Here is a 49,148-nt window from a genome sequence, read left to right as displayed (position 1 = left end):
CTCGCAATGACATAAAAGTTAAAATTTTAATCATACTATATCTACTATTCTTCAGCCTTACTAGCTATGCTAAGCCTAAGATAGTTGTAAGTATTACGCCAATTAGTAGTATTGTTTCGATGCTTGTTAAAGATAAAGCGGATATTGAGAGCTTAGCTATTAGTAGTGACTGTCCGCATCATTATAATTTAAAACCTAGTGATTTAGTAAAAGTTAAAAATGCCGATATAGCAATTTATATTAATGAACAATTTGACGGTTTTGCCGAGAAATTAATTGATAATCATAGCAAAAACATTATCAAAATCAGTGATATTAAATCTTTAACCACTATAAAAGATAATTGGCATATTTGGCCTGATCTTAATAATACCGCGATTTTACTACAAGAATTTGCACGAATATTTAGCGAAAATTTTCCTGAGCTACAAGAAGATATTAATAATAACCTTTTTGCAGCACTTAAAGAATTAAACAAACTACAAGAAATTAAAAATAACGAGCTTGCAACGATAAAAGACGTAATTTTATTAAGTGACAGTAGCGAGTATTTTTTTATTAATACTAATATTAAAACTGCAAAATTATATAGCGAAAGTCAAAAAAGCCTCCGATATATAAGCAAGCTAGAAGATTTAATTAAAGAGTCTAATAACAAATGTCTTATTTTAAGTAACGAACAAAATTCACGATTATACGATAAATTAAACGCTAAAATAATAATATTAAATAGCGAAAACTGGAATGTTCAGAATATTAATTCAAGCACTTTTCAGAACCAATATTTACAAATGATTGATCAAGTTAAAAAATGCATACACTAAATAGCAAAGAAGAGACAAAAAAACTTGCAAAGCTTTTAGCACAAAGCTTAAAACCAAATGATATAGTTTTATTTAACGGTGACCTTGGAGCAGGTAAAACATTTTTTTGTCGTGAAATTATTAAATATTTTTGCGGTGAAAATACAAGCATTATAAGCCCGACTTTTAACTTACTGCAAACATATCAAGTTCCTAATTTCACCATAGTCAATTCAGACTCGTTTGATGACAGGCGTGAGGAGCGAAGCCTATATACTAATAGGCGAGACGACGAGCAACGAAGCAGTAAACGTGGATCAATTGACTATATTTATCATTATGATCTTTATCGTCTAAAATCACCTGAAGAAATTTATGAACTTGGATTTGAAGAAGCATTAAACGGTAATTTAATTTTAATAGAATGGTATGAAATTATTAAGCACCTACTATCCCCGCCTTTAATCGAAGTAAATCTAGAAGTATTAGACGAAAACAAACGTTTGTGTAGCATTATAACAAATTCACAAGAATCTTCCCTTATTGATTTTTTACAAAATTCTCCGCTATTTGGTACAAAACTTGATATTCAAAGAGATAAAAGCCCTACTAGAAAAGTTAAGTTATAATTATGAACTATTTAATTTTTCTTTTAAATAATTTATAAACTTCTCCATCATTTCTTTTTCCTAAAAACCCGAATTCTGGATTAAAAGAGGTGGGAATGGAAGTATTTACAAGGGATAGAAGATATTCTATATAAGTTTTTAGCAAAAAAACAAGAGTATCCCCTTGAAGAAAGATATTACCGCGTTATTTTGTTTTGTCGATGATTTTTGTAAAGTTGCTGAATATTGGATTAGTCGGTCTTTTTTACCAATTAACGCGAGTTTCATATTAAGATGCCTAAATTATGGTTAATGAATATGCTATAATGCTTATCCTTTCAAGGTTTGTAAGAGGTGTGACAAGTTTTACAATTTAATAGTTATAGTCAAAAAAGACAATTTACTAAAAATTTATGCAGTTTTAAGTACATTTTATAACAAAAACAATATTACTAATATCCTCGTAACCCAGTTACTATCAGCTATTCAGTTCCTCTATTAATACGAAACTCGCGTTAACAAACCAGCTATATCTAAAAATTATCTAATCCAGAATTGAGGTTATAAGAAAGATATATGTTTTAATTTTATCTTTTTGATAAATTATTCTAAATTCTCCTACATCAACTCTATAGTATTGTTCTGTTAAACCTTTTAAAAGCTTACTATCATTAGGGTGGTTTATTAATTCACACAATTCTTTAATCTTAATTGCTATTTGCCGTGCTTGCTTCGTATCTAACTTTTCAATAAACTTTTGTGAACTTTTTGATAATATTAAAGTCATATTTATTCCTTTAATATCTTATTTAAAGAATCCTTACTCTCTTCCTCTGATAAAAAACCACTTTTGCTTGCATTGCCCAATACATATCTTCAAGCTGATTAAATTTCTCATATTCTTCATGTGATATAAGAACTACTGTGGGTTTACCGTATTTATTTATAATTACCGGTGATTTTACTGCTTGATTCATCAACTCCCCAAAATGATTTTGAGCTTCTTTACTACTAATACTTTTCATATTGTTACTTTATTTAGTTTGTATAATTATTATATTAGCTATAATAACTATTATCGATATGATAACTACTAATTATTAATATCTAACTAATCAATTGTCATGTAATAAAAATGCCTTTTCAATAGGAAGTAATTTTAATTCCGGTAACATCGGCATAACTAAACAACCCTCAGCTATAAGCTGAGGGGTTATAAAGTGGAATCGATTAGAAATCGATCATCATTCACAGGTTCACCTTCCTGTTCATCAATGTATCGGACCTAATTTCGTCTAGAATAGGTGCGACTAAATAACCATAATGTGCCCATGATGAATTTGATAAAGCCTGAAAAAAAGACTCTCTTACATTACTACGGCTTATTTTCTTTTTTACTTCAAAGGACCAAAGCCTTGCTTGTTTTCCTCCATAATATTTAGCACAATCTTTAATTAGCGGACTCCATTTTTTATTAAGAACTTCCATGCCTACCCAATCAGGATGTAACCATATATTACTTCCGGCTCCTTGTTTGTTTGAAGAAAAATTATGTTTAATTTGCATATTATAGATACCTAATTCATCAAGATATAATTCAAGTACTTCATATGCTTCTTCTTCAGTTATATTATTTTCTTTGCTTACTTTATTTTTAAGGTTTGTTACTTGTTCATTATTAATTTGATAATCAGGATTTTGACTATAGTATAACCTTACTTGAGGTTCTGACTCTATTCTAATATTAGGCTTTGATTTCCACTCATTAAACCTACCTCTACTAATTTCACCTGCATAAGCCTTTATAACTTCCTTAATTTTTTCTTCTTGAGTTCTTGCTGCTATTATCCTCTTATTTCTACTTGCCGCCGCTTTACGTCCAGCTTCTTCAGGATAATTTTCTACAAGCCATTTTGCTATTTTGTAGGGGGTAAATTTCTGATCTTCATGTTCTTTTAAAAAACCAATGATGGCATTTTTGCGATTAAATTCCATATTAAATATATTAATAATTGAAATACTATAAAATATACATGTTATTTTAAAAATTTCAACTTTAAATTATCAATCTTGATGATTTTATAAAGTATTATTTATATATTTTTCAAATTTAGAAAATAATGTTTTGAAGTTATGAGTAATAACATTTGCTACTTCTTTTGATGTGATATTTTTGAGTTCGGCAACTTTTTCAGCGACATACCTAACAAATGCCGGTTCGTTTTGTTTGCCTCGCATAGGCGTGGGAGCTAAGTAAGGAGTGTCGGTTTCTATTAATAACCTATCATGCGGTATATATTTAACTATTTCCTGCAAATCGGTTGCATTCTTGAAAGTTATAATACCGGACATTGAAATATATAAACCGATATCTAGCATTTTTGTTGCTAGATTTTTTGATGAGGTAAAACAATGGATTAGCCCAGGAAATTTACTATTACGCATTTCCGAGGTTAAAATATCAATAGTATCTTCGTCTGCTTCTCTTGTATGAACAATGATAGGTAGGTTTGTGCTAGACGCCGCATGTATATGTGCTACAAACGAATCTTGCTGTAATTTTTTATCGTAAGGCTGATGATAATAATCAAGCCCCGTTTCACCGATTCCGATAATTTTTGGATGCTGGGTTAGCATAATAATTGCCTCAGTGTCATTACAATGACTAATAAAAGAATTCACTTCACACGGATGCACCCCAACACTCGCAAAAACATTTTCATATTTTTCAGCTATCTCTAAAATAATCGGTAAATCTTCAATTTTAGTGCAGATAGTTTGCATATACTGCACATTATTTTCTAATGCTCTTTGAATGACAGAGTCTAAATCCGTATCTTTGGTAAGTAAATTAAGGTGACAATGTGAATCTATTAACATGACACACTATTCAAACTTTGGAAATATTATGGTAGGTTCTAAAATATTGCTACCCGCCGTTAAAGCATAGTCACGTACTAAATGCTTAAATAGACGTTCTTCTTTATTTACCCCTAACTGATCAAGCATTTTATTTGCTGAACTTGGTATAAAAGGCAGAAGCATTATTGCAATATAACGTAAAACTTCTAGTAAAGTGTATAACACTTCTAGCATCTTATCAGGATCGATTTTTTTCAAATTCCAAGGTGCTTCGCTATCAATATAGATATTTGCCTCTTCGGCCAAATTAATAATCTTTTCAAGAATTTTATTAATCTCTGTTTTATCCATCAATAAAATATTCTGCTCGGCAAATTTACTTGCGTTTTTTAAAATCGGTAGTTCATATATTTTATCTATGACATCTTGCGTAAGTAGCGGTACTTTGCCGTCATTATTCTTATAAACAAAAGCTGTAGTACGCTGTAATAAATTACCTATCTTGTTTGATAGCTCGCTATTAATCCGAGTAATTAAATTACTACGAGCAAAATTACCGTCTGCACCAAAAGTTACTTCACGCATCAGAAAATACCTAACTTGATCAACGCCAAATTCATCAATTAACTTAATCGGATCAATGGTATTACCAAGAGATTTAGAGATTTTCTGCCCCTCATTCGTCCACCAACCATGAGCCATAATTGTCTTCGGCAGCGGGATTTCTGCAGCCATTAAGAAAGCAGGCCAATAAACGGCATGAAAACGTAAGATATCTTTACCGACTACATGTAAATTAGCAGGCCAAAATTTACCGTAATTACTTTGTTCATCAGGATAATCAAGGACCGAAATATAATTAGCCAGTGCATCAAGCCAAACATAAATTACATGTTTTTCATTATTTGGGACTTTGATACCCCAATTGAAAGTAGTACGTGATACGGATAAATCTTTTAGACCTGATTTAACAAAGCTAATTACTTCGTTACGCCTTGATATGGGTCTGATAAAATCAGGGTTTGCTTCATAAAACTCAAGCAATTTATCTTGCCATTTTGAAAGATTAAAGAAATAGCTAGGCTCTTTAACCCATTCAACTGGAGCACCCATCGGTGCAAGCTTACCTTCAGTTAGCTCTGATTCATCATAAAAAGCCTCATCTCGCACTGCATACCATCCTTCATAAAAACCTTCATAAATAGTGCCGTTATCTAGTAATTTCTGCCAAAAAACAGCTACAGCTTCTTTATGCCTGTTTTCCGTTGTTCTGATAAAATCATCATTGGAAATATGCATAGCAGTCATCAGATGACGAAAACTCTCGGATGTCTGATCGGTAAATTTTTGTGGGTCAATATTTTTATTAATAGCTGCTTTTTCTACTTTCTGCCCATGTTCGTCAGTACCTGTTAAAAACATTACATCGAAACTGCGAAGTCGCATGAAACGAGCGATTACGTCACTTGCAACACTAGTATAAGCATGACCGATATGGGGAACATCGTTAACGTAATATATAGGGGTAGTAATGTAGTAAGTATTGTTCATAAATGCTTTTTTATTAACTCATGTACTTCAAGTGGACTTAAATCTGAAGCTTTAATTGTCTTTATTCTTTCAGGAAATCTATTACTTAATTCTTTAAAGCAATCATAGATTTTTATAAAAAAATCTATACCTCTTATGTCAAATTTATTGCTCATATTTCGTGAATTGACTCTCTTAATAGCAGTATCCGGCTCTACGTCAATAAAAAACGTAATATCCGGCATAAGAGAAGGCATTAAAGTTTTGTGCAAATTATAAACTAAATCTATGCCGTTTTCTAGCTCTAATCCTTGATAACATGCAGTTGAGTCAATAAATCTATCACATATTACGATATGCCCCTCTTGTAGAGCCGGTATAATTTTCCGTGCCATATGATCATAACGTGCTGCCATAGCTTGTAATAGCTCGGACATGGGTAGTAATTCTTCATGTACTAGAATTTCACGCATTTTTTCGGCAACTAAGGTACCGCCGACTTCACGAGTTAAAATAACGGGAGTATTTTGAGATTTTAAATATTCATAGAGCATTTGAGATTGGGTAGATTTGCCGATTCCCTCCCCTCCCTCAAATGTAATAAACTTTCCTTGTTTCAAATTATTCATTAATTACAATTACTTTAAGCTATAACTTTATAATCATATCTCTTAAAAAAATATTTACAAGGAAGATTACATACTTATATACTGCTACAAAATGAAGAGCGGTTATACGAAGATCAACTTGGAAAAGAGCAAGGAGTCTGTAAGCCGAGGAGCGGAACGTATATTAATACGTGAGTATCCGAGGACTTACAAAGACGACGCAGCCAATTTTTCAAGTTCATCGAGTATAATCCATTATAAATTTTAAATTATTAATAGATGAACAATTCGTTAAGCAAAAGGGATTTTTCGATCCTAATCGGTAATGCAATGGATCATTTTGATACCGCACTTTATGGGTTTCTAGCCCCTCTACTTGTAGGTATTTTTTTCCCGAATCATGATAAAGTCGTTGCTTTAATACTTACCTATAGTGTTCTTGCTACGTCTTTATTTACTCGCCCGATCGGTTCTTATTTTTTCGGTGTTATCGCTAAAAAATACGGCGGTGTTTTTGCTTTATCTCATTCTTTAATCGGCGTTGCTTTAACAACTAGCCTAATCGGTTTAATACCTTCACATGCTCAAATAGGATGGCTTGCACCGCTATTATTAGTTTTGCTTAGAACGTTGCAAGGAGTATATTCCGAGGGTGAATGTGCCATTGCTAAATTATTTATTTTAGAGAATAAAGAAGAAAAAAAAGCGTTTAAAGCTTCTTACCTTTATCAAACATCTACTATGCTTGGTATTATTCTTGCTTCATTTATCAGCACTATAGTTTTAAATATAGAGTATAATGAATATTGGCGTTTATGCTTCATATTTGGCGGGTTTACGGCTCTTATAGGTTATTTTTTAAGGAAGAGCGAGGATATTGTAGTAAAGTCCTCATTGTCATACCGCGGCTTGACCGCGGGATCCAATAAAAAATATAAAATTACTTTAAGTAATTTTTGGATACCGTGGTCGAGCCACGGTATGACACAATCCTCTCCTCGCAATGACGTAGTATCATCACTATTACAAGACTTAACTACAATTTGGAACAGTAAACTAAGTATCTTACGCATTAGTTTTGCCATAGGTTTCTCATATATGACTTATATAGTGCCTTTCGTCTTTATGAATAGTTTTATTCCGCTTATCACTGATATATCACTGGAAATAATGATGAAATTTAATACCGAGTTTCTGATTTTTGATATGATTATGATTCCGATAATAGGGCATCTAACAAAAAAGCTACATTACCTTAAAATACTAAACGGTACTCTTATTTTAATGAGTTTAAGCATAATTCCTTTATGGCTATTCTTGAATAATTCATCTATATGGTATGTTAATTTTGTACGTATTTGGATTATAATACTCGGTGTCGGGTTCTTGGCACCTTTGAACTGCTGGCTAAATGATTTATTTAAAACTGCCGATAAATATATGTTAGTAGGTATCGGCAGTAGTATAGGTGCTTCATTAATCGGACGCCTTACTCCGTCAATCTGTCTAATGCTATGGCATGTAACCGGCAGCTCTTTATCAATTGCGATTTATATAGCGGTAATATCGATTGTAACCTTGTGGGCTGTTAGCAGTTTTGCCTGTATGGATTGATGTCATTCCCGCGTAGCATTGGCTTTGTTGTATGGCTCGGTTTTTTTATTGTCATACCGTGATTTATTCACGAGATCCAGGGAAAATAGACAATTAATGTATGTTATAAGTTGTTTTTCTGGATACCGTGGTCAAGCCACGGTATGACAATAATTCATTTTTAACAAAATACCAAACTCAAAAGTACCCCGACATAATTATTAGCTCTGAATCTTGTCATACAATCAGTTGGGTTCTCAATATCAAGAGTTGCTACTTGCAATATTAGTATAATTAAAGCAGCTAAAATAGGTAAATAGTCGATATTATGGTTAGCCATTTTTGTTGCTAGAATAAATAACAATATACAACCTATATAACATATATAAAGCCAAAGCTTAGGATGCTTGTTCTCTAAATATACACTTAACGATTTCACTCCTATTTTCTTATCGTCTTTTATATCCATATATCCGTAAATCGTATCATAACCGATTGCCCAAAAACAGCATGCTATATACATAATAATCGCTGCCATATCAAGTTTATCCTGAACTGCTGCATAAGCTATTAATGCCCCTAGCTTAAAGCTAAATCCCAAAAAGATTTGCGGGAAATAAGTAATACGTTTCATTAACGGGTATAGACTAATCATTATTACCGCAAAAAAACCTGTATATATGGCTGTTTTGTTTAAAAGTAGCAAAATACAAAGTGAGATAACGCTAAGAATAAAGAGTATAAAAATAGCATAAGAAACAGATAAAGCCTTGCTAGCTAAAGGTCGATCTTTAGTTCTTGCGACATGCTTATCAAATTTCCTATCAAATATATCGTTAATAATACATCCGCTACTCCTTGTCATTATGCTTCCTAAGATAAATAATGGTAATAAATGAGCTAATTCCGTGTTAGAAGGATTTGCAAGCAATAACCCAAATAAAGCAGGGAAAAAAACCAACAAATAAGCTACCGGCTTATCCGCCCGTATTAATTTAATGGTAAGTAAAAGTTTGTTTAGAATTAGCATATTATACTTTAGATTTAAATAAATATGGATATTATAGATAATTTAAGATAAAATACGCCACAAAATAAAGCTACTAGATATTTTATGGCTAAAAAATTAAAACACGATTCATTAGTAAAAATAATAATGAACGACCCGGTAGCAGCACAAGAATTTTTGGAATATTATTTACCCGATGATTTTAAGAGTTTAGTAGATTTATCCTTACTACATGACAATTTTTCATTTTATCATCTTTGGATATTGGAATATCAAGGACAACAGCTGTATCCAACGTACTAATTGAGTAGAAATATTATACAAGATATTAACCAATGTATCTAATCCAACACGAAATATACTATTTTGCCTATAACCATGTTTTTTAATAACTATTGGTTTATCTAAAACTATAATCTCTCCAGTTTGATAAGCTAGGCAAAATGCAATAGACAATATTTGCATCAATGTATCTAATCGTAAATCATTAGTAATATGAGTTGCTTCACAGTTGAATCCTGCTGATTTAAAAGCTTTGAACATTGTTTCAATTTGCCATCTTTGAGCATATATCTCAGCAGGATTTTTGATCTCATCACTATGTATTAAGACTGCAAGTTCACTCTTCTTATTTCTGATCCCTACTACATTAAATATTTCACCTTTTGTACCAATTCTACGTTGTGACAAACTCACATGCGATCCTATGGCTAGAGGGCGAAATAACTCTTGTATTTTAACCATTTTTCCCCTTGCATTACTGATATATTGTCTATTTTCTCTAACTCGAAAAACGTATCTTATTTGATTTGTTCTAAGCCAAGAGAGCCATTCCTTACCTATAAATTCTCTATCAGCGGTTAATGCTTCAATGCGGTTTTTGTCAAAAACTTCTAAAAAACACTCCATCAGATCAATACGCTCAATATAATCAGAGTTACCACACTTTTTATCACTTAGAAAATTCCAAAAAGGGGGATCGCTATACCATGAAAACTGACAGCTAAATATAAAATATTTATATGTCGTTTACCAAATTTCCAATTCGTTCTATCTAAACACAATACCCATTTTTGCTCCTGCTCAAACCCAGTCATCATGACTAACATAACAGGTAATACTCTCCATGATATTGAGATTTCAGAGATAAATCTTTGCATCCTTCTATACCATGAAGCTGCTTTAATCCCAGACGGCATTCTATTGCATAACAATGACATGTTTACTGTCCTGCTGTTAAGCATTGAAATGATAAATAATCCTAAACATTTTGCTCTTGATAAATTAAGCGAAATATGTTTTTGTAATAATTCGACTAGAGGGGCGGAATGATCTTTCATATGTAAACCAAGTTCTTTCCCCGTTATCATCATGAATTATCAGCAAAATTCAATCCTTTAGTCCTTATATCTCTAAAAATTGTCATGTAGTAAGGACTATTTTAGAAAATTTTAATAAAATCTATTAATAAACTCAATCGATAATACAAAATATGAAAATAGCTTTTATCTTCCCCGGTCAGGGGGTGCAATTGACCGGCATAGGAAAGGATTTTTACGATAATTTTAAACCCGCCAAAGAAACCTTTCAAATCGTTGATGAAGTACTAAACCGGAAACTCACTGATATAATTTTTAATGGACCTTCTGAAGAACTTACCTTAACCACTAACGCACAACCGGCATTAATGGCGGTATCTATGGCAATAATAAATATTATCAAAACTGAAACCGATAAAAGTTTGGATAGTCTTTGCGATTATGCTGCCGGTCATTCTCTAGGCGAATATAGTGCTTTATGTAGCACCGAAAGTATTAGTATTGAGACAGCAGCAAAACTACTTCATATACGTAGTACATCTATGCAGGAAGCATGTCCTGAAGGTGAGGGAAGCATGGCAGCTTGTATCAATATTCCGCTTCAAAAACTTGAAGAAATATTAGAAGATATCAACAAAATAAATTTATGCCAAATTGCCAACGATAACATCGAAGGACAAATAGTTATTAGCGGCAAGACTACAGCTATAGATCATGCTATTAGTATAATTAAAGATTTAGGTTATAAAGCGATAAAGCTGAAAGTCAGTGCTCCATTTCATTGTAGCTTAATGAAGCCGGCAGAAGAAAAAATGCGAGTAGCTCTTGATAAAGCTGTAATTAATAAGCCTCTGATACCGGTAATCCAAAATTATACCGCAAAACCTACTCTAGATCCTACAGAAATCAAACAAAATTTAATTCTTCAGATATGCGGGCGAGTTAGATGGCGTGAAACTTTAGAACTATTTAATACCTTAGATATAACTCATATAGTAGAAATAGGTGCCGGAAGCGTACTAACAAATATGCTCCGAAAAATTAATTATCCATATAAGTTAAGTAATATAACTAATTTAGAAGAACTACAGAATTTTTTAGATAACGTTAGCAAATAACTGTCTCTAATAGCTTCTGACTTATAAAGTTTTAAATTAACTTAATATTATTATATGAAAATTAGTTTTAGTTTTTTTAAGCAATTGCTAGAATTATTAACTAGTGATTGGCGAAGCTATTTAAATGACAGAATAACAGAGCTGAAAATTTAGCTTTATTAGACGGTAATAATACATTTTTAAGAGAAGAATGTTATAGAAAAATTGCTCTTATTGAAAGATGCATTAAAGGAGGTGAATATCCATGGTATGTTGCTCCTTTTAATAAAATAGATCATACAAGTTTACTACTTACCAATATTCATATATTAGAGCTTGATTATCTAAATCAAAATACGGTAAAAGCAGTAAAAAATATGCTGCAAAATAACTTCAAAGATATATATAATCCGGAATATTATTGCTAATTATGAAGAACCTATAACTAAASAACCCTCAGCTATAAGCTGAGGGGTTATAAAGTGGAATCGATTAGAAATCGATCATCATTCACAGGTTCACCTTCCTGTTCATCAATATAGTGCTGTATCATTTCATCAGTTATATTACCTGAACTGACCGCCATATAGCCCCTAGCCCACAAATGATTGCCCCAAAATTGTTTTCTTAAATGAACGCGAGTTTCGTATTAATAGAGGAACTGAATAGCTGATAGTAACTGGGTTACGAGGATATTAGTAATATTGTTTTTGTTATAAAATGTACTTAAAACTGCATAAATTTTTAGTAAATTGTCTTTTTTGACTATAACTATTAAATTGTAAAACTTGTCACACCTCTTACAAACCTTGAAAGGATAAGCATTATAGCATATTCATTAACCATAATTTAGGCATCTTAATACGAAACTCGCGTTATTTAAATCCTCACTCAATTCCGGTAATAAGTAAAATTTTTATACACAAAAACTGAAAAATTTTGGTATATTCTCTTAAAAAAATTTTTATAAAAAGTCTCCCAAATCCCTTATTTACGAGGAATAGCCCCTCGTCATATTTTTAGAAAAAAATGGCTAAAATTGGTGAAATTTGCAGAAAATAACGTATAAGTAACAGAAAATATTAGAGAAAAGTCTAGTGTAAACTAACATATGAATAGCATAGAACATAATTAGTAGGTTTGTATTAATAGCTAAAATCCTTGTTAAATAAAGGAAATAAGGCGATAATTTGTATTTACGAACCTAAATTTGAAAGGCGGAAACCTTGATTACTCCTTGGCTTTCCCGTTCAATAAACTACAAGAATTGGCTCACTGTCCAGATTGGCGGAGAGAGAGGGATTCGAACCCTCGATACGGTATGACCCATATAACGGTTTAGCAAACCGCCGCCTTCGACCACTCGGCCATCTCTCCGCTTATGGCTTAACTTTATATCATCTAAATTATAAAATTTCTAGAATTATTTTAGAATTTTTATTATTGATTTAAATATTATTCATAATCATGGCTAGGTAGTTTTGAAGAAACTTCGCCTATAGGAAGCATATAATTATAACACCAAAAAATAGGTAATCCTTTCCAAGGTTCTAAATAATCAATAAAATATTTTATAACTTCAGGCTTTGTCATATTTTTACAAAAATTAAAAAGTTGGGTGGTTATATGACAAATAGAATCCGTGTTATCTTCAAATTTATCTGTCACATATTTTAAAATTTCAATTCGTTTTTCTAAATCGAGAGAGATAGAATTTAAGATTAATAATTTTACTAATTACTAATATCCTCGTAACCCAGTTACTATCAGCTATTCAGTTCCTCTATTAATACGAAACTCGCGTTAATTTGATGTTTAATTTTAAACCAATAATGTTCTATAGGATTAAGGTCAGGACTGTAAGTAGGAAGGAATAAAATACTTGCCCCTACCGATTCAATTAATTCTTTTACCTTAGAGTTTTTATGAAAATTAATATTATCCATTACTACGACTTGTCCTGCCCTTAATTCTTTAATGAGTATATCCTTGACATACGTCTCAAAAATAGCTTTATTACAATTGCCTTCAAATATTAGAGGTGCTACAATATTGCTATTAAATAGGCCAGCAATCATACTAATTCTGTGTTTGTGCTGATAAACTTTTTCACCATAACATCTTTTTCCTTTTGGGCTCCAGCCATGTTCTCGACACGCATTATCTTCTATTCCTGATTCATCCAAAAACACTAGTTTATCTTTGTCTATGGTGGTTATCTTTTCTATAAACTCATTTCTTAATTTATGATTTCTTTTGGGATGAAGAAAAGTTTTTTTATAGCTGTAACCAACTTTTCTAATCATGTTTATTATAGTTCTTGCTGACACTTTACTAGGATACAAGATGGCTAGCTCTCGACTGCTTTTATCTTTATTAGATTCCAAAAATTTTTTAAATCCTTCCATATCTGTTATTTTATGACTATGCCCTTTTTGATAGCCAGTTTTTAATTGAACATCTCCTGTTTCTTTCTTTAATTTCTTCCAATCATATATTACTTTACGGCTGATATTAAATACTTGACTTGCTTCTATTATTCTTTTCCCTGACTCAATATATTGAATCACTCCCTTTCTTAAATCATATGAATATGGACTTGGCATAACTATTTTCTAATTACTTTACCATATCCTTTTATTAATATCACTATCTTAATTGCCTATGCTATACTTTTGAAATTCCATATTCTCATATAAATATTCTACCATTTCTACACATTACCGATTTTTATTGCTAAGTGAATAGCAGACCAACCATACATGTTAGGAGCAATCTTTCCTCCCATATGAACTAAAAATTTTACTGTTTCTAAATCATAACCAAGTATTGCTAACTCCAAAGGAGTTCTACATTTAGCATCTGTAGCACTAAAGAACCCTCAGCTATAAGCTGAGGGGTTATAAAGTGGAATCGATTAGAAATCGATCATCATTCACAGGTTCACCTTCCTGTTCATCAATATAGTGCTGTATCATTTCATCAGTTATATTACCTGAACTGACCGCCATATAGCCCCTAGCCCACAAATGATTGCCCCAAAATTGTTTTCTTAAATGAGCAAATTCTTGCAATAAAATTCTTGAGCTACTACCTTTTAAATACTGTACTAACTTGCTAAGAGATATTTGTGATTTATATGAGATAAACATATGCACGTGATCACATGATATTTTCCCTGAAATTATATATACTTCATGTTCCATACAAATCTGCCTTAGTAAATCTCTAGCCCTTTCCGCTACTTTGCCTATCAATACTCTCTTCCTATATTTTGGTATCCATATAAGATGTACTTTTAAATCATACTGACTATGACTATTCTTTCTATAACTTCTCATGTTTCTTGATATAAATTCATTGCTAAAGCAATTTCATTATATCTTCCCTTCGCCTGAAGGCGAGGGATTTCTTATCCCCGAAGGGGGACATTAATATTTTTTTCATTACACAAAGCTTCTACTAACTTTATTTCTTTAGACCCTACCGCTATATGTAAATCCGACCATTTATTATCTCTTACAGCCATCGGGTTTACTTTCGCTATCTTAGCTTTTAAAGCTTTAAGACGTGATATTATATAATTTTTAGGGGTAATTTTTGCTGAGGCATAGTAACTTGGGTGTCTGGTTCCAGTGTTAGAGGTAGTCATTGAATTATTTCCATTATTTAATATATTGCGGCGGCAATTATTAAAATATATTAATAATGTCAATGATAAATGTAGATACCGAGTCGTCATTGCGAGGAAATTACGTAAGTAATTGACGAAGCAATCTCAGGATATTTGACGAGATTGTCACGCAGCCTGTGATACAAGATACCGTGGTCAAGTCACGGTATGACAGCTAAAAATACTGGATTCCCGCCTTCGCGGGAATGACATTTACCTCTCAGGTAATAATATCTCTCTTTTACCTGTATGATTCGGTGGTGAGACTATTCTCTCTTTCTCCATCTTCTCAACTAAGTTGGCGGCTTTGTTATAGCCGATTCTAAGCGACCTTTGGATATAGCTAATGGAAGATTTTCGCTCGTCACGCACTATCTGCACGGCTTTTTTGTAAAGCACTTCATCAGATGTGCCGTCACCGATATCAATGCTACTATCGTCTTCTTCAGGCTGCTCGGTAACGGCAGAGATATATTCAGGTGTACCGGTCTCTTTCAAATATTCCGTAATTTTCTCAATTTCGGCTTCATTAACAAACGGTCCGTGTACCCTACTTATCTTTGAAGTATTACCCATAAATAGCATATCACCCATACCAAGTAACTGCTCGGAGCCTTGCTCGCCTAAAATCGTTCGGCTATCGATTTTAGAGGTAACTTTAAAGCTAATACGACTTGGAAAATTGGCTTTAATAACACCGGTAATAACGTCTACAGAAGGTCTTTGCGTTGCCATAATAATATGAATGCCTGCCGCTCTTGCCATTTGAGCAAGCCTTTGAATCAGCATTTCAATATCCTTACCGGCAATTAGCATTAAATCAGCCATCTCATCAACAATAACCACAATGTAAGGTAGTTTTTCCATATTCATCGTAACGGTTTCGTAAATAGGCTTACCGGTTTCAGGATCAAAACCCGTTTGAATCGAACGCTCAATTACTCTATTCTCTTTAACCGCTTCTAAGATTTTTGCATTATAACCTGCGATATTCTTAACACCGATATTGCTCATCATTCTATAACGGTTTTCCATTTCCTTAACTGCCCATTTAAGAGCAACTACCGCCTTAGAAGGCTCGGTTACCACGGGAGTTAGCAAATGCGGTATTCCATCATAAGCCGATAATTCAAGCATTTTCGGATCGATCATGATAAAGCGGCATTCTTCGGGAGTATAGCGGTATAAGAGCGATACAATCATCGTATTAATACCGACGGATTTACCTGAGCCGGTGGTTCCTGCTACTAATAAATGAGGCATTTTAGCAAGATCGGCAATTAACGGCTTACCTGCTAAATCTTTACCCAAGACTAACGGCAATAAAGTTGATTTGTCTTGGTATTCGGGAGTCTCTATAAGCTCTTTCAAACAAAAGAATTCACGTTGCTTATTAGGAAGCTCAATACCAAGTACGTTTTTGCCGGGTATGACTGCTATCCTTGTTGATAAAGCAGATAGTGAGCGTGCTATATCGCCAGATAATCCTACTACCCTTGATGTTTTAGTACCTGCCGCCGGCTCAAATTCATATTGAGTTACCACCGGTCCTTGATTGATATTAATTATCTGCCCTTTAACTCCAAAATCATTAAGCACGGTTAATAACTCTTCAGCCTTTTGTTTAAGCTCTGAGGAAGAAGCCCCTTTTACATGATGGTTTTCAGGATCACGTAATAAGGAAATAGGCGGCAATTCTGCTATTTCGCTTTGAGATATTTTAGGGCTAACAGGTTTGCTAAAGAATTTTATAGGATTTGCAGGTATGGGTCTTGCTTCTTCAGTGAATTTTACTTTTTCACTTACAGGCTTTTGGTAAGAAGAAGTTATATTTATCTTATCACTTTTTTTAGTAGGGAATAATCTTATCGACGACAATCGTGAAAATACATTATGTAAAAAAGATTGTACCCGATAGATTAAAAATTTACCTAGCTTAATAATAAAATTACTTAAAGAAGTAAATTTAATTTCAAGTAAAACAACTAATATAATAAAGGTAAAAAATATTAATAATAAGTATAGTTGATTTGTAAATCGCTCAAAAAAATTAGAAGCTATTATTCCAATAGCTCCTCCTGCATTTGCCGGTATGAATTCTAGCTTAATCTTAGATAATAACGTGCTACTGCTAACGAGAGCGAGCAACATTACAAATATACGGATAAATGAGCCGCGATATCTTCCATACCAACAATTTCTCACCCAAACAAAGCAAGCAAGCGGTATAATAAAAGCAGCCAATCCAAAAAATTGATATAAACAATCCGATAAATAAGAGCCAAAAATTCCGACTAAATTACTAGGGTACTCTGTTGTGACCGAGTTAAAAGACGGATCGTCTATATTATATGACGTGAGAACAGTAACAATACCAAGCCCGATTATCCCTAAGATAATAGCTTGTACCTTATTGTTTGAAAGAATTTTATTTATGTAATATAGCATAGTTTTAAATATTAAGCTAAATTATGAGTTTTATATCTTTTTCTATAATACTCTATAGGCTTTTCAATAAAGAAATAAATTAAAAAAGAAATAATTATTACTGTTATAAAAGTAACCAACGTATTAAGAAATTTCCCATTATCAGCCCAATATGAAATAGCAGATAATATGTTATACAAGACAATTAAATGATAACAATATATTGGGTAAGAGAGTAAAGCAATTAATTTGTCTAACTTATTATCTTTGGTTAAGTCAAATATTTTTCCTAAAGATAGAGCAAATAAACAATAAAAAAGTAATTTTTTTTAGTTGAGGCTCTATTGGGATAAACGGAAAAGTAATAATTATTAATATAATATATAAATAGAGTAATTGACTAAGCCAAGGCTTTTTTTCGTTTATTTCTTTACTAGAATAAATATAAAATGCTTGACTACCGATTAAGAAAATTGCAAGTTCAGAAGGAAAGAATCTATAAGACCAAGGATCTCCTATAAATCCGTTAAACTGAAGAATAATTCTAGTAATTAAAAATATACAAATTATGGATAAAATATAGATATTTTTCTTTTTTAGAATCCAAGGTGCTATTAAATAAAAAGAAATTTCTAACCCAATTGACCAACCAGGAGGTATCAACAAAAATTGATAAAGAGGAGGCGTGGAGTCAGTAAAGTATTTTGTAAAATGTACTGTATTATTATTAATTCCAATAAACATTGTTACATCTTGAAACAACATTGTTAGGTTTGTAAAAATAAAAAAACAGCCGGAAATGGAAGATTATACAATTGCCTTAAAAAAGAAAATTTTTGCTGCAAGAGGAAAGTAGCTAAAATACAAAAGATATAAGTAGGATAAAGCCTTAAATATTTACTTTTCCAAAATTTTATTTTGCTTGTATAATTGCTCTGAATCATAGCCATATAAAAGCCGGAAATCATGAAAAAAGATTGTACTGCGATTTCTGAACCTACAAATTTAAGAAATGGATGAGAATTTGAATGTGCAGCCACAACAGAAAGAGCAAATTAATAACCTAACTACACCCATTATGTTAAATAATAATTATATTAGCAATTATATAATATCCAAAACCTAAATCAAGTAACATAGCAGCACTTCTCAATAATAGGATAAGTTATTTACATTAAAAGAACCATTTTGTATTATAAAAAATACATTTTTTTACTTGAGTGAAAGGTAACCAAAATTCATGACTATAAAAATCCATACGGAAAAAGATTTCATAAAGATGCGAGCAGCTGGGAAATTAGCTGCAGAGACACTCGATTTTATTACTGATTACGTAAAGCCGAACGTCACTACTAATAGTTTAAATGACCTTTGTCATAATTTTATTACTTCTAATAATGCCATTCCTGCACCGTTAAATTACAAAGGCTTTCCGAAATCGATTTGTACTTCTATAAATCATGTGGTTTGTCATGGCATTCCAAACGATAAGCCATTAAAAAACGGTGATATAGTAAATATTGATGTTACGGTAATTTTAGACGGTTGGTACGGTGATACTAGCCGTATGTATTATGTTGGTGACGTAGCAATTAAGCCAAAGCGTCTTATTCAAGTAACTTATGATACAATGATGAAAGGGATTGAAGTAGTTAGACCCGGTGCTAAACTCGGTGATATCGGACATGCTATTCAAAGCTATGCCGAGAAACATAATTATTCTGTGGTTAGAGATTATACGGGTCACGGTATCGGAAGAGTTTTTCATGACCAACCGTCAATATTAAATTACGGTCGCAGCGGCACGGGTATAACGTTAGAAGAAGGGATGTTTTTCACCGTTGAACCTATGATAAATGCCGGTAATTACGACACTATATTAAGTAAACTAGATGGATGGACGGTTACTACACGTGATAAATCATTATCGGCTCAATTTGAGCATACTATAGGCGTGACTAAAGACGGTTTTGAAATATTTACGTTATCACCGAAAAAATTAAAATACCCTCCATATTCAATTTGATTCACACAATGTTAGAAAATAATTTGATAGAATTCGGTAATGATGAAATAGGTACGCCTCATTATATAGGTCACCGTAAAAGGGTAAAAGAATGCTTCGTTACCGCCGGAGCAGAACATTTTTCCGATTACGAATTACTTGAAGTAATGTTATTTTCGGCTATCCCTCGTAAAGACGTAAAGCCTCTTGCTAAAAAGCTACTTGACCATTTTGATATTACGGATTTAATGTCCCCCTTCGGGGATAAGAAATCCCTCGCCTTCAGGCGAAGGGAAGATATAATGAAATTGCTTTAGCAATGAATTTATATCAAGAAACATGAGAAGTTATAGAAAGAATAGTCATAGTCAGTATGATTTAAAAGTACATCTTATATGGATACCAAAATATAGGAAGAGAGTATTGATAGGCAAAGTAGCGGAAAGGGCTAGAGATTTACTAAGGCAGATTTGTATGGAACATGAAGTATATATAATTTCAGGGAAAATATCATGTGATCACGTGCATATGTTTATCTCATATAAATCACAAATATCTCTTAGCAAGTTAGTACAGTATTTAAAAGGTAGTAGCTCAAGAATTTTATTGCAAGAATTTGCTCATTTAAGAAAACAATTTTGGGGCAATCATTTGTGGGCTAGGGGCTATATGGCGGTCAGTTCAGGTAATATAACTGATGAAATGATACAGCACTATATTGATGAACAGGAAGGTGAACCTGTGAATGATGATCGATTTCTAATCGATTCCACTTTATAACCCCTCAGCTTATAGCTGAGGGTTCTTTAGTTAATCTTGATAAAGAAAGGCTACTTAGTATTAAAGGTAATAATGAAAATTTATATATTAATTTTGCTCTAATACGTGAGTTGATAAATAGAGTATTGAAACAAAAAATAATAAATAAAAATATTATTGCTTCTTGGAGTTCTTTGATTGATTATTTAAAAGTTAATATGGGCAATATGCGATTCGAGCAATTTCGTATATTATTTTTGAATAAGAAAAATATTTTACCGATGAGGTTTTAAGTCAAGGAACTATAGACCAAGCTGCGGTATATCCACGTGAGATAATTAAACGAGCTTTATTTAACGAAGTAAGCAGCCTTATACTTGTGCATAATCATCCAAGCGGTAGCCCTTGAACCTTCAAAAGCCGACATTCATATGATAAATAAGATAGTAGAGACATGCCAAACCGTAAATATTATAGTACATGATCACGTCATTATAAGTAATAACAAATATTATAGTTTTAAATCTAATATGTTACTATGAATATAAATAGCTATAGCACTTTAGACTTCCTGCATAACGTAGCTAATAAAGAGGAATTTGCAGGAAACACGGGAGCGCTTGCCGCCGCAGCGTACACTTTAGTACGTGAGGATGCGAGTACCGGATTGACGCACAAATTACCTTTAGGAGCAAGTTATGCAGGAAGTCTACTATTTATTTTTTCTTTTATAGCAACCGCTATATTAACATATATATTAACTAAATATCTTCCTGCAATCGGTTTAGTTGATGTACCGAGTAGTCGTCGCTCTCATGATAAGATAACACCGCGCGGCGGCGGTCTTGCTATTGTAATTGTCGTAATGATTGCTTTGAGCGGATTTGAATATATAACAAGCAATAATCTTATTAATTCAACAAAAATACTACCTTTATTATTGGTAATTTCCTCGGTTTCTTTTTTAGATGACTTAAAAGCCGTACCTATTCTAATTCGTTTAATAGTCCACTTAATTTGTGCAGCTTTTGCTATTTTTCTTTTTTCACAGGTAAATTCCGTCCATATACTAATATATTCTATTTTAGTTATAGCTTTAAGCGGCTTTATTAATATATATAATTTTATGGACGGTATAGACGGTATGAGCTGCATAGAATCTATTCATCTATCTAGCACTATGCTTATATTATGTTTTTTACAATTTCCTACTATTGATAACTCGTATTTTATATCTAGTGTAAATGTTATTATTCTTGGTTGTTCTTGTGGTTTTTTAATATTTAATTGGCATCCGGCAAAAATATTTTTAGGAGATGTGGGAAGTATTAGCCTTGGATTCTTAACGGGTCTTTGCTTGCTCCTGCTTGCTCTTACAAGCACTAATTTATTTATAGCTTGTGCTATTGCTAGCTTATATTACATTACCGATGCCGTACTAACCATATTAATTCGGCTACTCAATAAAGAAAAAATTTGGCAGCCTCATTTAAAGCATTTTTTCCAAAAAGCAGTACAAAAAGGTAAGTCTCATAAACAAGTAGTATCGATTATAGCAGTTTGTAATATATTTTTAATGATCATATCGGTTACATCTTTACATTTTTCCGTAATATCTATAATGCTTGCTTTAGCCGTCATAACTTTAACAGTGCAGAGTTTATTAAAATGAAGCTAATTAAAGAGGATATTGATAAAATAGTTAGACGTATATTTGCCAAACAACATCCATTGCTGCCTGAAATCATGATTAACTGGAATAAAATAGTCGGGTTTAACTTCAGTACTAAAGTATTACCTTTAAAAATCACCACCTATACTTATAAAAAACAAAAGATTAATACGCTGTTTATACAAGCAGAAGATAATGCTACGGCAGCAGAATTACCTTATTATCAAGATATTATTCTAGAACGTATTAAAATTTATTTAGGCTTTGAAGCAATACATCAAATGAACGTAACGTTTTATAAGCAAAAGCCTAAAGTACGCGAGTTTCGTATTCAAAAAGTCGCTGAATAGCTGATAGTAACTGGGTTACGGGGATCTTGATAATACTGTTTTTGTTATAAAGTGAGTACAAAATACAAATTGCTAATTAAAATATGGTATTTATAGTATTAGAAAAAAGTTTATAGGTTATTGAAAAAACTTTAAGAGCAATAACCTATGATAATGGATTTTACAGAAATATTTTGTTACGTCGATGATTTTTTTCAAGAATTAGACAAGCATACAAATTCAATTACTAACCATAACAACAAATCTGGTCCTAAAAGTCGACTGAACAGAAGTGAGGTAATAACAATTATAATAGGCTACTGGCAGTCATCTTATGATTGTTTTAAGAATTATTATCTGAAGCAAATATGAATTCATCATCAAAGAGATTTTCAATTAGTAAGCTATAGTCAATTTATAAAAATAATAGGTCCACATTTACCACTATTAGTACTAATATTCAATTCTATTTTGGATCAGTGTGACGGACTCTCTTTTGTAGATTCAAGTAGTATAGAGGTATGTAAGAGATACCGTATTTCAATGAATAAAGTGTTCGCCGGCATAGCAGCAAGCAGTAAGACAACAAAAGGTTGGTTCTATGGACTTAAACTACATCTAATAATTAATAGAGCCGGTGGTATAGTTAAAGCATCTTTTAGCCCTGGCAATAAGGATGATAGAAAACAGCTGGAACTGATAATCAAAAATCTTTTTGGTAAAGTATTCGGAGATCGTGGTTATATTTCGCAACAATTATTTCTACAACTTTTAGAGCAAGGAATTTTTATGGTAACTAGGGTAAAGAAAAATATGAAAAATAAACTTATGTCTATGTTGGATAAAATATTATTGCTTAAAAAAGCATTAATAGAATCTGTGTTTAGTAAAATTAAACTATTGGGGAAGTTTGAGCATTCAAGGCATAGATCAGTTACAAATGCCTTTGTGCATATGGTTGCAGCACTGATAAATTATCAAATGTCTGATAATAAACCTTCTATTACATCTCTCTTGATATGCTAAATCCTATGCTATATTAATTCGAAACTCGCGTTGTTTAGAAATATCCACAAAACCTAGATTAAGGTTGTAAAATTTACGTTATTTAATGTGCTCTTCCCATTTCAAATATAATTAAATGTTGCATGTATTAAAAAAGGCGAAGTGACATAGGCTTGCACTTCATTATGCATAAAAGCTTGGTATATTACATTATCAATCTCTAAAGTAAGGTTTTTGCTATATTCAAGAAGTTTTTGAGCAGCTTTTAAGTGTATCAAATAACCTGTAGTTGTATTAAAGTAACCACCATGACCTATCTTCTTTAAATATGGGTTATTGTAAATATTAGGGGGGTGTCAGAAAGTTTGTGTAAGTTATAAAAATAGTTAAGAATAAAATTAATTAAAACAACTTACATGAGGCTAATATGAAGAATAAGAGTAAAGTATCAAATCCGACTATAGAAAAAGTAGTATCAGAAATACTATCACAAAGTGATCCATCTGAGATATTTGGCAAAGAAGGAATATTTCAGGAAATTAAAAAGCAGATAGTAAATAAGATTTTAGAAAAAGAAATGGAATCTCATATAGGTTATGAGAAGCATTCTAAGAATACCAAGGAGTCAGATAATAGACGTAATGGCAATTATGAAAAGACTCTAATAGATTCCGAGGGTCGTAAATTGATAGTAGAAGTGCCAAGGGATCGGGAAGGAGAATTTGAACCTCAACTAATTCCAAAAGGAGTAAGGAGATTTGAAGGATTTGATGATAAAGTAATATCTTTATATGCTAGGGGAATGACTATTCGAGAAATACAAGGGCACTTAGAAGAACTATATGCCACCAAAGTATCATCTGAGTTAATATCAAAGGTAACTGATGGCATTTTAGAGGAAGTTACTGCGTGGCAGAATAGAGCACTTGATAGTGTATATCCTATAATGTAGATTGTATTCATGTTAAGGCAAGAGACAATCATATAATAATAAATAAAGCAGTTTATCTAGATATTGGCGTGAATATAGAAGGCAAGAAGGAACTATTAGGTATTTGGATAGGCAAGAATGAAGGATCTAAATTTTGGATGCAAGTAGTAACAGAACTGAAGAATCGTGGTGTAGAACAAATATATGTTGCGTGTGTTGATGGTCTTAAAGGTTTTCCAGAAGCAATAAATAGCATTTTCCCAAAAACCACAGTACAACTGTGTATTGTTCATATGGTAAGAAACTCTGTAAAATACGTATCATATAAAGATTTAAAATTGGTAACAGCTGATTTAAAGGCAGTTTATTCTGCAATAAATGAAGCAGAGGGATTAAGAGAATTACAAAATTTTGCTAAAAAATGGGATGAAAAATATCCAGTTATTTTTGATATATGGCAGAGAAATTGGTCTGGAATAGCTCCGTTCTTTAGCTTTCCGGAAGACATTAGAAAGGCGATTTACACTACTAATGCTATTGAATCAACTAACCGTCAAATTCGTAAAATTATAAAAAATAAGGGGGTATTTCCAGATGATAAATCGATTCAGAAAATAATCTTTTTAGCATTGACAAATGCTTCTAAAAAATGGACAATGCCTATTAAGAATTGGGCCATGGCTTTAAATCAATTTGCTATACTTTGTGATACTAATTTACAAAATTGGGCAAATGGAGAAATCGTACTTACACAAAAAATCTGACAGACCCTAAACTATTGGGGAAGTTTGAGCATTCAAGGCATAGATCAGTTACAAATGCCTTTGTGCATATGGTTGCAGCACTGATAAATTATCAAATGTCTGATAATAAACCTTCTATTACATCTCTCTTGATATGCTAAATCCTATGCTATATTAATTCGAAACTTGCGTTAAAGTATGAGAATTAAGTCATGCTCTCTTCGTGTGGATTTTTTGAATTAAAATATCCGCCGGAATATTTAAATTTTTATGTAATTTTCTAATCATAGATAAAGTAAGAGGTCTTCTTTTATTAAGAATTTCAGATACTTATACTTCTTGAACCTATGCTCTTTTCCAAATCTTTTCTAACGCGAGTTTCGTATTAAGATGCCTAAATTATGGTTAATGAATATGCTATAATGCTTATCCTTTCAAGGTTTGTAAGAGGTGTGACAAGTTTTACAATTTAATAGTTATAGTCAAAAAAGACAATTTACTAAAAATTTATGCAGTTTTAAGTACATTTTATAACAAAAACAATATTACTAATATCCTCGTAACCCAGTTACTATCAGCTATTCAGTTCCTCTATTAATACGAAACTTGCGTTTTCTAGAAAGTCTAAGCTGTCTATCCTAAAATTAATTGCTTCAATTGTGTCAGGTGCTTCTATTTTATAATGTTTATTCTCATAATCTTCTACTAATATTTCTAATTTTTCAGCTTTTGAGGAATTTTCTTTTGTATATAATAAATTATCTAGTTCTTTTAATGCTTCTTTATATTCTTTTTCTGTTTTTATAATATTTATTTCCATACTCAAATCTCCTTAACATTTATCTTATCATATTCTGCATGCGTTTCCACAAATCTTATGACCATTGCCTGCGTGAATACTCAATCGTCAATGCGAGCAGGCGTTGTTGCGTAGATACCCAAGTCGTCATTGCGAGGAGCTGTAGGCGACGCAGCAATCCAGAAAATAATTAAAAAAATTCTGTAAATCAGAATTTTTTACTGGATTGCTTCATCAATTACTTCGTAATTTTCCTTGCAATGACTAAAAAGCTGAATCATGCGATAATACCTTGCAGTCGCTTAGCTCATGACGCCTCAGTATCCACGTAGGCAATACCAAGACACACAAACAAAAAAAGGAGTCTTTGATTAAAGACTCCTTTTTAGCTTGTAAAAAGATTTGAGAGTTAATTACATATCAAATCTTAATCCTGCCATTAAGTTATTACCTTTATAACGGGTTCCACCAAATTTAACTTTATTTCCGGCAACATTTTTAGTATTAGTTTTTGATTTACCGTAATCTGTCCAGCTATAAACGAGTTCTGCTTTCACACCTTGTGCTACTTCAAATGAAGTTCCTAAAGATAATTGATAAGCAAAGTTGGTTTTGTTTTTAGTGGTTCCTGAAAAATTAGTACTACTAATAACATTATTATTAGCAACAGTCTTAGTTGAAATATTTACTTTTTCCTTTACTAACGCAGCACCGACACCTGCTCCTGCAAAAACTTTAAACATACTTAAATCAATAAAATCTACATAACCGTTAAGTAATGCACTTACAATAGTAGGTTTATGTTTTACTAATACTGTAGTAGCAGTGCCGCTAGGACCAATTGTAAACACACCTCCTGGAATCACAACACCATTAATAATAAGTTGTCCACCTGCTGAAATAACCGATGGTACAGTAGTAACAGTAGAGCTAGAGGTTGAAACATTTGTAGACTTTTTCATGTAGTTATTTGTTACCATTCCAATTGTAAAATCAGTTCTTAAATTATCCATGATATAATAACCTGCTCCAATATTACCGGTAAAACCTGTATTGGATTTTAACTTAACACTGCTATTTGAAGATTTCGCTTTATCAAAAATCATGCCACCGGCATTAAGTTTTAAATACCATTGATTTTCCAGAGATGATGACATCGATGAATTAGTAGATGAATCTACAGAAGAATTCATATCGCAATCAGCGAATGAAAGACCGGAAGTTAAAAGTGCTGTGCTTGCAGCTGCTATTAAAAGTAATTTTTTCATATTGTTAAATTTTTCCTTTAAATTTTATTATGTTAGTAAAAACGATATTAGATAATAATTTTACAATTTTTACCTAAATTCGATAAAAAATAGTTTTAAGTGACATTTCTGAGTTGTCGTTTAATGTCACTCCGTGGCTTGACCACGGAGTCCAGTCTTTTTTTTGTATTTCTAGATACCGTGGTCAAACCACGGAATGACATTAGGTTATTACCTAAAACTATTAATATATTCTTGTTAATTATATATCAAATCTTATACCGGCTGTTAAGTTGTGGCTTTGATAACGCATGCCACCGGTTGGTACACTTGTTCCTTGGTAAATTACATTCTTACTTTTTGTTCTACCATCATATATCCAGCTATAAGCTAGTTCTGCTTTAACACCGTCGGCAATTTGCGCAGAAGTACCTAAAGTTAGCTTGTAAGAGATATTAGTTCTGTTTTTAGTGTTAGATAAAAGACCGGTTATCCCATTATATGTAATTTTTTCTTTAACTAATACAGGACCAACACCGGCACCAGCAAAAACATCGAACATATCAAAATTAGTTAAATCTACATAACCGTTAATAAGTAAACGTGTAATAGTAGGTTTATGGCTTGCTGAAACATTAGTACCGGTAAAAGGTGCATTAGTCGCAGCTCCGGATTTCTTTAACTTCCCACCGATTATAGTACCTAAAGTTAAATCGGCTCTAAAGTTTTCGGAAATATAATAACCGATACCTAAATCAACTGGAACAGTTGTATTAGATTTTAATTTAACACCGGTTGCCTTATCTTTTTCTTTATTAAACATTGCTGCACCGGCATCTATTCTTAAATACCACTCATTATTCATGCCCTCGGCAAATGATACGCTAGAAGATAAAATTGTTGCACTTGCAGCTATTAAAAGTAACTTTTTCATGATTAGCACCTCAAATTAAATAATTAAACATTATCTTAATAGCATATATAACATATTATATTTTTTAGTTCTATATTTAATCGGCAATTAGATTCATATAATAAAGCTTTTATTAAGTTTTGTGACAAAATAAACACATCATAGTTAATTCATGTTATTTATGTATTTATTAAACTTATCTTTCTCATCTTTAAATTTATCGGCATCAGGCAAAGCAGGTTTTTTTTTGGTAATATTTTTCCATCCTTTATTTTCTATAAAATCTTTTGCACGTTCTACCCATTCTATTAACTCCGGTGATTCGGGTTTAATAGCATCTATAGGACAATCAGGAATACACACGCCACAATCTATACATTCATCAGGATTGATAACTAGCATAAATTCACCTTCATAGAAACAATCTACGGGACATACTTCAACGCAATCGGTATATTTACATTTTACGCATTCATCGGTTACAACATAGGTCATTTTGTTATCGATTCTTAATTTTATCAATTAATATAGAGGTTCTTAAAAGTAATACTAACAAAAAATATAGTATAAAACTTATAAACATAATAACTAAAGGCTTTAACATTGAAGAATGAATAGTATGAGAACCAAACCTTAAAACACTAGCAGGCTGATGCAGACTATACCAAATATTTACCGAGAATTTTACTATCGGTATGTTAATCAGTCCGATAATAGCAATAATCGAAGCAGGATTTTGTGCTTTTCTTATATTATCCGCACTATTCACTATAATAATATAGCTTAAATATAATAAAAATAATATGAGCATGGAGGTAAGTCTTGCATCCCAAACCCACCATGTCCCCCATATAGGTTTTCCCCATAAAGAACCTGTTACTAAACTAATCAAAGTAAAAGTAGCTCCAACGTAACTAGAAGCTACGGCTAGCAAATAGCTAATAGTAGTTTTCCATACTAAATAGCTAAAGCTGCATGCTGCCATGAAAACATAAACACCAAGGGCCATCCAAGAAGCAGGAACATGAACATACATAATGCGTACAAACTCACCTTGCTGATAATCTACCGGCGAAACTATGAGGGCTAAATAAAGACCTATAATCATCATTAGGAAAGTAGATATAGCTAATATAAGTATTATAACCTTCGATAATTTATTAAAATAATAGGGGGTTAATAGTTTTAGCATATTTTCTTACTTCTTTATTTCATTCTTGCAATCCTCTATGTCATTCCCGCAAAAGCATTGTTGCGTGTATAGGTTTTTCATTTGTCATCCCGCGACTTGATCGCGGGATCCAGTTAAAAATACTAAAATTTATTAGTATTTTTAAGTTATTTTTATGGATACCGTGGTCAAGCCACGGTATGACACCGAGCATACTTTATGATCCACGCAGGCAATGCTCTACCATGATTATCGTATCCTTTTAAAAAACTCTTTCATTAATAACCCCGAATCTTCGGCAAGAATTCCGCTATATATTTCCGGTCTATGAAAACAAGCACTACTGTTAAAATATCGTAAATTACTTTCGACTGCTCCGTGCTTGGAATCAAAAGCCCCGTAAAATAAACGTTTTAACCTGCTATGAGCTATAGCTGCCGCACACATAGCACAAGATTCTAAAGTAACGTAAATATCATAATCATTTAAATTTTTAGAATATATAAGATTACATGCTTCATTAATAGCAATAATTTCAGCATGACAAAGAGCGTTATTTTTTTCTTCCGTATTGTTATGGGTACTAGCAATAATTTTCTGATTTAACCTATCTACAATCACCGCTCCGACCGGAACTTCATTTTTATCAAAAGCAATCCGTGCTTGTTTTAAAGCTTGCTCCATGAAAAAATTATTAAAATTAGCTTCTTTATCTAACAATATATTCACGGTAATTTACGTGTTCTTCGATTCCAAAAGGATCTTGGTGGATAATTATTTCAGCCTCCGAAAATTCCTGCAATATTTCAAAAGCAATCTCATCGCTAATTTTATGAGCATTATAAAGCGACATATTGCCGTCTATTTCCAAATGGCACTGGATAAAAGCTTTTTGACCGGCATATCTAGTTTTCATTTCGTGCATACCTTTTACGCCTAAATGATTATTAACTATCGAGATAATTTTTTGTCTATCTTGTTCGGGTAATTCATGATCTACTAAATTTTTAAATGCCTTTTTAAATAAAGAATAAGAAGAGTGAAATATATATAACGAAATAACTACACCAAATAATGGGTCAACAAACCAAAAATAATCACTTAAATTTATAGAGATAATTACTATAACATTAGTTAGTAAGTCTGTGAAATAATGAAGCTTATCGGCTTTTACTATTTCCGATCCTGTTTTTTTAATTACATAAGTTTGATAAAGTACTAAAATAATTGTTAAGAATATACATACATACATTACAGTAGTACCGTCGCTAATATTCTCCGGTTTTGTTTTTTCAAATAACGATTTAACCGAAGAAAAGCCTACAAAAAAAGCTGAAGCAAAGAAAAATATCGATTGAGAAAAAATTGTTAAATCCTGCATTTTTTCATGCCCGAATCGATGATGATGATCCGGCGGTTGCAGGGCAAATCTTAAAGCTATTAAATTAATAAAGGAGGAAGTTATATCAAGCATCGAATCAATTAAAGAAGCAAGGATTGATTGCGAATCGGTAACAACCCAAGCATATAATTTTATACTTAAAATAATTAATGCCGTAGTAACCGATAAATAAGATGCCGATTTTATTAACCGATTACGGCTATTAGTATCCATGACAAATCTTTCCAATTTATTTTTTATAGTTTAACAAAGAAAATATAAAATTCAATTATAATTAGGTTCCGTGAACAAAATTAAAAATAATATTTTAAAATACAAATAATTTAAATTTTGTTTACAGAATCTGGTTTTAACTTTACAAAATTCTAAAAACCATATACTTAATTAAATTATATATTAATTTAGAGAGAATTATATGAAACTATTATCTAAAATTATGATTATAGCTCTTGCAGCTTCTATATTACAAGCCTGTAACGGTCCGGGCGGTATGAATAAACAAGGTACAGGAACACTTCTTGGCGGTGCCGGCGGCGCATTACTTGGCTCTCAATTCGGTAAAGGTAAAGGACAGCTTGTCGGAGTAGGTGTAGGTGCATTACTTGGAGCAGTTCTTGGTGGACAAATCGGTGCAGGTATGGATGAGCAGGATAGAATACTTGCAGAACTCACCTCACAAAGAGCTTTAGAAGCAGCTCCTAGCGGTAGTAGTACAGAATGGCGTAATCCGGATAACGGCAATTACGGTTACGTAACACCTAATAAAACTTATAGAAATAGTACAGGTCAATATTGCCGTGAGTACACTCAAACAGTTGTAATAGGCGGAAAACAACAAAAAGCATACGGTAATGCATGCCGCCAACCTGACGGACAATGGCAAGTTGTGAATTGATAGACCAAACGTCATTGCGAGTAGGCATTGCCTGCGTGGATCAATTCCTGTGCATACCACGACTTGATCGCGGTATCTCAGGACTCAGCCTGTGACACAAGATCCCGTGGTCAAGCCACGGGGATGACATCCCTTAAACTAAGAGAGCAATCATGACTTTCATAATAACAAGTACGGCGTTTAAACATAATGACCGCATTCCTGATAAATTTACTTGTAAAGGACAAAATGTTTCACCGCATCTAGAATGGAATAATGCTCCTGCAGATACTAAATCTTTTGCACTTATCATGGATGATCCGGATGCACCGGTAGAAATAGCACCACCGCACGGTATATGGGATCATTGGATAATCTATAATATTCCTGCTTCTGTTACTAAGCTTTCAGAAGGACAAATAGATAGCAATATTAAAATTTTAAATAATAGCTGGAAAGAAAAAAAATACGGCGGTCCTTGTCCACCTGCCGGGAAACCTCATCGTTACTTTTTTAAACTATACGCTCTAAATGATTATCTTGAGCTTGATGAGAATGCTAGTAAACAAGATTTAGTGTTGGCTTTGCAAAAACATTTACTTGCCGAAGCAGAACTAATCGGCATTTATTCTATATAATGCAGCCACGGGATGACAGGAGTAAACCGATACATGCAAAAACCTATAATCGAGTTTCGTAACGTATCTAAAAAATTCGGTAATAAATTGCCTATAAATAATGTTAGTTTCACTGTCAAAAAAAATAATATAACTACTTTAATTGGACCTAACGGTGCAGGTAAAACTACCATAGTACGATTAATGCTTGGCCTTGAAAAACCTACAAACGGCGAGATTATAATTGATCCCAAATTAAAAATCGGATATGTACCGCAGAAGTTCGGATTAACCCCTGATCTACCTATTACAGTAAAAAAATTTTTAGATTTGTTATCACCTAGTAATTTTAATAACAATATTAAAGAGATTAAATCATTTATTGATTTGGAACATATAAAAGATCAAGAAATTTCTAAGCTCTCAGGAGGGCAGTTTCAAAAGGTAGTTCTTGCATGTTCAATAGTTAATAATCCTGACTTAATTATTTTAGATGAGCCGTTACAGTCTTTAGACGTAACAAGCCAACAAGAATTTTATCAGCTTATTAATTTGATTCGTAAAAAGCTAAATATTACAGTTTTTATGATTTCTCATGATTTATTTACCGTAATAAAAAACTCCGATCAAGTGATATGCTTAAACGGTCATATATGTTGTAGCGGAATACCAAACGAAATAACTCCTAACTCTGAATTCTCAAATGCACTTTCTTCTCTAGGCTTCTATACCCACCACCACGATCATAAGCATTAGGTAACTGTTCACGGGTGTTGCGTGACCTATTATTCCTCTCTGTCATCCCGTGATTTATTCACTGGATTTAGTAAACATATAAAAATTTAATTTTATATGTTTACTAAATCCAGTGGTCAAACCGGCTTTGTTGCATGCATGGGTTTTTTCGTCATTGCGAGGAAAAACTGTAAGTTTTGACGAAGCAATTCAGTAAAAATTTTTTATTATTTTTCTGGATTGCCACGCAGCATACGGCTGCTTGCAATGACGATTCAATATCTATGAAACAAGGCTGATCAAGCCACAGGATGACAGAGAGGAATAATAGGTCACGCAACACCCGTGAACGCTAACGGCATTATACTTATTCCAAATATTGCTTTAAATATCTACCGGTATGGCTTTCCTCACAAGCAGCGATATCGGCAGGAGTGCCGCATACAACTATCTTACCGCCTTTGTCACCGCCTTCAGGACCGACATCAATAATATAATCTGCCGTTTTTATAACATCTAAATTATGCTCGATAACTAAAACGGTATTGCCCATATCAACAAGTTTATGTAATACTTTTAACAATTTATTAATATCGTCTATATGTAGTCCTGTAGTCGGTTCATCAAGTATATAAAGCGTTTTACCGGTTGAGCGTCTTGATAATTCTTTAGCAAGCTTAACACGTTGTGCCTCGCCTCCTGAAAGAGTAGTAGCAGACTGACCGATTTTGATATAACCTAGCCCCACCTCATTTAAGGTAATTAGTTTTTCATAGATTAACGGTATTTTTTCAAAAAATTGCATTGCATCTTCTACCGTCATCATCAAAATATCAGCAATAGACTTGCCTTTATATTTTATTTCAAGCGTTTCTCTATTATATCTGTGACCATTACAAATATCACATTTCACATATACATCAGGTAGGAAATGCATCTCAATTTTAATCAGCCCGTCACCTTGGCATGCTTCACATCTACCGCCTTTAACGTTAAACGAAAATCTGCCTACTTTATACCCTCTAGCTTTTGATTCAGGTAATTCCACAAACCAATCCCTAATATGGGTAAAGGCACCTGTATAAGTCGCAGGGTTTGAACGAGGAGTTCTACCTATCGGAGATTGATTAATATCGATAATTTTATCAATATATTCAAGTCCTTTTAATTCTCTATATTTGCCGGGAAATACTTTGCTAGTTGGCTCTAAATGCTTTAGAGCCGCTTTATATAGAGTATGAATCATCAAGCTTGATTTACCGCTTCCCGATACTCCCGTTATAGTAGTAAAAGTACCAAGCGGAATTTTGATATCAACATTATCTAAATTGTTGGAAACCACCCCAAGTAATTCAATTACCCTATTATCATGCCCTACTCTTGTTTCAGACGGCACTTTGATTGTTTGACGACCGCTTAGATACCTACCTGTAATACTTTCTTCAAAATTCTTTATTTCTTCAGCATTTCCTTCCGCAATAACACGACCGCCGTGAATACCGGCTCCCGGTCCTATATCAATAATATGGTCTGCTTCATACATTGTTTCTTCGTCATGCTCGACTACCAAAACGGTATTACCCAGATCTCTAAGCCTTTTTAGTGTCTCAATTAATCTTGTATTATCTCGTTGATGAAGACCGATAGACGGCTCATCAAGTACATATAAAACACCGCTAAGCCCTGAACCTATTTGAGATGCAAGACGAATACGCTGACTTTCCCCTCCCGATAAAGTACCTGCTTCTCGTGATAACGTTAGATAATCAAGCCCAACATTCATAAGAAATTTTAATCTCTCGGTAATTTCTTTGAGTATACGTTCGGCAATAAATAATTGCTTTTTATTTAATTTTTCTTCTAAGTGACTAAACCATTTTTGCAAGGCTGCAATACTCATACCTGCTACTTCGCCTATATGAAGATTCGCTATTTTAACGCATAATGCTTCGTCTTTTAATCTAAACCCTGAGCAGGCAGTACATTTATGTTCTGACTTAAATTTAGCTAGTTCTTCTTTAATTAAAACCGATTCTATAGTACGGTCCTTTTCTTGCAAACTTGGTATTATACCGGCAAAAGGTTGTTTTATTATTTGCGTTTTAGAACCGTCGTGAAATTCAAACTTTATTGCCTCTTCTCCTGAACCTTCAAATAAAATATCCTTAACATTTTGTGATAAACTTACAAAAGGTACTTCAATAGAAAATTTATAATGATCGGAAAGAGCCTTTAATGTCTCTAGGATAAATTTAGAAGATGTACTACCCCAAGGCACTATTGCACCGTCTTTAATAGAAATTCTTTGATCCGGAACTATTAAATCTCTATCAAAGAAAAACTCTTTACCTATTCCTTCACATTTAGGACATGCTCCAAAAGGGCTATTAAAAGAAAAGATTCGAGGCTCTATTTCAGTAAGCTGAAAACCCGATACCGGACAAGAATATTTTTCGGAAAAAGTAATATGCTGATTTTTTTCAAACTCGGTCTTAACTGCCGGCGGCAATTCTACAATTTCCAAATAAGTAATACCCTCGGCAAGATTTAACGAACTCTCTAAGCTATCTGCAAGCCTATTACCTAAACTTTCGTCTAGAACTATTCTATCAACGATGACTTCTATATTATGCTTCTTATTTTTATCAAGTTTCGGTAAATCATCAATTTCGCAAACCTCACCGTTAACTATTAATTTCTGAAAGCCTTGCTTTTTCAGATTCATAATTTCACGTTTGAACTCACCCTTATGTCCTCTAACAATAGGAGCGAGTAAATATACTTTCGTACCTTTAGGTAGTTCATTAATTATATCTACCATCTCGGAAATTGTTTGGCTACGTATCGGAAGACCGGTTGCCGGAGAGTAAGGAATACCCACCCTTGCATATAATAACCTAAGATAATCGTAAATTTCCGTTATAGTTCCAACCGTAGAACGAGGATTTTTAGAAGTAGTTTTTTGGTCAATTGCAATAGCAGGCGATAATCCGGAAATAGATTCCACATTCGGTTTATTTTGTAAATGTAAGAATTGCCTTGCATATGAAGATAAGCTTTCAACATATCGCCTTTGACCTTCTGCATAAATAGTATCAAAAGCTAAAGAAGACTTACCTGAACCGCTAAGACCGGTGATAACAACAAATTTATTCCTTGGAATATCAACATTTATATTTTTTAGATTATGCTCTTTAGCACCGCGTACCTTAATATATTCTTGGTTCATAATCACTTCACTACAAAATTTTTGAGATATTTTTTAAAAAACCTGTAGTATTATAGGCTCTTTTATTTTATTATTGCAATAATAATATTTTAAAATAGGTAGTAATCTATGGCAGGTAGTTTAAATAAAGTAATATTAATAGGTAATGTAGGGCGTGATCCGGAAATTAGAACTACGGGCGAAGGGAAAAAAATCATTAATCTTTCCTTAGCAACAACCGAAACTTGGAAAGATCGCATTACCAGCGAACGAAAAGAACGAACTGAATGGCATAGAGTAGTGATATTTAGTGAAGGGTTAGTATCTGTTGTAGAACGCTATGTCACAAAAGGTAGTAAATTATATATTGAAGGTTCATTGCAAACCCGTAAGTGGAATGATAATTCAGGTCAAGAAAAATATACCACGGAAGTTGTGTTACAAAACTTTAATTCACAATTAATATTATTAGATAGTAAAAACTCTAATAATCATACTCAAGATTCAGAGCATGAATATAAACATCCTGAAACTAAAAATCATTCCTTTGATCATAGCGACTTAGACGACGAAATACCGTTTTAATTATTTTCTGTCATCATTGCGAGCAGGTATCGCCTGCCCTGCGTGGTTCGATAAAATCCACTGTGTCATCCCGTGGTCAAGCCACGGGATGACAGAGGTGCAATTGATCCACGCAACAATGCCCACTCGCAATGACGATTTGATGTCCACACAGGAATGTCATTAAAGCCATGTAAATAACTCCTACCAAATATAACCTTAAATATTATGAAAAAACTTCTTTGTATAATATTCCTTACATCAATATTTCTTTCAGGGTGTTCTACTACCCATGATGTAGCTAGTAGGGTAAAGCATTCGCAAGATATAGCAACTCAAAATAACTTTCAGATGCAGCTAGTAAACGGAGGTGATTTTACTCTTACGACTTATCAGCGTATTACCGACCGTAACCTACCTTTTGTATTCTATATTGAGGGAGATGGACATCTTGCGGATAGATCTGCTAATTCCAACAACCCTACTCCCGTTAATCCGATGCTCTTAAAGCTTGCTACAATGGATAAAAGACCGAATATTGTTTATATAGCAAGACCTTGCCAATATACTCCTTTAGAAATGAACTCAAAATGCATTAGCGATTATTGGTTAGATAAAAGAATGGGGCAGGAAGTCGTAGATTCAATTAACAATGTCATAAATATTATCAATGACGGACAAAAATTTAGCTTAGTCGGCTTCTCCGGTGGCGGCGGGCTTACAATATTAATTGCCGCTCAAAATAGTAATGTTAAAGATATTATAACGATTGCCGGTAATTTAGATACTGAAAAATTTGATAAATATCATAATTATCGTGGTTACTTAGTTAAATCGTTAAACCCGATAAATTATGCAAAGCAGGTTAATAATATCCCTCAATTACATCTCTCCGGCATGGAGGACAAAAGAGTCCCGCCTTTCATAGCAGAACTTTACGTAAAAACAAGTAACTCACTATGTGTAAAAAAACAAACTTTTCCTAATATTTCTCATGCAAAAGGTTGGGATAAAGTTTGGTCTAATATATTATACATTCCTCTAATTTGTAATTAGGCATTGGGAAATATTATTAATCTATTTAAATTATATAAGACAAAATCCTTTATTGACTTTTATACAAAACAGTATAATTTTTTTACAATTTAATTTTTTATACAAAAATTATGCTAGGCTACGAAAAAGAACAAAGAAGTTTGACAAAAGAACAGAAACAAGCTGTAGGGTTGTTATCTGTAGGAACCTTATTGGAATATTTTGATCTTATGCTTTATGTCCATATGTCCGTACTTCTTAATGAGCTTTTTTCCAAAAGCTGATGCTTATGCTACTTCGCTTTACTCTATAGCAGCTTTATGTGCTACTTTTATCTTTAGACCACTCTGGGCTCTCGTTTTTGGATATTTAGGCGATACATATGGGCGAAAAACTACAGTAGTTATAACAACTATGATGATGGCTACTTCGTGCATAGTAATGGCATTACTTCCTACTTACAATGAAATTGGTATAACAGCTTCTATTATAATAATATTATGTAGAATTGTTCAAGGTATAGCATAGGCAATTAAGATAGTGATATTAATAAAAGGATATGGTAAAGTAATTAGAAAATAGTTATGCCAAGTCCATATTCATATGATTTAAGAAAGGGAGTGATTCAATATATTGAGTCAGGGAAAAGAATAATAGAAGCAAGTCAAGTATTTAATATCAGCCGTAAAGTAATATATGATTGGAAGAAATTAAAGAAAGAAACAGGAGATGTTCAATTAAAAACTGGCTATCAAAAAGGGCATAGTCATAAAATAACAGATATGGAAGGATTTAAAAAATTTTTGGAATCTAATAAAGATAAAAGCAGTCGAGAGCTAGCCATCTTGTATCCTAGTAAAGTGTCAGCAAGAACTATAATAAACATGATTAGAAAAGTTGGTTACAGCTATAAAAAAACTTTTCTTCATCCCAAAAGAAATCATAAATTAAGAAATGAGTTTATAGAAAAGATAACCACTATAGACAAAGATAAACTAGTGTTTTTGGATGAATCAGGAATAGAAGATAATACGTGTCGAGAACATGGCTGGAGCCCAAAAGGAGAAAGATGTTATGGTGAAAAAGTTTATCAGCACAAACACAGAATTAGTATGATTGCTGGCCTATTTAATAGCAATATTGTAGCACCTCTAATATTTGAAGGCAATTGTAATAAAGCTATTTTTGAGACGTATGTCAAGGATATACTCATTAAAGAATTAAGGGCAGGACAAGTCGTAGTAATGGATAATATTAATTTTCATAAAAACTCTAAGGTAAAAGAATTAATTGAATCGGTAGGGGCAAGTATTTTATTCCTTCCTACTTACAGTCCTGATCTTAATGTCCCCCTTCGGGGATAAGAAATCCCTCGCCTTCAGGCGAAGGGAAGATATAATGAAATTGCTTTAGCAATGAATTTATATCAAGAAACATGAGAAGTTATAGAAAGAATAGTCATAGTCAGTATGATTTAAAAGTACATCTTATATGGATACCAAAATATAGGAAGAGAGTATTGATAGGCAAAGTAGCGGAAAGGGCTAGAGATTTACTAAGGCAGATTTGTATGGAACATGAAGTATATATAATTTCAGGGAAAATATCATGTGATCACGTGCATATGTTTATCTCATATAAATCACAAATATCTCTTAGCAAGTTAGTACAGTATTTAAAAGGTAGTAGCTCAAGAATTTTATTGCAAGAATTTGCTCATTTAAGAAAACAATTTTGGGGCAATCATTTGTGGGCTAGGGGCTATATGGCGGTCAGTTCAGGTAATATAACTGATGAAATGATACAGCACTATATTGATGAACAGGAAGGTGAACCTGTGAATGATGATCGATTTCTAATCGATTCCACTTTATAACCCCTCAGCTTATAGCTGAGGGTTCTTTAGTTACGGTTTTTACTGTAGGAACTTTCGCAGCTCTAGGAGTTGCTACTATTGTTACTTCTTATGGCTTTAATTGACGTTATACATTTGGTATCGGTGCAATTATTGCTGTTGTAGGAACATTAGCAAGAACCGCATTACGAGAAACTCCTGACTTTGCTAATGCAAAGCTTAAATTACTTAAAACTTTTGAAAACGCTAATAGGGGTCTGTCAGATTTTTTGTGTAAGTACGATTTCTCCATTTGCCCAATTTTGTAAATTAGTATCACAAAGTATAGCAAATTGATTTAAAGCCATGGCCCAATTCTTAATAGGCATTGTCCATTTTTTAGAAGCATTTGTCAATGCTAAAAAGATTATTTTCTGAATCGATTTATCATCTGGAAATACCCCCTTATTTTTTATAATTTTACGAATTTGACGGTTAGTTGATTCAATAGCATTAGTAGTGTAAATCGCCTTTCTAATGTCTTCCGGAAAGCTAAAGAACGGAGCTATTCCAGACCAATTTCTCTGCCATATATCAAAAATAACTGGATATTTTTCATCCCATTTTTTAGCAAAATTTTGTAATTCTCTTAATCCCTCTGCTTCATTTATTGCAGAATAAACTGCCTTTAAATCAGCTGTTACCAATTTTAAATCTTTATATGATACGTATTTTACAGAGTTTCTTACCATATGAACAATACACAGTTGTACTGTGGTTTTTGGGAAAATGCTATTTATTGCTTCTGGAAAACCTTTAAGACCATCAACACACGCAAGAAACTGGACTGATTTTTCAAGACAAATTTTTCACTAATTTTGTTTCCCATTTTACATAATTTTTAAGCTGCATTTTGTAAGTAATCAAGATACACGTTCATCGGTTTTTTATAACCAATACTTGAATGGAATCTTTGATTGTTATATTTATCCATGTATTTATCAATACCATCTTTAAGTTCTGCGATATTTTTAAAATCGTTTATAAATATACAATTATATTTTAAAGTTCTAAAAAATCTTTCAATCACAATATTATCAATGCTTCTACCCTTACCGTTAATTGAGATTTGTATATTATTCTCTTTTAGAATTCCCGTATGCTCATGTCCAGTATATTGACTACCCTGATCACTATTGAATATTTGTGGTGCAGAGTATTTATTCAGTGCATCTTTTAATACATCGGTTACAAGTGATACATCCATAGAATTAGATAATTTATAACTTAGTATTGCCTTACTATGCCAATCTATAATCGCCACAAGATACATAAATCCTCCGTTAGTTCTAATCCTCCGTTAGTTCTAATATAAGTAATGTCACCACTCCACACTTGATTCACATAAGGTACATGAATAGTTCTAGTCGTTCCTGATTTATGCCAGTACGGCTCAAGCAAATAGCTATAAATTTTATGTTGACCATCCTTCACAGAAGTAGATTGCTTTTTATGAGGATGAATAGCTTCTATACCCATTATTCCCATATATTTAAGCACCCTATCTCTGCCCACATTAAAACCGTCTTCCAATAATTGTTTGTATATATAACGATAACCATACTCAGGGTTATCCGTATATATTTCATCTATTCTATTTAAAATATCAAGATTATATAAGCTCATTACTTTAGCTTTATAATATACTCCATATCTGCTTATCTTTAATAGTTCACATTACCTTGTCTTTGCTAACGTACTCAGCTTGGGGTCGACAAGACTTTTCTTATTTGATAAGTCCAAGCTGTTTAGCTTTCCCACCGCCCAGTCCCTCTCGACTGTAGCCTTACCTAAGGCTTTTGCAAGTTCATCATTTTGATTCTTAAGTTCACTAATCTGCCCTTTGTACTCACTAACAGCTTTTACTGGCTCAAATACCAATGACGCATTATTTAAAAATTGTCGTTTCCAGTTTTGCATAGTTTTAGCCGTTACTTCATATTTTGCCGATAACTGACCTATTGTTGATTCTTCTTTTAACATCTCTAATACTATTTTAGTTTTTGCTTCTGCACTAAAATTTGTAATTTGTTTTTTACCCATTTGTTTCTCTTTAATTTTATTTATTATTCTATACTTATTGAGAAACAAAAATACCTGCTTTTTTGTCTAATTTTTTCAGTACATTATATTTTAAGTACATTTTATAACAAAAACAATATTACTAATATCCTCGTAACCCAGTTACTATCAGCTATTCAGTTCCTCTATTAATACGAAACTCGCGTATTATAGCTTTATATTTAGCATTTATCGCAATATTAGTAGCTACTTTATCATTTATCCCATCAACCAACTTTTAAAAACCATCTATTTTATGCAATAAGTCACATACATTTTTAAAACCTTTATTTGTAACTATACTTAAAGCTGTTTTACCATTATTAGTAACCTGATTAATAGCCTCATTAGAATTTTAGGTATAAGCAATTCGCAAACCCTTTCATAACCATTAGCAACAGCCCAAGTCAAAGCCGTATAGCCGTTATTATTAACATGATTAATAGCTGTAATGGACATTCTATTAATAAGTAATTCACAAACTTTTTCTAAGCCATCACGGGCGGTTTCTAATATCTCTCTATTATTAATAGCTGTGTAATAAGCAGCTCATAAACTACTTCTAAGCCCTTTTCTAAAGCAGAAACTAAAGAACCCTCAGCTATAAGCTGAGGGGTTATAAAGTGGAATCGATTAGAAATCGATCATCATTCACAGGTTCACCTTCCTGTTCATCAATATAGTGCTGTATCATTTCATCAGTTATATTACCTGAACTGACCGCCATATAGCCCCTAGCCCACAAATGATTGCCCCAAAATTGTTTTCTTAAATGAGCAAATTCTTGCAATAAAATTCTTGAGCTACTACCTTTTAAATACTGTACTAACTTGCTAAGAGATATTTGTGATTTATATGAGATAAACATATGCACGTGATCACATGATATTTTYCCTGAAATTATATATACTTCATGTTCCATACAAATCTGCCTTAGTAAATCTCTAGCCCTTTCCGCTACTTTGCCTATCAATACTCTCTTCCTATATTTTGGTATCCATATAAGATGTACTTTTAAATCATACTGACTATGACTATTCTTTCTATAACTTCTCATGTTTCTTGATATAAATTCATTGCTAAAGCAATTTCATTATATCTTCCCTTCGCCTGAAGGCGAGGGATTTCTTATCCCCGAAGGGGGACATTAATATAGTATTACCTTTATCATCAAAATTATTTAATTCATCCTGATTTATATGTTTTATTAGGTTTTGTGTGTCTACTTGATTTTTTTCTTTTATATCTATTACTAATTTTTTCCATTTAGTTCTTACTACATGACAATTTTTAGAGATGTAAGGACTAAAGGATTGAATTTTGCTGATAATTCATGATGATAACGGGAAAAGAACTTGGTTTACATATGAAAGATCATTCCGCCCCTCTAGTCGAATTATTACAAAAACATATTTTGTTTAATTTATCAAGAGCAAAATGTTTAGGATTATTTATCATTTCAATGCTTAACAGCAGGACAGTAAACATGTCATTGTTATGCAATAGAATGCCGTCTGGGATTAAAGCAGCTTCATGGTATAGAAGGATGCAAAGATTTATCTCTGAAATCTCAATATCATGGAGAGTATTACCTGTTATGTTAGTCATGATGACTGGGTTTGAGCAGGAGCAAAAATGGGTATTGTGTTTAGATAGAACGAATTGGAAATTTGGTAAACGACATATAAATATTTTATATTTAGCTGTCAGTTTTCATGGTATAGCGATCCCCCTTTTTGGAATTTTCTAAGTGATAAAAAGTGTGGTAACTCTGATTATATTGAGCGTATTGATCTGATGGAGTGTTTTTTAGAAGTTTTTGACAAAAACCGCATTGAAGCATTAACCGCTGATAGAGAATTTATAGGTAAGGAATGGCTCTCTTGGCTTAGAACAAATCAAATAAGATACGTTTTTCGAGTTAGAGAAAATGGACAATATATCAGTAATGCAAGGGGAAAAATGGTTAAAATACAAGAGTTATTTCGCCCTCTAGCCATAGGATCGCATGTGAGTTTGTCACAACGTAGAATTGGTACAAAAGGTGAAATATTTAATGTAGTAGGGATCAGAAATAAGAAGAGTGAACTTGCAGTCTTAATACATAGTGATGAGATCAAAAATCCTGCTGAGATATATGCTCAAAGATGGCAAATTGAAACAATGTTCAAAGCTTTTAAATCAGCAGGATTCAACTGTGAAGCAACTCATATTACTAATGATTTACGATTAGATACATTGATGCAAATATTGTCTATTGCATTTTGCCTAGCTTATCAAACTGGAGAGATTATAGTTTTAGATAAACCAATAGTTATTAAAAAACATGGTTATAGGCAAAATAGTATATTTCGTGTTGGATTAGATACATTGGTTAATATCTTGTATAATATTTCTACTCAATTAGTACGTTGGATACAGCTGTTGTCCTTGATATTCCAATATCCAAAGATGATAAAATGAAAAATTGTCATGTAGTAAGAATTTAGTTAAATTATCGTCTACAATATTAATATTTTTTGCAGAAAGTACTTGTTTTTGTTGTTCTTTATATTCCTTTTCTGCATTTGTTTTATTTTTTTCATATAAATTGTCTGCCCTATATGAGTATCCATCAAGTCCTTTCTTGATTTTTATTGCTGCTTTATATTTTTCTATAGCTTCATCATACTTTTCTTGACTGCATAAATTATTACCCTCTGCATTTAAGCTTTCTGCTTTTTTCTCGGCTATAGTTTTATTTCTTTGCAGATATCCGTTAATTGTCTTTAATGTTGTATCGCCTATGTTGTTATAAGAAAGAGAAAGAGTTGTGCCACCCTTTCTTAAACTATCGGCTTCCCATTTCAAACCTCGTTTTTCTAGAAATTCTATTAGTTCTTTCATATCTTTATCCTTATTAAATTCTATAAATCTTAATATTTTACGTGAGTTTCGTATTAATAGAGGAACTGAATAGCTGATAGTAACTGGGTTATGAGGATATTAGTAATATTATTTTTGTTATAAAATGTACTTAAAACTGCATAAATTTTTAGTAAATTGTCTTTTTTGACTATAACTATTAAATTGTAAAACTTGTCACACCTCTTACAAACCTTGAAAGGATAAGGATTATAGCATATTCATTAACCATAATTTAGGCATCTTAATACGAAACTCGCGTTAATTATAATATTGATGTTGTTAAACTTCATCTACAAGATGCTTGTAATTTGAAAAGTTTTTTAGAAACCGGTAAAAAAGAGCTAACAGAAGAGCAAAAAGAAAAATTAGAGCAAAAGTTAGATAAACTAAATGATATGATTATCCCTTCTCTTAGGGATAAAACGCTATTGAAATATAAAGAAATATACAATGATGATAACAATGAAGAATATCAAATATTAAAAGAGAAACTTAAAGTTTTGCCTGAGATAGTACAAACAGAGCTTAATGAGATGTTGGGGATAGATACATCTTATTGTGATGATATTTTGTGAATAAATATGGATACCAAATCGTCATGAGCTAAGCAACTAAAGACGTTGTTGCGTGGAGCAGTTTCACCTCTGTCACCCCGTGGCTTGACCACGGGATGACACAGTGGATTTTCCCGATCTATGCAACAATACCATTCGGGAATGACATAAGAGCCGTGTTAAAACGGCATTTTAAAGCCTGGTGGTAAGCTCATACCGTTTAAAGCTCCTGATAAAGAATTTTGAGAATCTTCATCACATTTTTGTTTAATATTGTTAAAAGCAACTTTAATTAAGTCCTCAAGCATTTCTTTTTCTTCTGCTTTTAATAAAGATTCATCAATTGAAATCTTTTCAACTTCGCCTTTACCGGTTGCAATAACCTCAACAAGTCCACCGCCGGCTTTACCGGTATATCTTGCATTTGCCATTTGCTCTTGAGCTTCTTGCATTTTCTTTTGCATTGATTGGGCTTGCTTTAAAAACTGATTAAAATTTACCATAATTCTATCCTATATATTTTTTAGCTTTTAAGTAAAATATCCGAAATTGTTATATTTGGGAAATGTTTTTTAATTAAACCAAAATCGTTACTTTCTTCAATCTTACCGATTAACTGATTCTTTAAGGTTTGCTTGTTCTGCTCTTTTATTATTACTATCTCAAACTTTTCACTAGTAAAAGCAGCTAACAAATCTTCTATTTGTTTTTTTATTTTGCTTGTAACTTCAAGACTTACGAACTCTAATCTATTATTACTGAGATTTTTAAGTTCCGTATGATTGAGCAGGAAATAATATATATCTATCTCATTATTTTTATATAGATATTCAAGAAAATCTACAATTTCAAAATTTTTTTTTATTTCCGGATTAATTGATTGATTTAAATTTTGATTATTACCGTCGAAATCTGCAAGTAAGGGTAGCGACATCGAATATATAGATTTTATAACTAACATTTCCGTTTCTGTTAGTTGGTTATAGGAAATTTTTATTTCCCCTACTCCCTTATTATATATTTGCCATAAGATTGATAAGTGCGGCAAGCTGGTTTTATCTAATATGCTTTTAGTTTTATCATTAAATGATTCATATATAGGCAAACTATAATTAGGTAACATTTTTACTTTATTAAGATAAGCAATAAAATCTGCTACCGATTCTATAAAAATCTCAAGATTAACCGAGAAACCATAAAGTTTATTTATTAAATTTATAGCTTTTTCCGTCTCTCTGTGGATAATACATTCGACAAATTCTATTATAACCGAACTATCGACAAGCCCAAGCATTTGATTAATTACTTGAGGACTAATTATATTGTCAGATTTCGCCGACATACTAGCTGCTTGATCTAAAATAGATACTGCATCACGTGCTGACCCTTCCGATTTGTAAGCTATAATTCTTAGTGCTTCTATATCGGTTTTTAAATTTTCTTTCTTAGTTATATATTCAAGTAGCTTAAAAATCTCTTCAAAACTCAACCGCCTTAAATCATAACGTTGACATCTTGAGATAATAGTTGCAGGTATCTTTTGTACTTCCGTCGTTGCAAAAATAAATATTATATGAGGTGGCGGTTCTTCCAAAGTCTTAAGAAGTGCATTAAATGCCCCTTTAGAGAGCATATGCACCTCATCAATGATGAAGATTTTATGTTTACCTTGTAGAGGTTTATACTCGGCGGATTCTATAATTCTACGTATGTCATCTACGCTAGTTTTACTTGCCGCATCAATTTCGATTATATCAGGGTGATTATGATTATTAAAGCTGATACAATTTGTACATTCTTCACATGTTTTAATAGTCGTATTTTCAGTAATTAAAGCAGAACAATTTACGGCTTTGGCAATAATTCGGGCGGAGGTAGTTTTACCGACTCCTCTAATACCTGTTAAAAGATAGCCTCCGGCGAGCCTATCGTTTAAAATAGTATAGCTTAAAACTTTGACTAATACCTCTTGGCCCTGAAGCTCGGCAAAGTTACTAGGACGATATTTCCTTGCAAAAGGAATATACTGATTAGATGAATTTATATCGGTCACGATTATTATAAGACTTTTTATGTCATACCTCGTCAGGCATCGTTGCGTGGATCAATTTCACCGTTGTCATCCCGCGACTTGATCGCGGGATCCAAAAAAATAACTTATAATAGTAGTAATTTTAGTATTTTTACTGGATACCGTGGTCAAGCCACGGTATGACAGTGAATCGAAGTAAATGCTAGTAATGACCCACCGAATCCCACTCCGGCTGCTTCCTTTCAGACCTGACCGACTAAACAGGTACAATGCCCACTACTAGCGTAATTAACATAACCTGTTTATTTTCAAGAAACAATATATTTTTTTTCTATTTCCGATTTTGTTAATCTTTCAGGCGGACCGAATATTTCAGGGTTTTTTAATTTAAACAAATCATCGGAAAATTTTTGTACTTTAGCTATTTTATCAAAAGTAATAGTGATTATATTCTTATCTTCAAATATTTTTAATGCTTCAATTTGTTTAGTAGCTTTATTAAAAGTAATTTCACTACGTTTTTCTGTTAGAGTATGATAGATAGTAATTTTAGAAATATTCCCTTCATTAACTACCGATTCAAAAACAAAATCCTTGTCAAAATGCTCATTATCTTCTAATAAAAAATTAAATGTATTTTTGCTTCTATTAATACGGCTTACTTGTTCCATATCATAATCATACATCGATACGAAATTTTTAGTACCTATTATGACTAAAGGGAAAGGTGGATAATAATTACATCTAAAATTATAAGGTTTGTGGATTAGTAATTTTCCTTTAACTATTTTACCGTACGAATCTTCTTGAGTAAAATCTATCACAACCGACTTTATAGTACGTAGATAGGTTTTTAGCTCCGAAATAGCTGTTTTATCACCTGCCCCAAATGCTAAGTTTGAATTCACAAAAAGATAAATAATGATTAGAAAAAATATTTTTTTCATTTTCATTGTTTTATATTTTAAATTATGTTTAAAATACCTTATGTATTCAGTTAATGCAAAATATAATTAGTATTTATGAAAATTGTTGCTTTAAAAGAAAAAGCCAAGCATGAGACACGAGCCGCTATAACGCCTGAAGTAGCAGGATTGCTAGTCAAAAAAGGCTATGCGGTTACGGTAGAAAAAGATATAGGGCTTCATGCCGGTTTTCTTGATGAAGAATATGTCGCTCTAGGTGCTAAAATATCTTCGGTACCACTCGAAATTATTTCTGATGCAGATATTATATTAAAGGTGCAACCTTCATCCGTTACGGATAAATATAGCGAGCTTGAATTTGCAAAAAAAGGAGCAATTATTGTGGGATTATTGTCGCCTTATTTAAATCATGAATATATAAAAGCGGCAGCTAAAAAAAATCTTACGACTTTTGCTATGGAGTTTGTGCCGAGAATTACTAAAGCTCAAAATATGGACGCTTTATCTTCTCAAAGTAATTTAGTTGGTTATAGAGCGGTAATTGAAGCAAGCTATCATTACACAAGGGCTTTTCCTATTATGATGACGGCAGCAGGAACGATTTCACCATGTAAAACTTTGGTACTTGGTATCGGTGTTGCCGGTCTTCAAGCTATTGCAACGGCAAAAAGGCTTGGTAGCATTGTTGCAGGATATGATGTAAGAGCTGCTACCAAAGAGCAGGTGGAAAGCTTAGGAGCTAAATTTGTATCACCGGAACTACAGGAAGATTTACAAGATAAATCAGGCTATGCTCACGAGAGTTCAGAAGATTACAAAGCTAAACAAGAAGAGTTTTTAGCAAAAATTATTAAAGGATATGATATAGTTATTACTACTGCACAAATTCCCAGAAAAAAAGCACCTCTGCTTGTTACGGAAAAAATGCTAGAATTTATGAAGCATGGCTCAGTGATTGTTGATATAGCAACCTCTACAGGAGGAAATGTGGAATGGTCAGAACCGGATAAGATCGTTACTAAGCATGGAGTTACCATAATAGGCTTCTCAAATCTTGCTACTAAAATTGCTACCGACAGCTCAAAATTATATGCTAAGAATTTGTATAATTTTCTAACCTATGCATTGCAAGACGGTAAGTTTAATATGGATGATGAGTTAGTACGTGATATGTTGATTACTAAAGACGGAAAAATTGTGAGTGAGAAAATTAATGTCATTCCCGCATAGTGTTGC

General features: G+C 32.6%; 54 protein-coding genes, 1 tRNA gene, 1 other RNA gene and 7 pseudogenes. 26 read left to right on the top strand and 37 right to left on the bottom strand.

The genetic code is table 11. The features are described from left to right. Positions 1–11: 11 nt before the first annotated feature. Positions 12–824, top strand: coding sequence for a metal ABC transporter solute-binding protein, Zn/Mn family (locus tag REIS_RS08665; protein ID WP_040614840.1), 813 nt, complete (start codon positions 12–14; stop codon positions 822–824). Next, a complete protein-coding gene (gene tsaE, locus REIS_RS08660; RefSeq protein ID WP_008581133.1) occupies positions 812–1,432 on the top strand; it encodes a tRNA (adenosine(37)-N6)-threonylcarbamoyltransferase complex ATPase subunit type 1 TsaE in 621 nt (206 codons plus the stop codon). The genes REIS_RS08665 and tsaE overlap by 13 nt, the downstream gene beginning before the upstream one ends. A 523-nt stretch (positions 1,433–1,955) precedes the next feature. Here the strand turns inward: tsaE and REIS_RS08655 are convergent. From REIS_RS08655 to tmk, 6 genes are all read right to left on the bottom strand, one after another. Next, complete coding sequence (locus tag REIS_RS08655; protein WP_008581132.1) at positions 1,956–2,198, bottom strand: type II toxin-antitoxin system RelE family toxin; 243 nt, start codon at positions 2,196–2,198, stop codon at positions 1,956–1,958. A 22-nt stretch (positions 2,199–2,220) separates the two neighbouring features. Further along, a complete protein-coding gene (locus REIS_RS08650; RefSeq protein ID WP_008581130.1) occupies positions 2,221–2,436 on the bottom strand; it encodes a type II toxin-antitoxin system Phd/YefM family antitoxin in 216 nt (71 codons plus the stop codon). A gap of 223 nt (positions 2,437–2,659) precedes the next feature. After that, positions 2,660–3,406 (bottom strand): hypothetical protein, encoded by a 747-nt coding sequence (locus tag REIS_RS16010; RefSeq protein ID WP_008581129.1) that lies wholly within the window; start codon positions 3,404–3,406, stop codon positions 2,660–2,662. An 84-nt stretch (positions 3,407–3,490) separates the two neighbouring features. Then, a complete protein-coding gene (locus REIS_RS08640) occupies positions 3,491–4,291 on the bottom strand; it encodes a TatD family hydrolase (RefSeq protein WP_008581127.1) in 801 nt (266 codons plus the stop codon). Between the two features lie 6 nt (positions 4,292–4,297). Continuing rightward, the gene (metG, locus tag REIS_RS08635; RefSeq protein WP_008581125.1) at positions 4,298–5,824 is read right to left on the bottom strand and encodes a methionine--tRNA ligase; all 1,527 of its coding nucleotides are present in this window, start codon (positions 5,822–5,824) and stop codon (positions 4,298–4,300) included. Next, positions 5,821–6,432: a dTMP kinase gene (tmk, locus tag REIS_RS08630; RefSeq protein ID WP_008581123.1), complete on the bottom strand. Its 612-nt coding sequence runs from the start codon at positions 6,430–6,432 to the stop codon at positions 5,821–5,823. Before tmk ends, metG begins: the two co-directional genes overlap by 4 nt. Before the next feature lie 258 nt (positions 6,433–6,690). Between tmk and REIS_RS08625 the strand changes: the two genes are divergently transcribed. Then, positions 6,691–8,025 carry an MFS transporter gene (locus REIS_RS08625; protein ID WP_008581121.1) on the top strand — a complete coding sequence of 445 codons (1,335 nt, stop codon included), beginning with the start codon at positions 6,691–6,693 and terminating at the stop codon, positions 8,023–8,025. 160 nt (positions 8,026–8,185) lie between these two features. Here the strand turns inward: REIS_RS08625 and ubiA are convergent, their stop codons facing one another. Continuing rightward, positions 8,186–9,034, bottom strand: a complete 849-nt coding sequence (gene ubiA, locus REIS_RS08620; protein WP_008581119.1) for a 4-hydroxybenzoate octaprenyltransferase — start codon at positions 9,032–9,034, stop codon at positions 8,186–8,188. 84 nt (positions 9,035–9,118) lie between these two features. Here ubiA and REIS_RS17525 point away from each other — a divergent pair, with 84 nt between their 5' ends. Next, complete coding sequence (locus REIS_RS17525; RefSeq protein WP_037214032.1) at positions 9,119–9,316, top strand: Rpn family recombination-promoting nuclease/putative transposase; 198 nt, start codon at positions 9,119–9,121, stop codon at positions 9,314–9,316. Here the strand turns inward: REIS_RS17525 and REIS_RS13335 are convergent. Both REIS_RS13335 and REIS_RS13330 read right to left on the bottom strand, forming a co-directional pair. Beyond that, entirely contained in the window at positions 9,257–9,931 is a 675-nt protein-coding gene (locus tag REIS_RS13335; protein WP_241760926.1) for a transposase, read from the bottom strand. The genes REIS_RS17525 and REIS_RS13335 overlap by 60 nt on opposite strands. Positions 9,932–9,969: 38 nt before the next feature. Then, the gene (locus REIS_RS13330; protein ID WP_008579269.1) at positions 9,970–10,386 is read right to left on the bottom strand and encodes a hypothetical protein; all 417 of its coding nucleotides are present in this window, start codon (positions 10,384–10,386) and stop codon (positions 9,970–9,972) included. Between the two features lie 119 nt (positions 10,387–10,505). Between REIS_RS13330 and fabD the strand changes: the two genes are divergently transcribed. Further along, entirely contained in the window at positions 10,506–11,450 is a 945-nt protein-coding gene (gene fabD, locus REIS_RS08610) for an ACP S-malonyltransferase (protein WP_008581117.1), read from the top strand. A gap of 454 nt (positions 11,451–11,904) precedes the next feature. Here fabD and REIS_RS08605 read toward each other — a convergent pair. From REIS_RS08605 to REIS_RS17520, 10 genes and pseudogenes are all read right to left on the bottom strand, one after another. Continuing rightward, positions 11,905–12,051: pseudogene (locus tag REIS_RS08605) on the bottom strand (transposase); the annotation flags it as partial. Positions 12,052–12,714: 663 nt separating this feature from the next. Further along, a tRNA-Ser gene (locus tag REIS_RS08600) sits at positions 12,715–12,806 on the bottom strand. Between the two features lie 78 nt (positions 12,807–12,884). Then, positions 12,885–13,022, bottom strand: a complete 138-nt coding sequence (locus REIS_RS16005) for a hypothetical protein (RefSeq protein WP_241760900.1) — start codon at positions 13,020–13,022, stop codon at positions 12,885–12,887. 173 nt (positions 13,023–13,195) lie between these two features. Further along, positions 13,196–14,035 carry an IS630 family transposase gene (locus REIS_RS13320; protein WP_008581113.1) on the bottom strand — a complete coding sequence of 280 codons (840 nt, stop codon included), beginning with the start codon at positions 14,033–14,035 and terminating at the stop codon, positions 13,196–13,198. Between the two features lie 48 nt (positions 14,036–14,083). Next, positions 14,084–14,292, bottom strand: a pseudogene (locus REIS_RS16000) (ankyrin repeat domain-containing protein); the annotation flags it as partial. Positions 14,293–14,329: 37 nt separating this feature from the next. After that, a complete protein-coding gene (tnpA, locus tag REIS_RS08580) occupies positions 14,330–14,770 on the bottom strand; it encodes an IS200/IS605 family transposase (RefSeq protein WP_008579210.1) in 441 nt (146 codons plus the stop codon). Positions 14,771–14,841: 71 nt separating this feature from the next. Then, on the bottom strand, positions 14,842–15,081 hold the full coding sequence (locus REIS_RS08575) for a hypothetical protein (protein WP_040614747.1): 240 nt from the start codon (positions 15,079–15,081) through the stop codon (positions 14,842–14,844). 234 nt (positions 15,082–15,315) lie between these two features. Beyond that, on the bottom strand, positions 15,316–17,550 hold the full coding sequence (locus REIS_RS08570; RefSeq protein WP_008581108.1) for a DNA translocase FtsK: 2,235 nt from the start codon (positions 17,548–17,550) through the stop codon (positions 15,316–15,318). A gap of 255 nt (positions 17,551–17,805) precedes the next feature. Then, entirely contained in the window at positions 17,806–18,273 is a 468-nt protein-coding gene (locus REIS_RS15995; protein ID WP_241760899.1) for a hypothetical protein, read from the bottom strand. A 23-nt stretch (positions 18,274–18,296) separates the two neighbouring features. Next, a complete protein-coding gene (locus REIS_RS17520; protein ID WP_371256071.1) occupies positions 18,297–18,569 on the bottom strand; it encodes an acyltransferase family protein in 273 nt (90 codons plus the stop codon). 200 nt (positions 18,570–18,769) lie between these two features. Between REIS_RS17520 and map the strand changes: the two genes are divergently transcribed. The 7 genes and pseudogenes from map (at position 18,770) to REIS_RS11410 (ending at position 23,320) form a co-directional block, all read left to right on the top strand. Then, the gene (map, locus tag REIS_RS08560) at positions 18,770–19,555 is read left to right on the top strand and encodes a type I methionyl aminopeptidase (protein ID WP_008581103.1); all 786 of its coding nucleotides are present in this window, start codon (positions 18,770–18,772) and stop codon (positions 19,553–19,555) included. An 8-nt stretch (positions 19,556–19,563) separates the two neighbouring features. Beyond that, on the top strand, positions 19,564–19,851 hold the full coding sequence (locus REIS_RS08555) for a hypothetical protein (protein ID WP_008581101.1): 288 nt from the start codon (positions 19,564–19,566) through the stop codon (positions 19,849–19,851). 22 nt (positions 19,852–19,873) lie between these two features. Further along, complete coding sequence (gene tnpA / locus REIS_RS08550; protein WP_008579210.1) at positions 19,874–20,314, top strand: IS200/IS605 family transposase; 441 nt, start codon at positions 19,874–19,876, stop codon at positions 20,312–20,314. A 125-nt stretch (positions 20,315–20,439) separates the two neighbouring features. Further along, positions 20,440–20,845: pseudogene (locus REIS_RS13315) on the top strand (JAB domain-containing protein). After that, positions 20,832–21,965, top strand: a complete 1,134-nt coding sequence (locus tag REIS_RS08545; protein ID WP_008581096.1) for a palindromic element RPE1 domain-containing protein — start codon at positions 20,832–20,834, stop codon at positions 21,963–21,965. Before REIS_RS13315 ends, REIS_RS08545 begins: the two are co-directional and overlap by 14 nt. Continuing rightward, the gene (locus tag REIS_RS08540) at positions 21,962–22,315 is read left to right on the top strand and encodes a DciA family protein (RefSeq protein WP_008581093.1); all 354 of its coding nucleotides are present in this window, start codon (positions 21,962–21,964) and stop codon (positions 22,313–22,315) included. The genes REIS_RS08545 and REIS_RS08540 overlap by 4 nt, the downstream gene beginning before the upstream one ends. A gap of 351 nt (positions 22,316–22,666) precedes the next feature. After that, positions 22,667–23,320, top strand: a complete 654-nt coding sequence (locus REIS_RS11410; protein ID WP_083787731.1) for an IS982 family transposase — start codon at positions 22,667–22,669, stop codon at positions 23,318–23,320. A 101-nt stretch (positions 23,321–23,421) separates the two neighbouring features. Here REIS_RS11410 and REIS_RS15990 read toward each other — a convergent pair whose 3' ends face one another. After that, positions 23,422–23,577 (bottom strand): glycosyl transferase, encoded by a 156-nt coding sequence (locus REIS_RS15990; RefSeq protein ID WP_008581091.1) that lies wholly within the window; start codon positions 23,575–23,577, stop codon positions 23,422–23,424. 149 nt (positions 23,578–23,726) lie between these two features. On the opposite strand from REIS_RS15990, the pseudogene REIS_RS08525 reads away from it, so the two are divergent. Together REIS_RS08525 and REIS_RS13310 are read left to right on the top strand one after the other, a co-directional pair. Next, a pseudogene (locus tag REIS_RS08525) lies at positions 23,727–24,994 on the top strand (IS256 family transposase). After that, positions 24,955–25,134: a hypothetical protein gene (locus REIS_RS13310; protein WP_083787784.1), complete on the top strand. Its 180-nt coding sequence runs from the start codon at positions 24,955–24,957 to the stop codon at positions 25,132–25,134. Before REIS_RS08525 ends, REIS_RS13310 begins: the two are co-directional and overlap by 40 nt. Before the next feature lie 413 nt (positions 25,135–25,547). Here REIS_RS13310 and REIS_RS08520 read toward each other — a convergent pair whose 3' ends face one another. The 7 genes from REIS_RS08520 to REIS_RS08490 form a co-directional block, all read right to left on the bottom strand. Then, positions 25,548–25,793, bottom strand: a complete 246-nt coding sequence (locus tag REIS_RS08520) for an HTH_3 family transcriptional regulator protein (protein WP_008581089.1) — start codon at positions 25,791–25,793, stop codon at positions 25,548–25,550. A gap of 392 nt (positions 25,794–26,185) precedes the next feature. After that, a complete protein-coding gene (locus REIS_RS08515) occupies positions 26,186–27,040 on the bottom strand; it encodes an outer membrane protein (RefSeq protein ID WP_008581087.1) in 855 nt (284 codons plus the stop codon). A 241-nt stretch (positions 27,041–27,281) separates the two neighbouring features. After that, positions 27,282–27,953: an outer membrane beta-barrel protein gene (locus tag REIS_RS08510; protein ID WP_008581085.1), complete on the bottom strand. Its 672-nt coding sequence runs from the start codon at positions 27,951–27,953 to the stop codon at positions 27,282–27,284. Between the two features lie 144 nt (positions 27,954–28,097). Continuing rightward, the gene (gene fdxA, locus REIS_RS08505) at positions 28,098–28,427 is read right to left on the bottom strand and encodes a ferredoxin FdxA (RefSeq protein ID WP_008581083.1); all 330 of its coding nucleotides are present in this window, start codon (positions 28,425–28,427) and stop codon (positions 28,098–28,100) included. A gap of 4 nt (positions 28,428–28,431) precedes the next feature. Further along, the gene (locus tag REIS_RS08500) at positions 28,432–29,124 is read right to left on the bottom strand and encodes a heme ABC transporter permease (RefSeq protein ID WP_008581082.1); all 693 of its coding nucleotides are present in this window, start codon (positions 29,122–29,124) and stop codon (positions 28,432–28,434) included. Positions 29,125–29,352: 228 nt separating this feature from the next. Beyond that, positions 29,353–29,832: a nucleoside deaminase gene (locus REIS_RS08495; protein ID WP_008581080.1), complete on the bottom strand. Its 480-nt coding sequence runs from the start codon at positions 29,830–29,832 to the stop codon at positions 29,353–29,355. Then, the gene (locus REIS_RS08490) at positions 29,813–30,718 is read right to left on the bottom strand and encodes a cation diffusion facilitator family transporter (RefSeq protein ID WP_008581078.1); all 906 of its coding nucleotides are present in this window, start codon (positions 30,716–30,718) and stop codon (positions 29,813–29,815) included. Before REIS_RS08490 ends, REIS_RS08495 begins: the two co-directional genes overlap by 20 nt. A 202-nt stretch (positions 30,719–30,920) precedes the next feature. Here REIS_RS08490 and REIS_RS08485 point away from each other — a divergent pair, with 202 nt between their 5' ends. The 3 genes from REIS_RS08485 to REIS_RS08475 all read left to right on the top strand — a co-directional run bounded on the left by REIS_RS08485 (position 30,921) and on the right by REIS_RS08475 (position 32,752). After that, positions 30,921–31,400, top strand: a complete 480-nt coding sequence (locus REIS_RS08485) for an RT0821/Lpp0805 family surface protein (protein WP_008581075.1) — start codon at positions 30,921–30,923, stop codon at positions 31,398–31,400. A 152-nt stretch (positions 31,401–31,552) separates the two neighbouring features. Beyond that, entirely contained in the window at positions 31,553–32,017 is a 465-nt protein-coding gene (locus tag REIS_RS08480; RefSeq protein ID WP_008581074.1) for a YbhB/YbcL family Raf kinase inhibitor-like protein, read from the top strand. A 33-nt stretch (positions 32,018–32,050) separates the two neighbouring features. Beyond that, on the top strand, positions 32,051–32,752 hold the full coding sequence (locus REIS_RS08475; RefSeq protein WP_008581072.1) for a metal ABC transporter ATP-binding protein: 702 nt from the start codon (positions 32,051–32,053) through the stop codon (positions 32,750–32,752). A gap of 346 nt (positions 32,753–33,098) precedes the next feature. Here the strand turns inward: REIS_RS08475 and uvrA are convergent, their stop codons facing one another. Next, positions 33,099–35,960, bottom strand: a complete 2,862-nt coding sequence (uvrA, locus tag REIS_RS08470; RefSeq protein ID WP_008581070.1) for an excinuclease ABC subunit UvrA — start codon at positions 35,958–35,960, stop codon at positions 33,099–33,101. Positions 35,961–36,068: 108 nt separating this feature from the next. Between uvrA and REIS_RS08465 the strand changes: the two genes are divergently transcribed. The 5 genes and pseudogenes from REIS_RS08465 (at position 36,069) to tnpA (REIS_RS08445) (ending at position 39,414) form a co-directional block, all read left to right on the top strand. After that, a complete protein-coding gene (locus REIS_RS08465; protein ID WP_008581068.1) occupies positions 36,069–36,524 on the top strand; it encodes a single-stranded DNA-binding protein in 456 nt (151 codons plus the stop codon). Between the two features lie 207 nt (positions 36,525–36,731). Beyond that, positions 36,732–37,559, top strand: a complete 828-nt coding sequence (locus REIS_RS08460; RefSeq protein WP_008581066.1) for an alpha/beta hydrolase family protein — start codon at positions 36,732–36,734, stop codon at positions 37,557–37,559. 110 nt (positions 37,560–37,669) lie between these two features. Then, a pseudogene (locus REIS_RS08455) lies at positions 37,670–38,063 on the top strand (MFS transporter); the annotation flags it as partial. Positions 38,064–38,122: 59 nt separating this feature from the next. Further along, positions 38,123–38,902, top strand: coding sequence for an IS630 family transposase (locus tag REIS_RS13295; protein ID WP_008581064.1), 780 nt, complete (start codon positions 38,123–38,125; stop codon positions 38,900–38,902). 71 nt (positions 38,903–38,973) lie between these two features. Beyond that, the gene (gene tnpA, locus REIS_RS08445; protein WP_008579210.1) at positions 38,974–39,414 is read left to right on the top strand and encodes an IS200/IS605 family transposase; all 441 of its coding nucleotides are present in this window, start codon (positions 38,974–38,976) and stop codon (positions 39,412–39,414) included. Positions 39,415–39,653: 239 nt separating this feature from the next. Here the strand turns inward: tnpA (REIS_RS08445) and REIS_RS08440 are convergent. The 4 genes and pseudogenes from REIS_RS08440 to tnpA (REIS_RS08430) form a co-directional block, all read right to left on the bottom strand. Next, positions 39,654–40,211: pseudogene (locus REIS_RS08440) on the bottom strand (transposase); the annotation flags it as partial. Between the two features lie 62 nt (positions 40,212–40,273). Further along, a pseudogene (locus REIS_RS08435) lies at positions 40,274–41,475 on the bottom strand (IS3 family transposase). A 321-nt stretch (positions 41,476–41,796) separates the two neighbouring features. Further along, positions 41,797–42,009: an ankyrin repeat domain-containing protein gene (locus tag REIS_RS17510; protein WP_371256177.1), complete on the bottom strand. Its 213-nt coding sequence runs from the start codon at positions 42,007–42,009 to the stop codon at positions 41,797–41,799. 100 nt (positions 42,010–42,109) lie between these two features. Then, a complete protein-coding gene (gene tnpA, locus REIS_RS08430; RefSeq protein WP_008579210.1) occupies positions 42,110–42,550 on the bottom strand; it encodes an IS200/IS605 family transposase in 441 nt (146 codons plus the stop codon). A 276-nt stretch (positions 42,551–42,826) separates the two neighbouring features. On the opposite strand from tnpA (REIS_RS08430), the gene REIS_RS08425 reads away from it, so the two are divergent. Both REIS_RS08425 and REIS_RS11395 read left to right on the top strand, forming a co-directional pair. Continuing rightward, positions 42,827–43,243 carry a hypothetical protein gene (locus REIS_RS08425; protein WP_008581056.1) on the top strand — a complete coding sequence of 139 codons (417 nt, stop codon included), beginning with the start codon at positions 42,827–42,829 and terminating at the stop codon, positions 43,241–43,243. Further along, positions 43,189–43,956, top strand: coding sequence for an IS4 family transposase (locus REIS_RS11395; RefSeq protein ID WP_338109812.1), 768 nt, complete (start codon positions 43,189–43,191; stop codon positions 43,954–43,956). Before REIS_RS08425 ends, REIS_RS11395 begins: the two co-directional genes overlap by 55 nt. On the opposite strand, the gene REIS_RS08420 is transcribed toward REIS_RS11395, so the two are convergent. Next, complete coding sequence (locus tag REIS_RS08420) at positions 43,897–44,379, bottom strand: tetratricopeptide repeat-containing protein (RefSeq protein ID WP_008581055.1); 483 nt, start codon at positions 44,377–44,379, stop codon at positions 43,897–43,899. The two genes, REIS_RS11395 and REIS_RS08420, sit on opposite strands and share 60 nt — an antisense overlap. Positions 44,380–44,708: 329 nt before the next feature. Here REIS_RS08420 and REIS_RS14525 point away from each other — a divergent pair, with 329 nt between their 5' ends. Beyond that, positions 44,709–44,975 carry a hypothetical protein gene (locus REIS_RS14525; RefSeq protein WP_008581053.1) on the top strand — a complete coding sequence of 89 codons (267 nt, stop codon included), beginning with the start codon at positions 44,709–44,711 and terminating at the stop codon, positions 44,973–44,975. Positions 44,976–45,133: 158 nt separating this feature from the next. Here the strand turns inward: REIS_RS14525 and REIS_RS08410 are convergent, their stop codons facing one another. The 4 genes from REIS_RS08410 to REIS_RS08400 form a co-directional block, all read right to left on the bottom strand. Then, a complete protein-coding gene (locus tag REIS_RS08410; RefSeq protein ID WP_008581051.1) occupies positions 45,134–45,457 on the bottom strand; it encodes a YbaB/EbfC family nucleoid-associated protein in 324 nt (107 codons plus the stop codon). A 20-nt stretch (positions 45,458–45,477) separates the two neighbouring features. Next, on the bottom strand, positions 45,478–47,007 hold the full coding sequence (dnaX, locus tag REIS_RS08405; RefSeq protein WP_008581049.1) for a DNA polymerase III subunit gamma/tau: 1,530 nt from the start codon (positions 47,005–47,007) through the stop codon (positions 45,478–45,480). Positions 47,008–47,181: 174 nt separating this feature from the next. Further along, positions 47,182–47,273: signal recognition particle sRNA small type (ffs, locus tag REIS_RS11485), an RNA gene on the bottom strand. 21 nt (positions 47,274–47,294) lie between these two features. Beyond that, positions 47,295–47,933 carry an outer-membrane lipoprotein carrier protein LolA gene (locus REIS_RS08400; RefSeq protein WP_008581047.1) on the bottom strand — a complete coding sequence of 213 codons (639 nt, stop codon included), beginning with the start codon at positions 47,931–47,933 and terminating at the stop codon, positions 47,295–47,297. 75 nt (positions 47,934–48,008) lie between these two features. Between REIS_RS08400 and REIS_RS08395 the strand changes: the two genes are divergently transcribed. After that, a complete protein-coding gene (locus tag REIS_RS08395) occupies positions 48,009–49,142 on the top strand; it encodes an NAD(P) transhydrogenase subunit alpha (protein WP_008581045.1) in 1,134 nt (377 codons plus the stop codon). Positions 49,143–49,148 lie beyond the last annotated feature (6 nt).

Source organism: Rickettsia endosymbiont of Ixodes scapularis, from assembly GCF_000160735.1.
GTDB classification, from domain to species: domain Bacteria; phylum Pseudomonadota; class Alphaproteobacteria; order Rickettsiales; family Rickettsiaceae; genus Rickettsia; species Rickettsia tamurae.
This window is presented reverse-complemented; position numbering and strand designations above follow the sequence as displayed.

What these genes read in the sequence shown, in the direction of transcription:
- tsaE (WP_008581133.1), top strand. Translation starts at nt 812, where the DNA reads ATGCATACACTAAATAGCAAAGAAGAGACAAAAAAACTTGCAAAGCTT.
- REIS_RS08655 (WP_008581132.1), bottom strand. Translation starts at nt 2,198, where the DNA reads ATGACTTTAATATTATCAAAAAGTTCACAAAAGTTTATTGAAAAGTTA.
- REIS_RS08650 (WP_008581130.1), bottom strand. Translation starts at nt 2,436, where the DNA reads ATGAAAAGTATTAGTAGTAAAGAAGCTCAAAATCATTTTGGGGAGTTG.
- REIS_RS16010 (WP_008581129.1), bottom strand. Translation starts at nt 3,406, where the DNA reads ATGGAATTTAATCGCAAAAATGCCATCATTGGTTTTTTAAAAGAACAT.
- REIS_RS08640 (WP_008581127.1), bottom strand. Translation starts at nt 4,291, where the DNA reads ATGTTAATAGATTCACATTGTCACCTTAATTTACTTACCAAAGATACG.
- metG (WP_008581125.1), bottom strand. Translation starts at nt 5,824, where the DNA reads ATGAACAATACTTACTACATTACTACCCCTATATATTACGTTAACGAT.
- tmk (WP_008581123.1), bottom strand. Translation starts at nt 6,432, where the DNA reads ATGAATAATTTGAAACAAGGAAAGTTTATTACATTTGAGGGAGGGGAG.
- REIS_RS08625 (WP_008581121.1), top strand. Translation starts at nt 6,691, where the DNA reads ATGAACAATTCGTTAAGCAAAAGGGATTTTTCGATCCTAATCGGTAAT.
- ubiA (WP_008581119.1), bottom strand. Translation starts at nt 9,034, where the DNA reads ATGCTAATTCTAAACAAACTTTTACTTACCATTAAATTAATACGGGCG.
- REIS_RS17525 (WP_037214032.1), top strand. Translation starts at nt 9,119, where the DNA reads ATGGCTAAAAAATTAAAACACGATTCATTAGTAAAAATAATAATGAAC.
- REIS_RS13330 (WP_008579269.1), bottom strand. Translation starts at nt 10,386, where the DNA reads ATGATGATAACGGGGAAAGAACTTGGTTTACATATGAAAGATCATTCC.
- fabD (WP_008581117.1), top strand. Translation starts at nt 10,506, where the DNA reads ATGAAAATAGCTTTTATCTTCCCCGGTCAGGGGGTGCAATTGACCGGC.
- REIS_RS16005 (WP_241760900.1), bottom strand. Translation starts at nt 13,022, where the DNA reads ATGACAAAGCCTGAAGTTATAAAATATTTTATTGATTATTTAGAACCT.
- REIS_RS13320 (WP_008581113.1), bottom strand. Translation starts at nt 14,035, where the DNA reads ATGCCAAGTCCATATTCATATGATTTAAGAAAGGGAGTGATTCAATAT.
- tnpA (WP_008579210.1), bottom strand. Translation starts at nt 14,770, where the DNA reads ATGAGAAGTTATAGAAAGAATAGTCATAGTCAGTATGATTTAAAAGTA.
- REIS_RS08575 (WP_040614747.1), bottom strand. Translation starts at nt 15,081, where the DNA reads ATGACTACCTCTAACACTGGAACCAGACACCCAAGTTACTATGCCTCA.
- REIS_RS08570 (WP_008581108.1), bottom strand. Translation starts at nt 17,550, where the DNA reads ATGCTATATTACATAAATAAAATTCTTTCAAACAATAAGGTACAAGCT.
- REIS_RS15995 (WP_241760899.1), bottom strand. Translation starts at nt 18,273, where the DNA reads ATGTTTATTGGAATTAATAATAATACAGTACATTTTACAAAATACTTT.
- map (WP_008581103.1), top strand. Translation starts at nt 18,770, where the DNA reads ATGACTATAAAAATCCATACGGAAAAAGATTTCATAAAGATGCGAGCA.
- REIS_RS08555 (WP_008581101.1), top strand. Translation starts at nt 19,564, where the DNA reads ATGTTAGAAAATAATTTGATAGAATTCGGTAATGATGAAATAGGTACG.
- tnpA (WP_008579210.1), top strand. Translation starts at nt 19,874, where the DNA reads ATGAGAAGTTATAGAAAGAATAGTCATAGTCAGTATGATTTAAAAGTA.
- REIS_RS08545 (WP_008581096.1), top strand. Translation starts at nt 20,832, where the DNA reads ATGAATATAAATAGCTATAGCACTTTAGACTTCCTGCATAACGTAGCT.
- REIS_RS08540 (WP_008581093.1), top strand. Translation starts at nt 21,962, where the DNA reads ATGAAGCTAATTAAAGAGGATATTGATAAAATAGTTAGACGTATATTT.
- REIS_RS08520 (WP_008581089.1), bottom strand. Translation starts at nt 25,793, where the DNA reads ATGGAAATAAATATTATAAAAACAGAAAAAGAATATAAAGAAGCATTA.
- REIS_RS08515 (WP_008581087.1), bottom strand. Translation starts at nt 27,040, where the DNA reads ATGAAAAAATTACTTTTAATAGCAGCTGCAAGCACAGCACTTTTAACT.
- REIS_RS08510 (WP_008581085.1), bottom strand. Translation starts at nt 27,953, where the DNA reads ATGAAAAAGTTACTTTTAATAGCTGCAAGTGCAACAATTTTATCTTCT.
- fdxA (WP_008581083.1), bottom strand. Translation starts at nt 28,427, where the DNA reads ATGACCTATGTTGTAACCGATGAATGCGTAAAATGTAAATATACCGAT.
- REIS_RS08500 (WP_008581082.1), bottom strand. Translation starts at nt 29,124, where the DNA reads ATGCTAAAACTATTAACCCCCTATTATTTTAATAAATTATCGAAGGTT.
- REIS_RS08490 (WP_008581078.1), bottom strand. Translation starts at nt 30,718, where the DNA reads ATGGATACTAATAGCCGTAATCGGTTAATAAAATCGGCATCTTATTTA.
- REIS_RS08485 (WP_008581075.1), top strand. Translation starts at nt 30,921, where the DNA reads ATGAAACTATTATCTAAAATTATGATTATAGCTCTTGCAGCTTCTATA.
- REIS_RS08480 (WP_008581074.1), top strand. Translation starts at nt 31,553, where the DNA reads ATGACTTTCATAATAACAAGTACGGCGTTTAAACATAATGACCGCATT.
- REIS_RS08475 (WP_008581072.1), top strand. Translation starts at nt 32,051, where the DNA reads ATGCAAAAACCTATAATCGAGTTTCGTAACGTATCTAAAAAATTCGGT.
- uvrA (WP_008581070.1), bottom strand. Translation starts at nt 35,960, where the DNA reads ATGAACCAAGAATATATTAAGGTACGCGGTGCTAAAGAGCATAATCTA.
- REIS_RS08465 (WP_008581068.1), top strand. Translation starts at nt 36,069, where the DNA reads ATGGCAGGTAGTTTAAATAAAGTAATATTAATAGGTAATGTAGGGCGT.
- REIS_RS08460 (WP_008581066.1), top strand. Translation starts at nt 36,732, where the DNA reads ATGAAAAAACTTCTTTGTATAATATTCCTTACATCAATATTTCTTTCA.
- REIS_RS13295 (WP_008581064.1), top strand. Translation starts at nt 38,123, where the DNA reads ATGCCAAGTCCATATTCATATGATTTAAGAAAGGGAGTGATTCAATAT.
- tnpA (WP_008579210.1), top strand. Translation starts at nt 38,974, where the DNA reads ATGAGAAGTTATAGAAAGAATAGTCATAGTCAGTATGATTTAAAAGTA.
- REIS_RS08425 (WP_008581056.1), top strand. Translation starts at nt 42,827, where the DNA reads ATGATGATAACGGGAAAAGAACTTGGTTTACATATGAAAGATCATTCC.
- REIS_RS08420 (WP_008581055.1), bottom strand. Translation starts at nt 44,379, where the DNA reads ATGAAAGAACTAATAGAATTTCTAGAAAAACGAGGTTTGAAATGGGAA.
- REIS_RS08410 (WP_008581051.1), bottom strand. Translation starts at nt 45,457, where the DNA reads ATGGTAAATTTTAATCAGTTTTTAAAGCAAGCCCAATCAATGCAAAAG.
- REIS_RS08400 (WP_008581047.1), bottom strand. Translation starts at nt 47,933, where the DNA reads ATGAAAAAAATATTTTTTCTAATCATTATTTATCTTTTTGTGAATTCA.
- REIS_RS08395 (WP_008581045.1), top strand. Translation starts at nt 48,009, where the DNA reads ATGAAAATTGTTGCTTTAAAAGAAAAAGCCAAGCATGAGACACGAGCC.